Origin of the sequence: Ferruginibacter sp. (assembly GCF_028288465.1) — a bacterium.
GTDB lineage: Bacteria > Bacteroidota > Bacteroidia > Chitinophagales > Chitinophagaceae > Ferruginibacter.
The window spans coordinates 1-57,671 of record NZ_JAQBNR010000059.1; the positions used below are offsets into that span (position 1 = coordinate 1).

The following is a 57,671-nucleotide window of genomic DNA, read 5'->3' on the forward strand; positions in this document are numbered from 1 at the left end:
ACCGTTTCGTATTTTGCTGCAGTGACAGGATGCTTTCCTGTCCTGAGTCCCAAAATCCTGATCCTTTGCGTATTGTCCGCAACAATTTATCCTGATCAAAGTAAAACCGGCCTTCATATGCAGGAGTCAATTTTTTGTAATCCGTCTGGCCGTTGACCATTTTAAAATGCTTTTCTTTTACAAAGGCAAATACCAGCTTGTTTTTACTGAGATAATATTCGGTTTCTACAACGCCATAAGAAAGGCCAATCCATTCTTTTATTTTATACAGCATACCCTTTTTAAAATAGCCGGTCAATGAACCGCCGCCATCCGGCACGTTTTCAAGGAACGTTTCGTTCTCCAGCATTATTTTTTTGAAACCGGTAATTTGATTGGTGCGGTTGTAAACCTGTTGTATGGCTTTGATCTTTGCATTTACACTTTGAGCAAAAGAATGGTTGCAACAGCAGGCAAACAATAGTAAAAGCAATGAAGAAATCTTAAAATGCATGAGGATGATTTGTACAGTAGTGCAAAAAAACTGTGCCAACAAATATACATTCAATACGCTGTTGCGTTGGCACGTATTATACCAGCCTGATCAGCAAAGCAACCGAATTGAGGAAGTGCTCAATAGAGATAAAATGTAAAAGAGTGCGACGCCCATGCAGCCGCCCATAGCTATTGTTTTAGCCCGGACAAAAGTTGTATTTGATTTTTTTAAATTATACTAATTCAATCACCGTAATCTCCGGCAGGATGCCTACGCGACCGGGATAACCGATAAAACCGAAGCCGCGGTTAACGTATAATTTTTGTTTGGTTTCTTCGTACAGGCCCGCCCATTCTTTGTACATGTATTGCACCGGGCTCCATTTAAAACCGGGGATGTCAACGCCAAACTGCATGCCATGGGTATGGCCGCTGAGCATTAAATCGATGGCCGGGTAATGCGGTTTTACCTGCGCATCCCAATGGCTGGGGTCGTGGCTCATCAATATTTTAAAGGGATATTTTTCGGCCCCGGGATAGGCCAGGTCCATGCGGCCGTGTTTGGGAAACCTTGCTTTGTTGCTCCAGTTTTCAATACCAATCAATGCTATCTGGTGATCGTTTCTTTCCAGCACCACGTGTTCGTTCATTAATAATTTCCAGCCCAGTTTGGCATGCACACCTTTTAAGTTTTCCAGGTTTTGTTCTTTTGTAACGCCATTGTCGGGCCAGCTTACATAATCGCCGTAATCGTGGTTGCCCAGTGTAGAATAAACGCCCATGGGCGCTTTGAGCTGACTGAACACATCCATATAGTCGTCCATTTCTGTAGCCCGGTCGTTTACCAGGTCGCCGGTAAATAATATAACATCCGCCTTTTCTTTTAAAATTTCATTTACGCCATGCAGTACTGCCTGCTTGTCCGTAAAACTGCCGCTGTGGATATCGCTGATGTGCAAAATCTTCATGCCTTTAAAACCAGCGGGTAAGTTATCAAACGCCATCTGCACCCGCTTTACATCGTACTTATATTTATTGCCAAAGCCGTACACGAGGCTGCCAAATAAAGTAGAACCAACGCCAAGGCCCATCCAGCTTAAAAAAACAGAACGGCTGATGGCATCGCTGCCGGAGGTATCGCCTGTTGAGTTGCGTTGAAATATTTTTGCGGCAATCCATTGAATGCCTCTTCTGATATCATCAGTAAAAAAGAAAAGCACGGCAGCAAATTTTGCCAGAAACAAACCGAGTACAGTGGCAAACATATAGGTGCGTACTACCCTTGGTAAAAATTGCTGGCTGCTAAATGAGAACAATAAGAAAGCAATGATTGCTACAGCGGAAATGGTCCAGTAAATGGCGTATACAATGGTTTTTGTTCTAGGCGAAGCGGATTGTGTAACCGTTTTAAGTGCCTGGAACACGTAGGTATCCAGCAGCAACATGATCGCAATAAATATTAAAGCGCCAAAAGGTGATCGCATACAAAGAGATTGAATTACTATAAAATTACAGCATTTAAAAAAAAGCACTTGTTAATGTGGAACAGCCTGCCCGTATTTGTATCAAACGGACCAATTCCCTGCCCGGAGGATCAGCAGCTCCATCTTATTTACGGGAGACGTAGCAGGACGGCGGATATTTTAATCCACTTTATTTTTTTCGGTGCCGGTCCACTCAACAAATTCATCCAGCTGGTGATGAATGGCCTTTAATGTATTTTGATCTGTAAAATTGCCGTGCGCATCCATCAGACTGTCAATTACCGAAATGGGTAACTGGTTGGGATGTACCGTAATTTTTAAAAAATTTAAGATGGCGGCCAAATGGTCGTTACCCCTTAAATTACCTGCCCGGCCACTGCTGATGCCGGTAATGAGCGCTTTTTTATTCCACCAGATACGGTGAGTTTTGCAGGTATCAAACAGCATTTTCAACACACCTGGAATACTGCCATTGTATTCGGGAGATATAAATATATATTGATGTGTTGGAATGAGCACGGTGTTTTCAATTGCTTCAAAATGGGCATCCCGGGTATAGGTATTCAGGTCTTCCAGGGATAAAATGCCGGCTTCAATTCCTTTGCTGTGTAAAATCTGCTGGTACAGCCTGGCCACTTTCAGTGTATTGCTGCCAGTGCGGTTGGTGCCGGAAATAATTGTATACATATATTGTTTTTGCTGTTTTTGAGATGAAACAGTAACAACTAAGGTATGGGATTGTTGCACAATTTTGAGGCGAATGCTTAAATTTGCCCCCCTGTCAGCAGATTTGCCGTTTGCGGTTGAATTGCAAACAGTACCTTTGGCACTCTCAAAAAAATTGTTGAGGCGATCTTATAACACAATACATCTGGTTACAGACTTTAAGGTATGGCAAGAATAATAGGCATAGCGAATCAAAAAGGTGGTGTAGGTAAAACAACTACGGCCATCAACCTGGCTGCAAGTTTAGCAGTACTGGAATATAAAACTTTGTTGGTAGATGCAGACCCGCAGGCCAACAGCACCACTGGTGTTGGTTTTGATTTGCACAATGTTACAACCAGCCTGTACGATTGCATGGTGAATGAAACCCCGGCCAAAGATGTATTGCTGAAAACAGATATTCCCAACCTGGACCTCATCCCTTCGCACATTGACCTGGTAGGTGCAGAAATTGAAATGATCAATTACCCCAACCGTGAGGGGGTTTTAAAGAAAATACTGGAACCCATCCGGGATGAATATGATTTTATTGTAATCGACTGCTCCCCTTCCCTTGGCCTGATTACAGTGAATGCATTGGTAGCTTCAGACAGTGTAGTGGTGCCGGTACAAACAGAATTTTTTGCCCTGGAAGGCTTGGGTAAATTATTAAATACCATTAAAATTGTGCAGAACAGGTTGAATACTGATTTGCAGATAGAAGGTATTTTAATGACGATGTACGATGGCCGCCTGCGCTTATGCAACCAGGTAGTATCCGAAGTAAGAAGGCATTTTGATGAAATGGTTTTTACCAGCATCATTCACCGCAACACCAAACTAAGTGAAGCGCCCAGCTTTGGCAAGCCTGTTATTTTATACGATTCTGAAAGCAAGGGCAGCGTAAATTACCTGAACCTGGCAAAAGAAATATTGCAAAAAAATAACCTTACAAAAATTAAACAGGAAGACAGGATAATCAGCTGATGAACTGATGCACTAACCGTCAGTAACGATTGTGTTGAGGCTATTTTCATATTCACATTTTCCTGGTTTTTTATTTACACATTATTATGACCCCACCAAATAAAAAAGACGCTCTTGGAAAAGGCATTCGCAGTTTACTGCAAAATATAGATGCTGATCTTAAAAGCACGGCCGGTAATTTAAAAACGGAGATTGTTGAAAAATCCACCGGTATTAACCGCATTGGTTTAGACCAGATAGAAATCAATCCCAAGCAGCCGCGTAAAGATTTTGATGAAACGGCATTGAGTGAACTGGCTGCATCTTTAAAACTGCACGACATTATTCAGCCGCTTACCGTAAGCAAACTCCCATCGGGTAAATACAGACTGGTAGCGGGTGAACGCCGTTTCAGGGCGGCCAAAATTGCCGGCTTAAAAGATGTGCCGGTGTATGTACGTCAGTCCAACGACTCGGAATTACTGGAGCTGGCATTGCTGGAAAATTTACAAAGAGAAAATTTAAATGCCATAGAAATTGCCCTCAGTTACAAACGCTTAATGGACGAACTGGATTACACGCAGGAACAGGTAGCAGAGCGCATGGGCAAAGAACGCAGCACAGTTACCAACTACATCAGGCTGCTGAAACTACCACCGGATATCCAGATTGCCGTACGCACCAACGTAATCTCCATGGGCCATGCCCGTGCGTTGATTAACGTAGATATGGTAGACAAACAACTATTTATTTTTTCTGAAATCAAAAGCAAGGAATTATCTGTACGGCAAACGGAAGACCTGGTTCGCAATATGTACACCGGTGGCGGTGCCGCTGTTAAAAATTCGGTAAAAGCCACCCTGCCCCCGGCGTTTAAAAAGATAGAAGATAATTTAGCATCGCAGTTTAATACCAAAGTTAAACTAGTACACAATAAAAAGGGGTATGGCGCTGTAACCTTCGAATATTATTCGCTGGATGAACTGAACGGCCTGCTCGAAAAATTGAACGTTAAAGTAAGTTGATGCAAAAAATATTGCCGATATTTTTACTGCTGTTTTTATCCTGCCTTTGTTGTTCTTTATACGCCCAGCAACAGAAAGATAGTGTTGTAAAAAAGGTCAGTCCTGCCAAAGCAAAAAAAGACAGCATTGCTAAAAAAGAAAAAGTATACGACAGTACTGGTAAAGAAATAAAAGTGTTCAATCCCCGCATGGCCACCATTCACTCGGCCATCATTCCCGGCTGGGGGCAGATAGATAATAAAAAATACTGGAAATTACCGCTGGTTTATGGAGCGTTGGGTACAACCGCTTACGTGTTTTTTTACAATATTAAAACGTATAAATTGTTGCGGCTGGCATATATATATGCGTCAGATACACTCTCGTCAAACGATCATTTAATTGATGCTCAATTTAAAAATCTCAGTGCTAATTCAATCAAAATCTACCGCAATTCTTTCCGGCAAAATGTAGATTATTCGGTGTTGTTTTTTATTTTTTTCTGGGGCCTGAATGTGGTGGATGCAACAGTAGATGCCCAGCTAAAAGCATTTGATGTAAATGATAATCTTAGTTTAAAATTATCTCCCGGCTTTAGCCCGATGGCCAATACTACCGGCCTTAGCCTGGTGTTCGACATCCATTCAAAAAACCACCACGGATCCAAATAATTATCGATAGCTTAAAAAAACTACTGCATGCAACCAGCAACCAACTTAAAACAAAAAAAATTAAACATCGCCCTTGTAGGTTATGGTAAAATGGGCAAAGCCATTGAAGAAATCGCTGTACAAAGAGGGCATACCATTGTATTGAAAATTGACATCAATACCATGGATCAGTTTACAAAGGAAAATCTGCGGCAATGTGATGTAGCCATTGAGTTTACGAGTCCGCATAGTGCTGTAGAAAACATCATTACCTGTCTGCATGCAGGCGTACCCGTTGTAAGTGGCAGCACGGGCTGGCTGCAGCGTTGGAGTGAGGTTAAAGAAGTATGTGATCAGCAACATGGAGCGTTACTATATGCCAGCAATTACAGTGTTGGTGTAAATATATTTTTTGAAGTGAATAAGCGCCTGGCGCAGTTAATGAATCCGCACACGGAATACGAAGTAACCATGACGGAGATACATCATACAGAAAAAAAAGACGCTCCGAGCGGAACCGCTATAACACTCGCTGAACAGATTCTTGAAAATATCGGCCGTAAAAAAGAATGGGTGAATGAACAAACTATTGCGCCTGCAGAGCTGGCCATCATCAGCAAAAGAATTGATCCGGCACCCGGAACGCACATTGTAAAATATAGCTCCGCGGTAGACGATATTGAAATCATTCATACGGCGCATAACCGCAAAGGTTTTGCAACGGGCGCTGTATTGGCTGCAGAATTTCTGCAGGATAAAAAAGGTATCTTCAGTATGAAAGATGTGCTGGGATTTTAAGTATTGTTTCAATTGAAGCAGTCAATATAAAAAATATTTATTCCCATTTGTTACAATATTGTGTGGGTAAATATTTTAAGCAAATTTTAAAACACAGCCCAGCAAAGGGTTTGCGGCTACACATGGCCAAAAGCCATTTTTATATTTTTGAAACAGTGTGTTGAGGTAAAAAAATAGATTCATTTTTTTTCAAAAAAAGTTTGCCTCAATACCTTTTTGCCTTACTTTTGCAGTCCATTAAATAAAAATGGTGAAAGAATTGGTAGCTCAGTTGGTAGAGCAATACACTTTTAATGTATGGGTCCTGGGTTCGAGTCCCAGCCAGTTCACAAAGCCGCTTCGTAAATGAAGCGGCTTTTTTATATGTTCAATCAAAGTCGTAACGAATACGAAGTACACAAAGTGCAGGTGTTTATTCGGAAGCTTTTCGCAAACACATGCTCCTTTGTGCTTGTTGTAATGTTAGTGCACTTTGTGTGAAATCATATTTGCTTCAACTTTGTTTTTTACACCAGCCTAACTCGCTTATTTTTGCATATAATTTTTTTTATGAATGACTTTTTTAAAAATAAGGTAGTAGCTATTACGGGAGGAAGCGAAGGTATTGGTAAAGCCCTGATAGACGCTCTGATACCATTGGGCGCTAAGGTAGCTACCTGTGGCCGCAACCAGGATAAATTATATACCCTGCAGGTGCAATATTCCGGTCACATGCTGCATGCTATTGTGGCAGATGTAAGCCAGTACAGCGAATGCGAAAACTTTATTCAAAGTACCATTGATACTTTTGGCGGCATTGACATATTAATTAACAACGCAGGCGTTTCCATGCGGTCTTTATTAAAAGATTGTGATGTGGAAGTGATAAGAAAAGTAATGGATATTAATTTTTTTGGCACCGTTTATTGCACCAAACTGGCGCTCAATACTATCATCGAAAGAAAGGGAACTATTGTTGGCATTTCTTCCATTGCGGGCTACCGCGGACTTCCCGGCCGCAGCGGTTACTCCGCTTCTAAATTTGCGGTGAATGGCTGGCTGGAAGCTTTGCGTACCGAGCTAATGGACGATGGCGTAAATGTGATGTGGGTTTGCCCAGGTTTTACAAAAAGCAATATCCGCAATGCGGCACTAAACAGCAAGGGCGAAAGCCAGGGCGAAAGTCCCTTGCGGGAAGCCACCCTGATGAAGCCTGAAACATGCGCTCAACATATTATTAAAGCAGTCGCCAAAAGAAAAAGAACACTTGTGTTGACTTTTGATGGCAAACAAACTGTTTTTGTAAATAAGTTTTTCCCTTCGCTTGCTGACCGGCTGGTGAAAAAATTCTTTTTTAAAGACAGGGTGCTTATCAAATAGTTTTCCTTATAGCGAAAAGATAATGAGATGTTTCTCAGGTGATTTATATGAAATAGTTTAGTCCTTTATCATTTTGTAAACAACTGATCGCTTACTTTTAAAATAAAACGGAATATTACCCTGCAATGCCTTTACTCACCCTTACATCAGATATTGGTCAGCATGATTTTCTTGCCGGTGCAGTAAAAGGACAGTTGTTACAACACGCCCCGCATTTTACGCTGGTGGATATTACGCACCAGCTTTCGCCTTTTAACTATCCGCAGGCTGCTTATGTGTGCAGGAACGCCATCAAAAATTTTCCGCCGGGAACATTTCACCTTGTGATGGTGAATTTGTTTGATGAAAAACCCGAACACTTATTGCTGGCTGAGCACAATGGATATTTTATTGGTTGTGCTGACAATGGCTTATTGACCATGATACTGGAAGAAGTTCCCCAAAAAGTGGTAGCACTTCAACTGGAGAAAACACAGCAAAAAAATACCCTTTATTGCACCGCAGTTTTTGCCCGGGCCTTTAATGAGGTACATAACGGTAAACTGTTGGAAGAGGTAGGTGACGCCAGTGTTTCCATACAGGTAAAAAATCCTTTGCGGCCCTTGCTGGGCAATAACTGGATGGAAGGACAAATTATTTTTATTGACAATTTTGAAAACGTAATTGTAAATATTACAAGAGAAGAATTTGAGGAACAACGCAGGGGCCGCAGTTTTAAAATTGTATTTAAACGGGATGAAGTGATCGATAAAATAAGTGACACGTATGCGGATGTGGTGGAGGGTGAAAAACTGGCCATGTTTAATTCTGCGGCCTACCTTGAAATTGCTATAAACAAAGGCAATGCCGCAGGGTTGTTTGGACTGCAGGGCTTTTCAGAAAAACAGCAGCAGGCCCAGCAACAGTATTTAAACAACCGGCTGTTTTACCAAACGGTGAAAGTTTATTTTGAGTAGCACGTGGTCGGCACCGAAGGTCAGACCGCAATAGCCGGAAGTAAAAAACAGGGGCTGGCAAATTGAAAAGGCCGCATGCGGTCGGCACCGAAGGTCAGACCGCAATAGCAGTCGCAAAACATCTGTTACTGTCGCATTGAAGGCGTTGCCCAAAGAAAAAGAGTACAAGTGAGTGACACAACGATGACGCCATGAAAAACAACTGACCGTCCCAAAATTCATCCAAACATCAAAATATTCCATAGCTCAATTTTTTGACTTTTATAACCAACATATCAACGGATCAGCAATCAGATAAGGAGCTGATGGCGGCATTTAAAACCCACGATGATATAAAATATTTGAGCGTTTTGTACCAGCGGTATATGGACCTGGTATTTGGGGTTTGCCTTAAATATTTTAAAGATGCTGAACGCAGCAAGGATGCAGTGATGGATATTTTTGAGGAACTGAATACCAAGCTTAAACTGCATGAAGTAGATAATTTTAAAGGCTGGCTGCATGTTCTGGCACGCAATTACTGCCTGATGCAGCTGAGGAGCCCGAGAAACCTGAAAACAAGCGAGTGGAATGCTGATTTTATGCAATCGGCAGAAGTTACGCATCTGCAAAACGAAGCATTCGAAAAAGAGACCAGTTTTAAATACCTGGAAGCTTGTATGGAAACATTGCCGGCAGATCAAAAACAAAGCATTGAATTATTTTACCTGCAAAAAAAGTGTTACAATGAAATTGCAGTGATCACAGGCTTTGAATGGAACAAAGTGAGAAGTTTTATACAAAATGGAAAAAGAAATTTGAAATTGTGTGTGGAAGCAAAACAGGCGGATGATTGATGGCAGATAATAAAACAAATATCATTTACACAGCAGAAAATATACAACAATATTTTGAGGGCAGGTTATCGCCGGAAGCAATGCACGCCATAGAAAAAGCGGCATTGGACGACCCGTTTTTGGCTGATGCCCTGGAAGGGTACGAAGCGATGAATGGCAAAGAGTGGCGACAGCAATTGAACGAGGCCAAAGCGCAAATTGCCGCGAAAGAAAATACCAGAAAAGCAACTCCGGTGATCACTGTTTTTAAATGGTGGCAAGCCGCAGCCGCAGTAATAGTGCTTGCAGGCGGTATAGGGCTGGCTTATTTGTTTAACCGGCCATCAACTGTCAATAATGAAAATGTTTCCATTGCTGATTTAAAACAAAAGGATAGCAGTGAACAAGTTGCTGTAGCAGAAACTAAAAGTGATTCAATTGCTGCAAGAAGCGACTCTCAGCAACAACGGGTAGTAGTTATAAAAGACAATCCGAAACGATTGATAGCGCAGTTAAAAACAAAACAAGTTTCAGACAGCACTACTGTTGCTATGAATGAAAATGCTGACAAAGCAGAAGAAAAAGTGAAACCGGGGTTGATCAGGAATGACGAGTCAAAAGAAGTAGCTACTGAAGACAATGCCAGCAATATGCCGTCTGTAGCTGCGCCGGCTGCCGCTTCAAAAGCATTTAAAAAAGATGCAAACAATGGTGCAGAGGGATACAACAATACATCGCTCAGTAAAAATAATACGGTGCTTAGAAATTATTTTTCTGCCACTGTAACAGCGCCTGATAATACGCCGCTGCCTTTTGCCAATGTGCTGGTGCTAGATGAAAACGTGGGCACTTATGCTGATGCCAAAGGCAGATTTAAACTGGCCGCAGCAGACAGCATTTTAAATATCCGAGTGCGGGCGGCAGGTTTTATGTCGCAGGTGTATCCAATTAAAAGTAATATCGCCGATAACAGAATTGTGTTGAATGAGCAGCAGGTGGCTACAAAAGATATTGTGCAGTTTAAAAATAAAAAGCTGCCTGGTACTATGCCAAAAATAACCATGCAACTGGACACCTTGCTGAATGTGGAACCTGAAGATGGCTGGAGTAATTATGATACCTATCTTTCCAATAATGTTATGCCCGATCGTTCCATAGCAGGCAAAAATATTCATGGTGAAGTGGAAGTAACTTTTGACGTTCACAAAGACGGTACGTTAAGCAATATGAATATTGCCAAATCATTGTGCGCTGCCTGTGATGCAGAGGCATTGCGGGTGATTAAAGAAGGTCCGCAATGGAAGGTAAAAAAAGGAAAAAAAGAGAAGGGTAAAGTAAAGGTGAAATTTTAAGCGGGTAATCTTCAGCACAAATCCCGGGTAAGCCTTTTCAGCAATCTTCTATATATTTATCGTTCAAAAAAAAATATTCCAGTGAAAAAATATCTAACAGCTTTTTTCTGCGCAGGCATTCTTTTTATCAGTGTTGTTTCTGCCCAGGTAAGTTTGCCATCTCCCTCTACCACTCAAACTGTAAAACAAGAATTTGGCATGGGTAGTATTGAATTAGTTTATTCAAGGCCCAATATAAAAAACAGAACTGTGTTTGGCGACCTGGTACCTTATGGTAAACTGTGGCGTACCGGTGCCAACAGCGCTACCAGGTTAACTTTCACCACCCCGGTTGAAATAGGTGGTAAAAAGATTGACACGGGGTCTTACGCACTCTACACGATTCCCTCAGAAGAAAGTTGGGAAATTATTTTGAATAAAGGCATCAGCAATAGCGGTACAAGCGGCTATAAAGAATCTGAAGACGTTGTTCATTTTACCGTACCCGCAGTAAAAACAATTGCCAGGACTGAAACCTTTACCATTCAGTTTGCCAATATCAAACCAGAAAACTGCGACCTGCAACTGGTATGGGAAAAGCGACTGATTACCATCCCCATTATAACCAACATAAAAGATAAAATAAGGGCACAAATTGATGCCGCCATGCTGACTGATAAAAAACCCTACTGGCAGGCCGCCCAATTTTATTTTGAGTATGATAAAAATTTAACCAGGGCATTGGAGAATGTTACCAAAGCAACAGAAGAAAATCCCAAAGCCTACTACATGTTTTTATACAAGGCGAAAATTGAAAAAGAAATGGGCAAGAATGCCGCCGCAATGGAGACTTCCAAAACTTCGTTAGCGCTAGCGAAAGAAGCAAAAAATGATGATTATGTGAGAATGAATGAGAAGTTGCAAAAAGAATTGAAAAAAACAAATTAAACTTTAATACTACTGGTGAAAATATTGCAGCAGTAAATTTATTACGTCAAGGAAATGGACTGTCATTTAAAAGTGACAGTCTTTTTTACTTAACCCCGCCAGCGGTTAAAAACCCTGACGGCGGTTTAGCATGAACGAATGCGTATTTTTTAGAATGAAAACCCTAATCAAGCGTCGACGATTTGCCCACCCTGGTTTTTTTGATGGGATGCCACACCTAAGAAAGATTCTTTACTTTTTTATTATCGGGAAGCATTGGCTGCAGCACAACGCTTAAAATAATTACCAGCAAAGCACCCACCACATTCAGCCACAGAAACGAAACAATATTGAGGTTGTAAACTAAAATAATCAACGCTTCTGAAATGACTGCTGCTATAAAAACAGCGTTTCCACCCACCCACTTCATCCAGAACGCCACCAGGAAAATACCCAGAATTACGCCGTAAAAAAGAGAACCCAAAATATTCACCGCTTCAATTAAACTGTTACCGAGATTGTATGCGAACATAGCCACGATAATGCTGAACACACCCCAGCCAAATGTGTACCAGCGGGAAATGTTGTAGTCTTTGGCCTCAGTACAATCTTTATTGATAAACTTTTTATGAAAATCAACTACCGTGCAGGAGGCCAGCGAATTGAGCGCCGCCGCAATGCTTCCCCAGGCGGATAAAAAAATAACGGCGATTAATAAGCCTACCAAACCTTTGGGCAAATTATCTACTACAAACCGAAGAAAAATGTAATTGGTATCATTGGCATCGTCACCGGGTAAGGCTTTTTTTAAAACTGTTTTATATTGAGCCCTTAAGCCATTTAACTCAGTCATATTTTGTCCGGCAATTGCAGCGGAATATTGTTGTTCCAATTGCACCAGTGTGTCTTTGTAATTTGTTTTTTTTGCTGCAATAATTTTTGCATCATCAAAATAAACCGGTGCCTTGTGATATTGGTAAAACGAAAACACCAGCACACCCAACAATAAAATTAAAAACTGCATGGGTACTTTTACCATGCCGTTCATCAGTAAACCAACTTTGCTTTCTTTATCTGACTTGGCTGTTAAGTATCGCCCCACCTGGCTTTGATCGGTACCGAAATAACTGAGTGCTAAAAAAAAACCGCCGATTACCCCGCTCCAGATATTGTATTTATCCTTCCAGTCAAAATGATTATTGGTAACTCCCGTGGTAATGATATTCATTTTTCCCTGGCCGCCTGCAAGTTTCAATGCATCACCAAAACCAATATTAGCCGGCATTAATTTTACCACCAGGTAACCCGCTACAAACATGCCGCCTATAATAATGATAAGTTGTAACTGCTGTGTATAAGCCACTGCTTTAGCGCCGCCGCTCATGGTATAAATGATCAGCAGGCCGCCCATCACCAGGTTGGTATAATAAATGTTCCAGCCTAATAAGGAACTTAAAATAATGGAGGGCGCATAAATGCTTATGCCTGTTGATAAGCCCCTGGATAATAAAAATAAAGCGGAGGTAAGTGTACGTGTTTTTACATCAAACCTGTTTTCCAAAAACTCATACGCCGTATATACTTTCAATCTTCTGAAAACAGGAACAAAAAATATGCAGATTACGATCATGGCCAGCGGCAGGCCAAAATAATATTGAACAAACCGCATCCCATCTGTATAAGCCTGGCCGGGTGCACTGATAAAAGTTACAGCGCTTGCCTGCGTACCCATAATGCTCAGCAGAACCAAATACCAGGGCATGCTGCGGTTGCTTAAAAAGTAGCCGTCTAAATTTCTGGTTGTACGGCTTTTGTACATACCATAAATGATAATCCCTGTAAGTGTAGCGATTAATATAATCCAGTCAAGATTACTCATAAGCAGGCATCGTCATTTATTGCAACAGCAAGTTTACTCTTTTTTATGTAGTGTATAAGTTAATCTTATTTGAAATAACGGGTAATGCAATAGTAGGCTACTACCTGGAACAGCAGAAAGAAAAATACGCCGAGATACCACTTCTTCCAATATGATTTTTCCTGTTCCATGCTATTCGTTTTACTTCAACACAATTATTTTGCAGCCGCTATTAAGTTGGCAAAAAGCCGGTAAGCGCCGGGCACTGCTGCAGGCAGTTCCCTGAAAAAAACAAGGCCGGTATATATAAATCTTCCCTTTCCATAATTGGCAATAATCAAACTGCCATCCTGGTCATTTTCGTTGGGATCTTTCATACTTAAAATGCGCTGGTAACTCGCATCAATGTTTTCTGCATTGTAGATACTGCGTTCCTGCACCCAGCCTTCAAAATCTTTGGCAGTAATTTTATTTGGATAATTCAATGCCGGATGATCAGGCAATAAAAAATTAACCGTGGCTTCTTCATCAGTAACCCGGTTACGGCTAATGGTAAAAGGATAAGGTGACATTTTAGCCTTCACCGGCCCAATTGCATTACTGGTATTGTATTGCGTGAGCAACACTCCCCCATCATTCACATATTGCATTAACGCGTCGTAACTGTTGCTTAGCCATTCATTGATGTTGTAGGCACGCACGCCCGTTACAATGGCATCAAATTGTTTAAGGTTGGCAACGGTTAAATCAGTCTGTTTCAGCATCACTACTTTATAGCCCATTTGTTCCAGCGCCTGCGGTACTTTATCTCCTGCACCCGGGATATAACCTACCAGGCTACCTGCAATTTTCAGGTCAATTTTTAACACCGGTACCTGGTCATAAAAATTGTATGCTATCTCCGGTATATGATCGTAGTTTATTTTGTGTACCGCATAAAACTGGTCCTGGTGAAATGATTTGGCTGACAGTTTGCCGCCATAAAAATCTTTTGAATTTTTCGCTACCGCATCACCGGCAATGGCAACATCTGCAAACTTTCTGTCACCCTTGTTCATGTGAATCACTGAATCGAAAATAGTAACCGCCTTGCTGTTGTTATTGTATTTAAATTGGGCTGCATCGTTCACAGCCGTATTGGCCTGGATGGTAAAGTGGATGGTCTTTTTTACATTTACATCCTCATTTTTAAAAATCAGCATCGAAGGTGAACTGGTAATATTTACCGGGTAAATCAATTGTACCGGCTGATAAATTTCTCCCTTCACCGGATCGGTATATTTATACCGCACCGGCTTTTTGAATTTAAAATTTACGCCGTCTATTGTAGCACCAAATAAAATACTCAACGGTTCATTTTCTGCCCTTCCAATCAGTTGCTGGTCTGTTACATTAAAGCCACCTTTCTCCATTTTATTTTCCAGCCAATAAGGTTGTGATACTTTTTGGTCTGGACGGATGTAAACACTCAACCCAAAACTGGCATTGACATCTTTTTTCAACACATCAAAGCCGTGATAAATATCGTACATGTTTACGTCGGCATTGGTTAATGCAACACCCAGGCGGTTGTTAAACGTGGCGGTAATTTTTAAGCTGTCGCCTTGCACCGCATACTGACTGCCAGCCGTGGCTTCCATAAACAAGCCGCTGCAATACTCCAGCAGTTTTTTGATGTCGTTTTGTTTTTGTTCCCTCCAGTACTCATCCTTGATGGCATCTATTTTTTTATATAACCGTACCAATTGGCTCACGCTGTTTTCAGGATGTTCAGGTGAATAATTTTTATAGATGGAATCGATGGTTGACTGAATAACGTTTGCTGCACCGGTTCTTTTCCAGCTAAGGTCAACGCCATCTAATAAATCGCTTGCGGGCTTGTCGCCTTTGATGGTTGAAAAATATTCAATGGCTTGCCCTCTTTGCGCTGGTACACCAAAGCCCTGGCTTTTATGCTGGCTGCGGCCCAGGGCAGCCAACTCTCCATAACTTTTGCCCAGCAAAGGATTGTACATTCCCGCATCCAGTTTAAACTGGTCTTCGCTGGTGGTGTTGGTATTGCCAAAATTAAACGTGTTCCATAACATGCGTTTGGCCTGCCAAACGGTTACGCCTTCCTTCAACTGCTCAGGAAATTTTGTTGGATCTGCTGCTGCATCAAAAGCCTCCCGGGCGAGTATACCCGAGGCAGCATGGTGCCCGTGCCCTGCCCTGCTGTCTTCCGGAAAGCGGGCGATGATTACATCCGGCCTGAACTTGCGCACCACCCACACTACATCGCTTAAAATTTTATCATGGCCCCAGGTCTTCAAGGCTTCCTCCGGTGTTTTGCAAAAGCCAAAATCGTAAGCCCTGCTAAAAAATTGTTCAGCACCGTCAATGCGCCTGGCCGCCAGCAATTCCTGTGTGCGGATCAATCCCAAGTCTATTCCCTGTTCATCACCAATTAAATTCTGACCTCCATCTCCTCTTGTTAAACTTAGATAGCCGGTACGCACCAGTTTTTCATTCGCCAGGTAAGCCAGCAGTCGTGTATTTTCATCATCGGGGTGTGCAGCGATATACAAAACAGAACCCAGTACATTCAGCTTTTTTACCTGCTGCAATATTTCTGAGGAAGTATAAGTTTTGGGCGTTTGCGCAATAGCGGCCGATTGCATGCAAATCACAGCAATCATCAGCGTTGTTATTTTTTTAATCATCCAGAAAAAATTTAAAAGTCAAAAATCAAAAAATAGAACATCCAAATATCAGACATTGAAAAATCAGACATCAGACATGATTTCTATTGCCCTACAAAAAACACCGCATTGCTCAGCATCAGTTTTCCGTTCTCCCAAAAGCAGCGAAAAACCGGATCATCAGAAAAATATACAATGCTACCCTGCCCGTACTCCTGCACACCGATTGCAGTGCCATCTTTTATTTTATCTTTTACCTTACTGCCTGCAAAACCCGCCACCTTGCTGTCTTTTTTTATAATGCCGACATTCCAGCCTTCCTTTAAAAATTCATACATCTTATCATCCTGCTTTAAGGTAAAATAATAGTTAGGGTATCCAAAAGCTAACGGATGAGTATTATCAATATCCAGTTTATAGATTGCACCGGCGATGGTGTTTTTAATATATTCATGTTCATTTTCTTCATAGGGTTTTACATCCGCATACGACACTTTTGGTTCGTCTTTTTTGTCTTTCTCTTCATCCTCTTTCTTAACCTTCAGTCCCCAGTCGCCATTAGCCATTTGATTTACTGCATTTTCAAGCGCAATAATTTTACCGCCCTGCCGTACCCAGGTTTTTAAATCAGCCAATGGTTCCTTGTCACTTAAAAATTTATAATTGCCATTGGGTAAAATGATGACGTCAATATTCTTTAAACTCAGGTTGGTAAAGTCATCTGCATTAATCAGTGTTAACGGATAGTCCAGTTCCTGTTCAAACAAATGCCATAACTCTCCTGCTGCTCCGGCATCTGTTCCTTTACCGGTTACCAGCGCCACTTTTGGCTGGTTGATAAAATGCGTTTTCGCACTGCCGAAGTCATTGCCGCTTTCCATAAAGCCGGTGGAGATTGCTGTTACGTTTGCATTAAATTTTTGTGCAGCGGCTGCAAATTCTGCCAGTTTAGTTTCGTTGCCTTTCTTTAAAACAATCAGCGTGCCCCGCATAAATTTTTTACCATTCAGCATAAAATCCTTTTCTGCAAACCGTACCCTGATGCCGGCATTTAATAATGCCGCTAAAAATTTAGCTTCTTCAAACGAAGTGTAATTTACCAGGTAGCCATAAGAAGTTTCAGGAACAGCAGCAGTTGTTTGTTTGGCAACATAAGGTGTTATCGTAATTTTTTCTTTAACCGCATAAGCCTGCAAACCGAACACATAGGGAAGGCTCCAGGCGGTAATGTCATAAGTAGCAGAATCAACCAGTTTTGATTTGGGCTCAAACAAAACCTTTACCAGCGTACCTTTTGGCTGGTAGGTACTAACGACCAGGCTATTGGCTGCGCTAAAACTTTCTTCTTTACCGCTAAAATAGTTAAACCCTTTTGCGTTATTGATAACAGCGTTGCTGTAAAGAATGTTATTGCCATCCAGCATTCTTTTTAACGCATTTATTTTATTGGAGTTTACATCTGTAACAACAAATGATTTATACTCGCCTATGCCATTATTTTTTTCGTTTATAAAAAAGTTACTGAATTCCTTCATCAGCTTTTCTTTGTTTTGGCTTGCCATTTCAAGGGTACTCATACCGGTTGTAAAATGGTGCGCTATCCTGTCTTTGAGCGTTAGCGTATCGCCGTTATCAATGATGACTGCAGAACCGGAACGGGAGCCGCCGCCCTGTTCAAATGTCATACCAATAGCACCGCTATAGATAGGATAGGTATCGCCATAAGATGGATAAAACAGATCAAACTCTTCTTTGGTGAAATATAACCAGCCATTGCTGTCAAAATACTTCGCATTGTTTTTTCCGATGGTTACCTGGAAGTCACGCTGCCATTGGGTTACCACTTCGTGATACGGTTGTGCGGCCGGGGCAAAATAATAAGGATTGTTATATCCCTGTTCATGATAATCAACATGTACCTGCGGCATCCATTGGTTGTACATTTTTAAACGCTGCTGAGTTTCTTTTTGTGTTTGCCACGCCCAGTCGCGGTTTAAATCAAAATTGTAGTGGTTTGTTCTTCCACCTGGCCAGGGTTCCATGTGTTCCCTCGACTGCTTGTCGGGATTTGCATTTTTACCCACTACCGAATTGTACCAGTTAACATAACGGTCACGGCCGTCAGGATTGATACAGGGATCAATCAGCACCACTGTATTCTTTAACCATTCTTTGGTGGCGTTGTTGGCCGGGTTTAATAATTCATACAATGTCTTCATAGATGCTTCGCTACTGCTGGTTTCATTACCATGTACATTGTAGCTTAACCATACAATTACGGGTGCATTGGTATTGCCCGGCTGGTCGGTTAACATCCCTGTTAATCTTAAATTATTTTTACGGATATCGTCCAGCTTTGCCAGGTTTTCCGGCGTAGCAATATAGGCAAGCAACAGGGGCCGTCCTTCATTGGTTTCTCCATACTGGTCCAGCTTCATCACCTGTGGCATAGCTGCAACAGCGTATTTAAAGTAGTTCACTATTTTATAATGCGGTGTATATTTACTTCCCAAAGGATAACCCAAAAATTCGTCAGGACTTTTAATGGTTTGGGCGAAGGAGCAAAAAACAATACAGGCAAAAAATAAAAAGAGAACTATTTTTTTATCCATAAAAAGGCTTTAGTATTGACTTGGTTTTGAAGTAAGGTTATTAAGAAGGCTATTCATAATAAAAAAAAACTGCAGATGAAATTCAACAGGGTTGTAATGAGTATTTTATTTTATTGCTTATTCGTGCAATGTACAGCACAAATCAATGCTTACCAATACCACTCACAAAAAAAAGTAAGTGGTATAAAAGCAGCTGTTGTGTCGGCCCATCCATTGGCCAGTAAAGTAGGTGTGCAAATTTTAAAAAGTGGTGGCAATGCAGTAGATGCGGCCATTGCAACGCAACTGGCACTGGCAGTGGTATACCCCGGCGCCGGCAATATTGGTGGCGGCGGTTTTATGGTAGCACATCTTACAACCGGTAAAAATATTACGCTTGATTACCGCGAAGCTGCGCCCGGGAAAGCCAGCAGGGATATGTACCTGGATGCAAACGGCAATCCGCAAATGCAATTATCGCAGGATGGTCATTTGGCAAGCGGTGTACCCGGTACGATTGCAGGCGTATTTGCGGCCCTAAAATATGCAAAACTGCCTTTTAAACAACTGATACAACCCGCCATTGAACTAGCGGAAAAAGGATTTGCTATTACGGAACATGAGGCCAGTGATCTGAACGAATTAAAAAAAGAATTTCTGCAGATCAACAGCAGCCCCGTTGTTTTTGTTAAAGATACCGAATGGAAAAAAGGTGATACGCTGATTCAAAAGGAACTGGCGGGCACATTAAAACGCATCCGGGATTTGGGTGCTAAAGATTTTTATGAAGGTGAAACAGCGAAGCTAATTGTGGCCGAAATGCAAAAAGGCAAAGGCATTATTTCCATGGATGACTTAAAAAATTATCGTGTTAAAGAAAGAAAGGCCATTGAATTTGATTATAAAAATTGTCACATCATCACAATGCCGCTGCCAAGTAGTGGTGGCATTATTATGCAGCAGGTACTAAAGATGATCGAACAAAAAAATATAGGTGGAATGGGTTTTCAGAGTGCAGCGAGTGTGCAGTTATTAACCGAAGCAGAACGCAGGGCATATGCAGACAGGGCACAATACATGGGCGATGCCGACTTTGTAAAAGTGCCGGTAAAAACACTGGTAAGCAACCAATACATCGCACAAAGAATGAAGGATTACACGCCCGGAAAAGCAGGCAGCAGTGAAACAACAAAAGCGGGCGCTATTAAGGAAAGCGAAGAAACAACACACCTGAGTGTGCTGGATAAAGATGGGAACGCAGTCTCCATTACTACAACTTTAAATGGCGGTTATGGCAGCCGTGCAGTTGTTGCCGGCGCAGGTTTTTTATTAAATAATGAGATGGATGACTTCAGCGTAAAGCCTGGTGTGCCGAATATGTATGGCGCTGTTGGCGCGGAAGCCAATGCCATTGCTCCTGGCAAAAGAATGCTAAGCAGTATGACACCCACGATAGTATTGAAAAACAACCAGCCCTTTATGGTTGTAGGTACGCCCGGAGGCACTACTATCCCAACGAGCGTCATTCAAACCATTGTAAACATTGTTGATTTTGGTATGAGTGCGGAAGATGCCGTGAACAAACCCAAGTTTCACCACCAGTGGTTACCGGATGAAATTTATGCTGAAGATGATTTTAGTGAACCTACGGCAGAAGCATTAAAAGCAATGGGCTACAAAGTAATCAAGCGGGGACAAATTGGCCGTACAGAACTGATCCTGATTACGGGCGGCGCAAAAAAGTCAATTGTAGCGGTGGGTGATAAAAGAGGTGACGATGATGCGGAAGGGTATTGATCGGGTGATTACCTGCAGTCTTTAAATGTTGGCAATACTCAATGCACCGTAATTGTTTCAGGTCATAAAATCGGTGGAAGTGGATGAACATTTAATTAAAGATGATTTCACTGAAAATATTGATAAAACCATTGTCAGCAAGGCGCTGAAAGTGGTGAAGGTTATCTTAATTTTATTCGTTTGTTATGCGGTGCTGGACCTGTTGCAATGGTTTTCTATTTTACAGACAAATGTAATAGGTCAAAAGGTTTCACGGCGTGCGAATTTTTATATAAGTGCATGCGCCATGAGCCTGTTTGTTTTGTGCATTAACCTGGTGGATGGCTGCTTTACCTGGGTGGCAGTAAACTGATCTTTTCATAGATTGAAACAAATGCCCTTTTCAATTTTAATCAGGTTTATAGTATGGTGTACAAAATGCTGTTGATAACATTGGTATCAATTAGCCTGGAGGTTGCTTTTGCTTTTGAAAAATTTTCTATTTCCATGAGCTGTAATCGACTTAGCCAACCTATACCTGCAATAGGCAATCAAAAGAGTGCAATATTATAAAGCACCGGCGATATTATTGCTGAACATCTCAAAGGGGCCAGGTTTCATTATGCACCCAATGACAAAAGCAAAAAACATTGCCTTTAATATTGGTTAATTTTGATTGGCTAAATCAATTCTGCATAACTTAAATTATAATGTATGGCCAATAAAAAGTTCCCGTTCACTGGTACCGGCTCGGTAGTGTTGCATAGCGCAGGCCATCACAATGCAGAGCATGCCCATCTTACACCCATCTTTGCTACTTCTACTTTTACATTTGATACCGCACAGCAAGGCATGGAACGTTTTGCCGGCGAAGATAAAAGCAGGCTCTATGGCCGGTGGGGTAATCCCACTTTTACAGCAGCAGAACAAACCATCGAAGCGCTTGAAGCCTTTGGCTTGATAGATGAAAATGGTGAACCGCTGCAATTGAAAGCCCTCCTGCATTCCAGCGGACAGGCAGCCATGACCACCCTTTTCATGAGTAATCTCAAGGCCGGAGATGCAGTCTTGTCTCACTATTCCCTGTATGGACACACGTACGAACTATTGCTGAAAGTACTGGCAGAATCGGGCATTCAAACCATCATTGCCGACCTGCGTGATTTGAATGTGGTGGAAGAAGCCATTAAAAAAAATCCGGCTATCAAAATGGTGCATATTGAAACGCCGGCCAACCCCACCATGCAATGCGTTGACATAGCCGCGGTAACAACAGTCGCAAAACAACATGGGCTGGTTGTTTCGGCTGACAATACATTTGCCACGCCTTACCTGCAGCAACCATTTAAATATGGGGTTGATTTTGTCGTTCATTCTACTACAAAATTTTTAAACGGCCATGGCACTTCTATTGGTGGCGTATTGGTAGGGAAAGACATCGAAAAGATGAAAACCCATATTTGGAAATGGCATATTTTACTGGGCAATAACAGCAATCCCTTTGATGCATTTCTGCTCATTAATGGCATGAAAACACTGGAGATAAGAATGGACCGTCATTGCAGTAATGCCATCACAGTTGCGGATTACCTTTCCAAACATTCAGCCATCGAAAAAGTGAATTTTGTCGGGTTAGCATCTCATCCTGACCATGCCGTAGCATTAAAACAAATGAAACGGCCGGGGGCCTTGCTGAGCTTTGAGGTAAAGGGTGGAATTGACGCAGGCAAACAATTTATCGACCGCCTGCAAATGTGTGTCAGGGCGGTTTCACTGGGCACAGTAGATACGCTCATCTCTCATCCCGCCAGCATGAGCCATCGCGGAATGAGTAAGGAAGACAGAGAAAAAAATGGTATCACGGATGGCCTGATCAGGCTGAGTGTGGGTATAGAAAATGTAGCTGATATTTTAACCGATCTTGAACAGGCGCTTGCCTGATTTATTAATTGTATAAATGCAGGTTGCTTTTTATAAACTCCGCAAATAAACTACAATGGACTTAGCCACCACCTTTTTGTAATCAGCCATTAAAAGAGTTGCTTATTACAAAGAATTAGGAGATAAAACATTTGCACAGCTCAGTGAGGCTGACTTTTATTTCACGCCAAACAAAGAAAACAACAGCATTGCTGTTATTATTCAGCATATGGCGGGCAATATGCTTAGCCGCTGGACTGATTTTTAACCACCGACGGCGAAAAAGAATGGCGTAACCGCGATACAGAGTTTGAAGAACAACCGCTTACAAAACAACAGCTCATTGAACTTTGGGAGAAGGGCTGGAATTGTTTCTTAGGGGCCTTGCGGCAACTGAATGGCGAAGATTTATTAACGACAATTTACATCCGCCACGAGGCTATCCTTGCTGTCGATGCCATTAACAGACAGCTGGCTCATTACCCCTATCATGTTGGCCAGATTATTTACATCGCTAAAATGCGCAAAGATCAAAACTGGCAAAGTCTGTCCATTCCAAAAGGCAATTCCGACCAATACAATCAGCAGTTGTTTTCGGCCAATGCGGATAAATTAAAAAGCTGACCTTCCTGACATCAATTATGAAGTAAAAAAAGGTAACCAGGCGGTAATAAACATTGTCGAAAATACGCCGCATTCCTTATCCAGAACAATTGGCTGTACCATGCCAGTGTAAACAGCTATAGGCTTTATTTAACGTATCAATCTGCAATAAAACAATATATTTGGTACTGAATTTGCCCAACGGTGGCGATACGCTATTTTTGCACTAATACACTGATCCACTGCGCTCAATCCTCAACATATTAAAATGGTTTTCACTTGCACTAATTTTTTGGTTAGTGCTTGGTGCGCTGATGGTTTACGTAAAACCGGTATATGGCAACTGGGTGTTTGGCATTGCCATTGCCGCCTGGCTGGCAGGCTGGTTATATACCTTTGAAAAAGCCAAACATAAAACCTGGTTTTTTTTATGGTTGCTGGGCATGGTAATCTCTATCTGGTTTACGCTGCAGCTAACATTTGTTCAAAACGCTATCGTATCCACTGTTTCAGGCAAACTATCGGATAATCTGAAAGCCAAAGTAAGCATTCAGAGAATCGACTATAGCTTTTTTGATAAAATGGATCTCCGGGGCCTGCTGGTGGAAGACAGGCAAAGGGATACGTTGCTTTATGCAGGCAGCGCCAAGATTAATATTACCGACTGGTTCTTTTTAAAAAACAAGGCCACCCTGAAATATGTGGCACTTACCAACGCCGTAGTCAACATGCAGCGAACCGATTCCGTATGGAATTACCAGTTTTTGGTTGATTATTTTTCTTCTCCCAAAAAATCATCCGGCAAAAAAAATACGATTGAATTTGATATCAAGATTCTGAAGCTGGAGAATATAAGGTTTAGCCAGTTGGACCGGTGGGTGGGCCATAATATGGAAGTGCACATAAAAAAACTGGATTTGTTTGCTGACGATATCAGTCTTGATAATAAAAAAATTAATCTGAATACGCTTTCCATCGACGGACCGGAATTTGGGCAGTTTGATTATGAGGGCAACCGGGAAAGATTGCACATTCCGAAAGATACCAGCCGCCCTGATGCGAAAACGACCGCCTACCGCTGGAATAATGCGGGGTGGATTATGAACGTAAAAAACATCCATATTACCAATGGCGTTTTCAGCAGCGGCCAGGAAACAGCCAGGGCGCCCTTTACCGATCGGTTTGACGGAGCTCACTTGCGCTTTGGTAATATAACAGGCGACTTTAACAACCTGCATTTTGAGAAAGATACCCTCACTACCGATTTCAGTCTTTCTACAAGAGAACGCAGTGGCTTTGAAGTTAAAAAACTAAAAGCGGCGCTAAAATTTACGCCCGAGTTGATGGAATACAAACAGCTCGAACTGGTGACCAACAAAAGCCACCTGGGCAATTATTTTGCAATGCACTACCGCGGGTTTAATAAAGACATGAGCGACTTTGTGCACAGCATTAAGATGGATGCGAATTTTGTAAACAGTGAATTAAGCAGTGATGATCTTGGTTTTTTTGCCCCTGAAACAAAAGAATGGAAAAGAGTATTCCAGTTGAAAGGCGTTGCCAAAGGCAGCGTGGATAACCTGGCTGCAAAAAAAATGCTGATTAAAACTGACAACAGTTATGTTGATGGAGACATTGCATTAAAAGGCCTTCCGGATATTGACAATACATTTATCGATTTTCAAGCCAATGAACTAAAGACAACCATAAAGGATTTGTCCGCCATTGTTCCATCTTTAAAAACGGTTACACAACCCAATCTTGGCAAACTGGGCAATATCAATTACCGTGGTAATTTCACCGGTTTTATAAAAGATTTTGTTGCCTTTGGTACCATCTCTACCAACCTGGGTGTAGTTACAGGTGATGTTAATATGAAACTGCCGGACGACGGCTCATCTGTTTACATCGGTAAAATTTCTACTGATGGCTTTCAGCTGGGAGAATTTATCAATTCCAAAGATGTTGGCAAAATAATTTTTAACGGCAAACTTAACGGTGCCGGCTTTTCGTCAAAAGATGTGGCAGCAAATTTTGACGGTAATATCCGCAGTGTTGAAGTAGCAGGGTACACTTACCAGAACATAGCCGTGAAGGGCGATTTTGGTAAAAAATTATTCAGTGGCTCGGCAAGCATCGATGATCCCAATTTAGTGCTGCATGACCTCAAAGGCAGCATCGATTTTACTGGTACAGAGCCACAATTTAATTTTGATGCGGATCTTGCCAAAGCTGATTTTAAAAAATTAAATATTACCCAGGATGATTTTTTATTAAATGGCCACTTTAACCTCGATTTTACCGGCAGCAACATTGATAACTTTTTAGGTACTGCAAAAATTTATAATGCCGGCCTGTTGCACAACAATACACCGCTAAGCTTCGATTCATTAATTCTACACTCCTCTGTGCTCAACGATTCCAAAGTGCTGAGCCTTGTAACCAATAACCTGGAAGCCGAAGTAGATGGTAAGTTTACCATTCGTGAACTGCCGGATGCGTTCAAGATTTTCTTGAGTCGTTATTTCCCTTCTTATATAAAAAAGCCCGGGTATACACTGAGTGACCAGGACTTTTCTTTTCTGATAAAAACAAAAGAAGTGGACGGCTACATGCCTTTACTTGACCACAGCCTAAGAGGTTTTGATAATGCTGTAATAGAAGGAAGCCTGCAGTTAAGCGACAACCAGTTTAGTGTAAACGTTACCGTGCCCCAGTTTAGCTATGATGGGAAAGTTTTTAATAATACCCGTTTAGCAAGCAATGGCAATTTTGACGATCTGGTAACAAAAGCGGATGTTGATGACGTACAAATCAATGATAGCCTGCATTTGCCGACCAGCAGCCTGGTACTGGATTCGCATGATGATATAACCGACATTGTACTTAACACCAGTGCCAGCAAAAACCTCAGCAGTGCCAATATCAATGCCCAGGTACAAACCATGAAGGATGGCGTAAAAATTCATTTTTTTCCAAGTTCATTTATTATCAACGACAAAAAATGGCAGCTGGAAAGAGATGGCGAATTATCGCTAAGCAAAACCCAGGTAAGTGCCAGCGAAGTGAATTTTGTACAGGGAAACCAGCAGATAAAAATTGCCACCGAACCGTCTGAAACCGGCAATACCAATGACGTTGTGGTGAAGCTTACCAAAGTAAGTATTGATGACCTGTTGCCACTGGTACTAAAAAAGCCAAGGATGGAAGGACAAATATCAGGCACTGTAAGGATAGCCGACCCCTTTGGCAAACCGTATATTGAAGCCGACGCGGAAACAGAAAAATTTACCATTGACGGTGATTCCGTTGGTGTCATCAATACGCATGCAACCTATTCTACCAATACCGGCATTGTGAAATTTAATGCAGGTGCTGAAGACCCCAACAACCATTTTCGCATTGATGGCACCTATAATACAAAGGATTCTTTAGGTAACCAGGCCGATATTGCCATTGTATCCGAAAAGCTGGACCTCAAGATTTTAAACAATTACCTTGGCGGAATTTTCAGTGAAATACGAGGCACGGCCAACACCAGCAATTTAAGAGTGATGGGTAATTCAAAGCATCTGACTATTACAGGATCTGCTAATGTTACGGAAGGGTCACTAAGGGTTATTTATACCCAATGCAAATATGCTTTTAAAAACGAAACTATTATTTTCAATCCCGATGAAATTGATTTTGGTACGGTGACTATAACGGACACATTAAACAACACCGCTACGGTAAGCGGGAAAATGTACCATCGCTTTTTTGACCAGGTTGGTTTTGATAATGTAAAAATGGATACGAAAAAATTGCTTGTACTCAACACTACCAAAAGAGACAACAATATTTTCTATGGTAAAGTAATTGGCAGGGCGTCTCTTGTACTAAATGGCAGTGCTGACGACATTACAATGGACATTAATGGTGAGCCATCCAGAACAGACAGCAGCCATATTTATTTATCCAACGGTACCACGGTAGAAAGCGGCGTGGTGGATTATATTGATTTCATCCAGTTTGGTACCGAGATGGCCAATGCATATAAGGGAAGGATTTCCAGCAATATTGTGGTTAACATGGCGCTTACCGCTAACCCATCCTGTAAAATTGATGTAATACTGGATGAAGCAACCGGTGATATTATTAAGGGGGAGGGCAACGGCCTGTTAAAGATAAGAGTGGGTAATAAAGAACCGTTAACCATCAATGGCCGTTACGATATTACAAGGGGTGACTACACATTTAATTTTCAGACCTACCTTAAAAAATATTTTAAGGTAAATACCGGAAACATTGTCTGGAGCGGCGATCCTTTGAACGCACAGATTGATATCATTGCGGAATACCTGGCTACCAATGTCGATTTCAAAAGCATAAGCAACAACATTTCCGGCACCACAGGCACTAATACTTCATTTCAAAAAAAGAGTGATGTACGGGTTCTGGCGCATCTGACTGAAAGCCTGTTGAAACCTTCCATTGATTTCGAATTTCAATTGCCGCCTGGTAGTCCTTTAGCTAATGACTTTTTTATTACTAAAACGCTGCAGCAATACAAAGACGATAAAAACGAGCTGAATAAACAAGTAACCTCCTTGTTGTTATTTAACTCTTTCATCAGCGGTCAGCAGGGGTTTATTACTGCTAACAGCGGCGCTAATATTTTATCCAGCACCATCGGGGGAATGGTGTCAAGTGCACTCTCGGGGTACTTTAATAAATTTTTACAAAAATACCTTAAGAATACCTCGCTGTATTTTGACTTAAATACCAGTTACGGCAGTACCTCTCCGAGCGATCTTCAGGCCAATGTTGCCCAATTGCAGGCCGCCGCTAAAAGCGGACTTATCTTTACTTTGTTGCAGGGCAGGCTTATTATATCAGCTGGTGTAAACGTGGATTATAATAACCCATACGCAATCAATTACACCCGCAATACCAACGTACTTGTAACGCCGGATGTTACGGCAGAATTTATTATCAATAAAGATGGAAGTGTAAGAGTAGTAGCATTTAACCGTACCAATTATGATTTTATCGGTCAGCGGAATAAAACGGGTGTTAACCTTTCTTACCGCAAGGATTTTGATAAACTATCGGATATACTTGACCCAAAGAGAAAAAGAAAAGTGGTGTTGGTGAACAACAGACCGGTAAATTAAATCGCTATGTGTGATGACTGATTTTTTGAGGCCTGTTAGCCTTTATATTTATCTGAGGGGTTATAAGCAAAGAGTTATTTTATTATAACCAATAAAAAAGGTTTCAACCTTTCGGCTAAAAACCTTTCCTTACGTTACCTGTTTGTTGAATCTTCAAATTGCTTTCATTCCCCGGCAAATATTAGGATTGATTTTAAAGAGAAATACTTTTTGAATCTACAGAAATCAGCCATCAAAAAATCAGCCATCAGACATTGCTATTGCTGCTCGTTCATAATATTATGCCCCATTTTATCCCTTTTGGTAGCAAGGTATTTCTCGTTGTGCTTGTTGGCCTTTATTTCAATTGGAATAGTTTCAACAACTTCCAGTCCGTAGCCCAGTAATCCTGCACGCTTTTTCGGATTGTTGCTCATCAGCTTCATTTTACTGATGCCCATATGACGTAGTATCTGCGCCCCTACTCCGTAATCTCTCTCGTCCATTCCAAAACCCAGTTGCAGGTTGGCTTCTACTGTATCCATTCCCTGTTCCTGTAGTTTATATGCTTTCAATTTATTCAGCAATCCAATTCCCCTGCCCTCCTGGTTCATGTACAGCACAAGACCTTTTCCTGCTTCCTCAATCATTTTTAATGCCTTATGCAACTGGTCGCCGCAGTCACAACGCAGCGAACCCAATATGTCTCCTGTCATGCAACTGCTGTGCACCCTTACCATCACCGGTTCATCTTTTTCCCAGTCGCCTTTTTTAATTGCCAGGTGTATATCGCCTGTATTTAATTGTTTAAAAGCAATCAGTTCAAACATGCCATATTTCGTTGGCATCTGTACTTTCTCTTCCTCCTCAATAAGTGATTCCTTGCTCAGCCTGTAAGCAATCAAATCTTTAATGGATACAACCTTCAAATCAAAGCGTTTGGCGATTTCCTTCAACTCCGGTAGCCTGGCCATTGAACCATCTTCATTCATTATCTCCACCAATACACCAGCCGGTTCAAAACCTGCCAGTCTTGCAAGGTCAATGGTTGCCTCTGTATGTCCCGACCTTCTCAATACACCACCCTTTCGTGCCCGCAGCGGAAAAATATGTCCCGGTCTGCCGAGGTCTTGCGGTTTTGTTTCCGGATCAATCAATGCCAGCACCGTTTTGGACCTGTCATGAGCCGATATACCCGTTGTACAACCGTGGCCCAGCAAATCTACACTAACCGTAAACGGGGTAGCATGCAACGAAGTATTGTCACTTACCATGGCTTGCAGGTGCAATACATCGCAGCGTTCTTCTGATAGTGGTGCACAAATAAGCCCTCTTCCGTAAGTACTCATAAAATTGATAATTTCCGGGGTAACATTTTCTGCTGCGGTAATAAAATCGCCTTCATTTTCCCTGTCTTCATCATCCACCACTATTACCAGCTTGCCATTTTTTATGTCGTCAATCGCACTTTCAATACTATCTAACATAAGTTATTTATATTTTTTGCAAAGTTAACAAGGTTTATGCTTCGCTATGGTTCTCATTTGCGGAATAAGAAATAGTTTTAATCAAAGCAGCGTTCAAATACCCACGCATGCCTTTACAACTTGTTAATTTAAATTAACATTAGTACCGGATATTTACTTTCCTTTGTGCCTTAAAAATAGCTCTATGCTTATAAAAAAAATCTGTTTCATTATCCTGGCCTTTTTTGCAATCCCCCTTGCAATCAGCGCCCAGGTTACCACCAGTAGCATTACCGGTTTTGTAAAAGCTGAAAATGGCACCGCTCTTGCAGGTGCCACCATTACAGCTGTCCATCAGCCATCAGGAACCAAATATGTTACTACTTCTAAGAAAGATGGCAATTTTTCCATTCCAAATACGGTTGTAGGCGGGCCCTACTTGCTTACGGTAGAATCGGTGGGTTACAATAAACAAACAATCGATAATATTAATCTGAATCTGGGCGAACCATACGCAGCTGAAATAGCGTTGACACCCGCCACCGCGATATTAAAAGAAGTGGTGGTGACTTCATCCAGCCGCCTCAACCGTACTAAAACCGGCGCCAGTACGGTGTTTAATTCCCGCCAGCTGATGACGCTGCCCTCTATTACCAGGAGCATTACAGATTTTACCAGAACTACACCCCAAGCCAGCAGTGGCAATAGTTTTGCTGGCAGAGACGGCCGTTTTAATAACCTGCAAATTGATGGTGCCAACTTAAATAACAATTTTGGATTAAGTACAGATCCCCAGCCCGGAGGCGGCGCAAGTCCCATTTCAATTGATGCGCTTGACCAGGTATCTGTAAACATTGCCCCGTATGATGTAAGACAGTCGGGCTTTACTGGTGCCGGCTTAAACGTTACCACAAAAAGTGGCACCAATACATTGCATGGTACAGCTTATGGTTTCTACCGCGATCAAAGTTTTAATGGTAAGCATGTTGGAGATAAATTGTTAACGCTGACCCCTCAAAAAAATAAGGTATATGGTGCCAGCCTTGGCGGCCCCATCATTAAAAACAAATTGTTTTTCTTTTTAAATGCAGAGTGGGAAAACGCTTCTCAGCCCAACCCAAATACTTTTGTACCGGCAGGCTCTTCTGCTTCCGGACAGGCATCTGCAGCCCCGATAGATTCGCTTAATAAATTCCGCGATGCACTCAAATCAAAATATAATTATGACGCAGGTGTATATGATAACCGGCCAAATTTTGTAACCAAAAACCGTAAGTTTCTTGCTAAGATAAACTGGAACATCAGCAACGTTCATAAACTGGTTTTAAAATACAGTGACTTTAAAGGAAGCGATCAATCGCCTTTAAATGGCAGCAGCGTTCCAAACAGTGGCGCAGGTGGCTTTTTTGTTGGATCGGCAAGTTCTCAAACCAGGTTGCCGAATAACAGAAACAGCAACCAGTCCATTGGCTTTTCCAATTCAGATTATGCAACGGACCATATTGTAAAATCGGCTACACTGGAGTTAAACAGTAATTTTAACAGCAGAATTTCAAACCAGTTATTATTTGCCTACACACACATTAATGATGTGAGAAACAGCCCCGGTGGTATTTTTCCAACGATTGAAATATTCGACACAACCGGCTCAATCCCCGGTGTTACAAAAAACCGCAACTACATGAGTGCGGGTACTGATCCTTTCACCAGGAATAATGAAGTGATCAACAATGTAGCAACTATCACAGACAACTTTACACTACAGGCAGGCAAACACACACTTACTGCAGGAGCTACTTACGAATATCAAAAAGTAGGTAACGCATTTATGGGTGGCTCAGAAAGCTATTACATTTACAACAGCCTGAACGATTTTATTACAGATTCACGGCCGGCTTTTTTCTCTTACACCTATTCCCTGATTCCGGGACAACCAAAAGTATTTTCTGCTGATTTAAAAATTGGCCAGTTAGGTGTGTATCTGCAGGATGAAATCAATCCTAGTTCCAATTTTAAAATAACATACGGCATTCGTGCAGATGTGCCAACCTACCTGAAACAGCCTATTGAAAACCCTGCTATCACTGCATTACAGTTTCCGGATAAAGATGGCAAGCTTACCAGCTTTAATACAGGTAAATGGCCAAAATCTACCATATTACTTTCTCCCCGGATTGGTTTCCGGTGGAAAGTGCCTGATGAAAAAGACCTGGTGCTGCGTGGCGGAACAGGTATTTTTACCGGCAAAATACCTTTTGTGTTCTTAACCAACATGCCAAGTAACAGCGGCGTTTATCAAAACGGCGCCGTACTCAATACACCGGCAGCATTAAGTGGTGTAACATTTAACCCCAATCCGGATGCATATGTTTCTAAATTTCCAACAACAGCTACCACTAATGCGCCCGGTAGTTTTGTGTTGATTGACCGGAATTTTAAATTTCCGCAGGTTTTCAGAACCAACTTTGGTATTGACAAACAATTTGGAAGCGGCTTTATTTTTACCTGGGATGTAATGTATACCAAAGACATCAACGCGGTAAAAATGCGCAATGCCAATTTAAAAGATCCAACTGCTTCTCTCTCCGGAGCGGATAACAGGGCTTATTATCCATCCACTACTGCCGCAGCGGATAAGTTTGTTTATCCAAGTCTGGCAGGTACCAACCGTGGCGGTACCGCCATCGTGTTAGAGAATACCAAAAAAGGTTATTCTTTTTCCAACACATTCCAACTATCTAAAGCATTTGCAAAAGGATTTTATGGCTCTTTAGCTTATACGTATACAATAGCTACAGAAGTAAGTCCCAACCCGGGTTCGCAGGCAACTTCGGCCTGGCAATCTATCATCAACAGGGGCACGCCCAACAGCGAAGAATTGTATAACTCAGCCTATTCAGTTCCGCACCGGGTTGTTGGATCACTTTCTTACCGTTTTGAATATGCCAATCACCTGGCCAGCACCATTTCTTTGTTTTATGAAGGCAATGCTCAATCGAGATTTAGTTATGTAATTGGAGGCGATTTAAACGGCGATGGCAACAACGCGTCTGACCTGATGTTTATCTATGCCAAAGGATCGGATATTAATTTTTCTGACGTAAAAAATACGGATGGATCAATTAAATATTCAATTGCAGCACAACAGGCCGCCTACGACCAGTTGATCGCCAATACAAAATATTTAAAGAATCATGTGGGCCAATATGCTGAAAGAAACTCTGCCTTAACACCCTGGTACAACCGGCTCGACATGCGGTTTTTACAGGACTTTTTTATCACTGCCGGCCAAACAAAACATAACCTGCAGTTTAGCGTTGACATTATTAACTTGCCTAACCTGATAGATAAAAATGCGGGTGCCAAAGACTTATTTACCATTAACAATCCGCTTACCTACAAATCAATCAATGCCGGTAAGCAACCCGTTTACAACCTGGCAGAGTTTAATGGTAAACTGGTAACAACGCCTTTTCAAAAAAATATTTCCAATGTTAGTACCTGGGGTATGCAAATTGGGTTAAGATATATCTTTTAAAAAAACTGTATCGCAAAAAAAACGCCCGGTTTATCCGGGCGTTTTTTTTGCCAATAATGGCATTGCATTGATCAAAAAATTACCTGGCAGATCCGCATTATTTTGTTTTGCTTACGTTAAATTGAAAAGCCGCCAGCGTCCGCAAATTCGTAACAATTTGATCATACTGCCCGAATAGTTATTCGTTAAATATTTGTACTAAACAATGAAATCGATTCAATAGAATGTAGGGAATGCAGAATATTATTCAACCGAAATTAATAATGAAAAACGGAAGGTTATTTTTTCCCAATAACTGTTAAAATACAGTTAGAATTATACTTACTTTTGCGCCGCTTGTCATTTGAAAATGAAACACATTTTCGCACCAAATCTATCAACAAATGACAAGAAAGTTCAACTTGCTAACAGCCATTTTTCTCCTCTTTGGCTTTTTAGCAAATGCACAGGAAACTACTTCTGACATACAGGGAACTGTAACAGATGGTACCAACGCAGTAAGTAACGCAACCATTGTTGCAGTCCACACACCCACCGGTACTAAATACAGTACCACCAGCCGTAAGGATGGTCGCTATAATTTACCCAATTTACGCGTTGGCGGCCCTTACGAAATAACCGTAACTTTTATAGGTTACAAGCCGGCCAAACAGGATAACATCACCCTGTTACTGGGCCAGGAATTTAAGGCAGATTTTGCCCTTGTTCAAACATCCACCGATCTTACAGAAGTAACTGTTTCCGGCCGCAGGCAGGATAAAACTTTCAACAACAACCGCACCGGCAGCCAGGAAATTATCAGCCGTGCACAAATTGAAAGACTGCCCACCATCAACCGTTCTTTACAGGACTTTACCAAGCTGGAACCAACAGCCAACGGCCTGAATATTGGCGGACGCAGCAGCCAGTACAACAACCTTACTGTAGATGGTGCCAACTTTAATAACTCATTTGGTTTATCCGGCACATTGGGCGGGCAAACAGGCAGCGAGCCAATCAGTTTGGAAGCCATTGAACAGATACAGGTAAACGTTGCGCCATACGATGTAACCCAGGGCGGTTTTTCGGGAGCAGGTATTAACTCTGTAACCAAAAGCGGGACCAACCAGTTTAAAGGTTCTGTATATACTTACCTGAAAGGCCCGGGCACGCAGGGTTATAAAGTGGGTACTACCACCATTACAAAACCAGATTTTAGTTTTAATACCAGGGGTGCTTCGTTGGGCGGCGCTATTATAACAGACAAATTGTTCTTTTTTATAAGTGGAGAACAGGTAAGACAAACAGCTCCTGCCACCAGCCAGATCGCGTCAGACGGAAGTCATGCACCTGGTGGAAATGTATCACAGGCAAATGCAGATACACTTGCTGCATTGAGTTCTTTTCTGCAACAAAAATTCAACTATAATCCAGGCGCATTCCAGGGATATTCGTTTGAAACCAAGAGTGATAAAATCACTGCCAAGATTGACTGGAATATAAATAAGAACAATACATTTACCCTTAAGTACAATTACCTGAAGTCCTCATCTGATCAGTTTGCCAGCACGAGCAGACCGGGTAGCGGACAAATTACAGGCGGACAGCCGGGTACCAACTCTATGCCATTCTTTGGCAGCGGGTATGTAATCAATAATAACTTCAATATTGTAATTGCAGAAATAAACACCCGTTTTGGTAACAGGGCTTCCAACAAAATGCAGGTGGGTTATACTGCTTTAAGAGATTACCGTTCTCCGCATTCAAGCAGTTCTACTTTTCCTTTAGTGGATATTTTGAATGGCGCAGGCAGCATTTATACCACTTTTGGATATGAAATGTACACCTACAATAACTTGTTAAATACGGACGTATTTCAGTTTGCCGATTTCTTTAAATTTTACAAAGGCACACACGAAATAACTGTTGGTACACAGGATTACTACAGGAAATATAAAAATGCCTTTGCGCCGGGTTACCAGGGCGTTTACCAGTTTAACAGTCTTACAGATTTTTATAATAGTGTAAACAATGGCGATGCCAATGCTAAAAGTTATTACCTGCAGTATTCAGCATTGCCAGGTGGCGCATTTCCTTTTGCCGAAGCAGGTTCAACAGAACTGGGCTTTTTTGCACAGGATAAATGGCGTGCCAGCAAAAACTTTACGCTTACTTATGGCTTACGTACCGATTTAACCATCTACAACCAAACCTTTACAGACAATCCTTATTTTGATGCGCTGACTTTTAAAGACGGCAGCTATAACATTGGTAAGGCACCAAAAACAACTCCGTTGATTTCACCAAGACTTGGTTTTAACTGGGATGTGAAAGGCGACAGAAGTTTACAAATCAGGGGTGGTGCAGGTATTTTTGCAGGTCCGCCGCCTTTTGTTTGGATCAGTAACCAGGCCAGCAACAACGGTATCCAGTTTGGTTCATTCACCAACAGCACGGCTCCTAATCCTAACGCGGTTCCGCCCGTTGCAGGAAACCTGGTAGCGTTCAACGCAGATCCAACTGCCTATATTAAATCCGGCCCTAACACATCTTACAGTACTGCGCTGGTTGATCGTAATTTTAAATACCCGCAGGTATTAAAAACAAGTTTTGCAGTAGATAAAAAATTAGCCAACGATGTAGTGCTTACTTTGGAAGGAACTTATTCCAAAGACATCAATGCGGTGTATTACAGAAACATTAACCTGAACGAAAACAATGCCTTTAGTTTGGCTGGCGCCGACAACAGGGCACGTTACCTTACCAGCACTGCCAACTCAAATAAATATTACTCAGGCAAAACACTGGATAACCCCAATATTGGCAATGCCATCTTAATGAGCAACACCAGCAAAGGCTATTCTTATACACTAACAGCACGAGCGCAAAAGAATTTTAAAAACCTTTTCGCCAGCATTGCCTATACTTTCAGCCAGGCAAAAAACACGGCGGAGTTTGGAAGCACTGCTTCTTCTTTATGGGCAGCAAGAGCGGTACAGGGAGATCCCAATGCTGCTACTTTAGCCAACGGTGCCTTTTACCAACCGCACAGAATCATTGCATATGCATCGTATAAAATTATCAATTGCAAATATGCCACAACTTCTATCGGTGCTATTTTTGAAGCAGCTCCTTCCGGTGTTTCTTCTTATGTGTACAATGGAGATTTAAACGGCGATGGCAATACAGGTAATGATTTAATTTATATTCCTGCCAATGCAGGTGAAATTAACCTGGTAAAAGTTAACTCGGGGGGTTCCGGTACCGGCGCAAGTACAGATCCAAGATCAGCTTCGCAGATATGGAACCAGCTGAACAACTTCATTTCACAGGATCATTATTTATTGACACACCGCGGCCAGTATGCAAAGGCAAACGCAGTGGTATGGCCTATTTATAAGAGACTTGACTTAAATATTACGGAAGAAGTGTCTGTAAAAACCGGTAAGGAAAGACATACCCTACGTTTAACGTTAGACCTTGTAAACGCCGGTAATTTCTTTAATAAATACTGGGGAACTTACAAAACACCCAACCTGAGCAACTTCCTTAAATTTGAAGGTTTGGGCGCAGACGGAAGAACACCCGCTTTTTCTATGCCATACCTGGATGCTACCAACCAGGTGCCATTGGTAAACAGCTTTAAAGACAATACCAATATACTTTCCCGCTGGCAGATGCAGTTTGGAATCAGGTATTTGTTTAACTAATATTTGAAATTTAGTATAGTATAAAAAAGCCATCCTGTTAACCAGGATGGCTTTTTTATACCTGTTATGTTTTGCGAATTATCCTGGCGAGTTATCTTGCCCCCGGCGGACAGTTTGCCCTAAGATAATTAGTGTACAAAGTAACCAGGTGTAAACTGGTGCCCTCGCCTTCTGAAATGCTGTGTGTACGGTTTGGATAAGCCATAAACTGAAATTGTTTGTTGTATTTGATCAATTCGTTCAGCAATACTTCTGCGTTACTATAATGTACATTATCATCACCCGTTCCGTGGATGTACAATAAATTTCCTTTTAGATTTTTTGCATAGCTGATGGGCGAACCAATGATAAAATCTTCCTTGTTTTCCTGTGGCAGCCCCATGTACCTTTCCTGGTAAATATTATCGTAAAATAACTGGTTGCCTACGGCCGCGATGGCAATGCCTGTCTTAAAAATCTCCGGGTATTGAAACATCAGGTTCAACGTAGAAGAGCCACCGCCACTCCATCCCCAAACAGCAATGCGGTCTTTATCAAAATAACTTTTTGATATAATTTTTGTGGCAGCCTGCGCCATATCACGCACATTGAGGGTACCAATTTTACGGTAAATGGATTTACGCCAGGCCGCCCCCTTTAAAGAAGGTGTTCCCCGGCTATCCACCGCTACCTGGAAATAACCATCCTCGCTCATATCGCCATTGTATAAATAATTCTGGTGATTGCCATAGCTGTCGCCGGTTGTGGAGGCTGCGGGTTCGCCATACACATAAAAGACGGCCGGGTATTTTTTGGTGCTGTCAAAATTTTTAGGATAGTTAATCCATGCGTCCAGCTCAACACCATCATCAGTTGTAACTGTAGTGTAGCGAACGGTGCTGCTGTTATCTGTTTTAATAGTAGCCGCAATGCTTGTTGCGTTGTTCAATGCCTTATGATCGGGCAACGATACCCATTCTTTTACAGGCACAGTTTTATAATTGCTAAAACCATGACTTGCCCATTTGCCGTTGGGCGAAATAGTATAGCTATGCGTACCAGTTAAATCAGCCGGTGATACCAGGGTAGCATTGCTTTTACCATCCATCTTTACTTTGTATAAATACAGTTGCGTGGCATTGTTGGGCGAAGCCATAAAATAAATATAGTTACCCTTTTCATCAATACATTTGATAGATTCTACATCGTACTTGCCGTTGGTTAACAAGGTTTGTTTGCTGCCATCGCGACTTACCGAATAGATATGCCGCAAGCCATCTATCTCACTTACCCATACAAATGCCGCACCTTTATTAATCCATTCCCACCCAGTAGGGTCATCATCGTTCCAATAACTTTTTACCTCAATCCATGCTTTATCATTTTCTGAAAAGAATGTACGAGCCTGCCCGTTGTTGATGTTGCAGTAATACAATTTACTTTCCTGTTGTTTTCGGTTCAGTTGCTGTACTATCAATGTAGCAGCGTCTGCCCATTCCATACGCGGCAGATAATGTTGTTGCGGATCGCCTTCAATATTCATCCATTGCACCTGGCCCCCTGTTGAAGGTACTACGCCAATTTTTACCGGAGAGGGTGACTCTCCCACTTTTGGATATTCCACCGGAATGACCCGGGAATAATTGGAATCCGTTGTATTGAGCATATAATAATCTCTTATCTGGTTGGCGTCTACCTGCCAAAAGGCAATGTTTTTTCCATCGGGGCTCCAGCGAAAACCATCCCGGCAGCCAAACTCTTCTTCATACACCCAATCGAATGTGCCGTTGATTAATTTGCGGGTACCATCAGCCGTCAGCTGTGTTATTTTTCCTGTGGCAATGTCTTCGGTAAAAAGATTGTGCTCACTTACATAGCCCGCTCTTTTACCATCGGGCGAAAACTTGGCGTACATCAATGTCTGCGCCGGTTTATCTTTTCCCAGCTGTGTTAATGTATTGGTGGCTATATCCAGCACCCAGTAATCGCCCCTGGTTTTGTAGCGCCACACTTTAGCCGTGTTGGTAAATACAAGTAGTTTACTGTTGTCTGCACTAAAAGCAAAAGACGCGATGGATATCGCTTTGCCACCGGCCGGGGTTAATTGTGCTGCAGTTACCAACGCAGCTGCCTGTCCTGTTTTAATATCTACTTTTGATATGCCGCCGTTTTGCTTTTGGTAATAACTATTTCCATCCGGCGTAAACTGGATGGAAATTCTATATTGAGCCCGTAGCAGCTGTGTAGCTATTACAATAAAAAACAACAAAAAAACTATCCTTCTTTTACAATACATAAATAATAAGTTTAGAAAACTAAATTAAGGTAAATAATTAAAGGCTGGTTTCACGCAAACAGGGCAAAGAATACTAAGAACACAAAAGCTTTTGCCTCGTGCAAATTCATTTCATAGCAAAAGGAACAACAGCGGCGGCTGCCACTAAAGCATATTCCTTCTTTCACTGCGTTCTTTGCATGAAACAGCCAAAGCACTTAATTTTGCTATATGGAAAAAGAAAAACTTCGCATTGATAAATATTTGTGGGCCATCCGGCTTTTTAAAACCCGGAGCCAGGCCGCGGATGCCTGCGATAAAAGTAAAGTAAAGCTCCACGGAGACAATGTAAAAGCATCGAAGACGGTTACGGTGGGCGACGAATACGAAGTAAAAACAGAAGCTAAAAGATGGGTGATAAAAGTGACTGCATTGTTGGATCACCGGGTACAATATAGCGAGGCAATTAAACACTATACCGACATCACGCCGGCTGAAGAACTGGACAGAATTCAGTTCCAGGCGGCTACCTTTCATACCGGTAAACGCATGAGCAAACAAGGCCGCCCTACTAAAAAAGACAAGCGTGAAATTGATGGCTTTATGGATTTTTGATATTGCAAACATACCAGTTAACATTGCGGAAAATATTGCAATGAAAGGCGCCATAAGGCCTTGTGCTATTAATACAAACTGCTCATTTCACTTTCCTAATTTTACATCATGAAGATTGACATTATATCTGTAGTGCCTGCCCTGCTGGATAGCCCTTTTGCACATTCGATTATGAAACGTGCAAGGGACAAAGGTTTACTGGAGGTAAACTGCATTAACCTGCGTGACTATACTACTTATGCAAGAGCGCAGGTAGATGATTACGCTTTTGGTGGCGGCGCCGGTATGGTAATGATGATAGAACCATTGGTAAATGCGATTGAAAGTTTGCAAAAAGACACCATCTATGATGAAATTATTTTTTTAACGCCTGATGGAGAAACCTTTAATCAACAAACAGCCAACCAGCTTTCCCTAAAACATAACCTGCTGCTAATTTGTGGTCATTATAAAGGTGTTGATCAACGATTGAGAGACCATTTTATTACCAGGGAAATTTCTATAGGCGATTATGTGCTGAGTGGTGGTGAACTGGCGGCTGCTGTAATGGTAGATGCTATTGGCCGTTTAATCCCGGGTGTGTTGAATGATGAAACCTCGGCTTTAACCGATTCTTTCCAAGACAATTTATTGGCGCCGCCGGTATACACCCGCCCTGTTGAATTCAGAACTTGGAAGGTGCCGGATATTTTATTAAGTGGTAATCACGCTAAGATTGAACAGTGGCGGCACGATCAGTCGATGTTGCGCACAGCAGAACGCAGACCGGACCTTTTAAACAGGGAGTAATTGCAGGTGTAAATAATTTTATTTGCCATTATTTGTGAAAATATTTGGCTGAAAAACCTTCACTCGTTATCTTTGCCGTCCTTTAGCAATAAGCCGCGTTGGTCAAGAGGTTAAGACGCCTCCCTTTCACGGAGGAATCACGGGTTCGAGTCCCGTACGTGGTACAGCTTTAAAAGCCTTTCAGTAATGAGGGGCTTTTTTAATTTGGGTATAAGCACTTGGAAACTAAAAGGTTTACTTTATATTTTTTCATTACAGAAAAGTGCTGTTCCCTTTGCAGGAACAGCACTTTTTTGTACATGCAGATCAAAATACTAAACGATTAAATCCAGCATTAAGGCAATAACACCCGGTCTATTACATGTATTACACCATTCTTCGCCATGATATTAGCGGCTATAATATTAGAAGCCGATGTATTGGTATTGCCTTTTACGGTTGCACTGCTTCCGGATAATCCAATTGTAACTTTCCCCCCGTTAGCAGTAGCTGGCTGAGCCCCGTTCGTTAAGTCAGATGAGAAAATTCTTCCGGGAATGACGTGGTAGGTAAGAATGGAAGTGAGTGTATTGGCGTCCGCAGCTTTAACAGCATCAATAGTTGCAAAACCCGCCGCACGAAATGCATTGTTGGTTGGTGCAAATACAGTTAAAATACTTCCACCACTAAGGATGGCTGCCACATTTGTACTACCGGAACTTGCTTTAACCACCGCAGCTACCAAAAAGCTGAATGTAGTATCGGCAGAAGCGACTTCTACGATATTGCCGGCAGGGGGGAATAACACTTTTGAGATGGTGTGTATTACACCGTTGCTGGCCGCGACATCAGCTGTAACCACATTAACACCATTTACAAAAACGCCGCCGGAATTTTTGGTTACAAACACAGAGTCTCCACCAGCTGTAACTACTTTTGTATTCGGACCTGCAGGAACATCTGCTGCCATAACTTTTGCCCCTAACGTATGGTACAATAGTATCGCTTTCAGTTGATCGGCCGATAAGCTGCCTATAACTGAACTGGTTACTCCCGAAGATGTAAATGCATCATCAGTAGGTGCAAAAACGGTAAAAGGTCCTGTTCCATCCAGGGTTGTAGCAAGGCCCGCTTTTACCACAGCTGATTTTAACAAGGTGAAATTTGACCCGGCAGATACCTGGGCTGTGATGGTACCTGGCATAACCGGAGTGGTAGTGGAATCTTTTTTACAGGAAACCATTGTTGCACTAAACAGCAACACAACTAAAAGCTTTACAAGTGATCCTGATAAAAATAAATGCTTCATGATTTTTTGTTTTGACGGTTAAAATATTGTTTAATTATTATTCATCATCTTTAAACAAAACAAATCATACATGGTTCAGCTTTTGTCTCATTTTGTGTAAAAAAAATTCAAACCAGTAATTATTTCCAATACAGTTAATTGATATACAATGTGATAAGTAAAATAATAAATTTCAGGCTTAAACAGCTACATCTAACCCGTTTATCTTTTGTATAATTAATTTAAAATTTTATTAAACAAACATATTAATGAGGAAATACCCGTTTTGGTCAAAATACTCCGATTCCGTTAGTCAGGGTCACAGTATAATTTACCGGTAAACTTTTAGAAAATTACATACGCTTGCGTAGTTATACTACAAATTTCACATCGCTTTTTTATCTCCGTGCATTGCCCTAACTTACCGTTGAAAATGTTCAGTCCATGAAAAACAAACTGCTGCTAATTGGCCTTTTTATTGCCAATTTTCTGTCATACCATTTCAACAGCCTTGCCGGCGACTCCAAAAAAGATACGGTATTCACCGGTATTTATGTAACCGGTGTGCACGGCATTGATTTTAAACAAAAGGAATACACCATTGATTTTTGGCTATGGTTAAAGTATAAGAACAAAGACTTTGATTTTATACAGAACCTGGAAATACCACAGGCTAAGTCCATTTCAAAATCTTTTTCAACAGTAGATACCAGTAACGGTGTTTACCTGCTGTTGAAACTGCAATGTGTAATGAAAGATTCCTGGAAGATTGGCAACTTTCCTTTTGACCGGCAGAAGCTGAGGCTTTCGATAGAAAATTCACAATTCGATTCCCGTTCCCTGATTTTTGCGCCGGATACATTGGGTCAACATTATGACAGGCGTTTTATGTTAAGTGGCTGGAATATTGACAGTTTTAATATTACCATGGGCAACCGGGTTTATGAAACCGGGTTTGGCGATCCTGGTCTTGCGAAACCACATACAGAGTATAGTAACTTTAAAGTGGCCATTGTATTAAACCGGGCCGCGATGGGCTTATTCTGGAAAATATTTTTGGGAATGTACGTAGCTTTTTTGATTGCCTATACTTGTTTTTATATTCATGCCGATGGTATTGATTCCCGCTTTGGACTGAGCGTAGGCTCATTGTTTGCAGTAATTGGTAATAAATACATCATTGATTCTTCCCTGCCTGAATCTACTTCTTTTACCCTGGTAGATACTTTACACGGACTTACACTGTTCTTTATTTTCGCGGTGATTACCTGTACCGCTTATGCATTAAAATTGGTGAAACAGGGCAGAATAAAAGACGCCAATAAGTTTGACATGATTGCTGCACAAACACTGCTGGTAATTTATGTTGGGTTGAACATTTATTTTATTCATGATGCAGTAAGCTAACGTAGGGTAACAGGCGTGGTAACTGTATTAAGCAGCGGGGCCAATTACCATTCGTATTGCATTTTACAAAAGGGAGCAACTGCCATTAATAGGTAGCAACACGGACTGTTACAAAGTTGCCAAGATCATGCTTGCATCCTAACACCCTGTTTTAGAGCGATGATGTTTTCACTCAACAATACAATGGCAATACCAACTGTATAAGCAATTAAATCAATCCATTCAAAGGACGTTCCAATTACAACCCTGGCAATTGCGGAGCGCTGCAAACCAAGTAAGGTAACAATCTTAAAATACTGCATTACTTCAACCGTACAGGCAAATATCAGCACGGCAACTGCTGTTGAGGTTACTGGCGTATTTACAAAAGCCTTTACAAAACAATAAATCAATATAACCACCAGCATATCCCCAATATAAGGCCGGATAATTTGATCGTGAGCATACAAGGCGATAAGTACTTCTGCAAAAAATAAAATAAAAGCGGCTGCAAAATAAGCTGGTTTAAAGCGAACGGGTAGTAGCATCAGGTTTAAGGCATTAGCTGAACGAATAGGATAGCATCTAAAGTTATTGAAACTAAACTGCAATTGCGTGTATACTTTACAATTGTATCCGTAACAAGCGATGAAAGAATTCAGACCAACAAGAGATGCAGGCCGCCAGAATTGGCCATGGAGCGGGAACAAAACTGAATGGTGATTTTAGTATACAGACCAAACATGATTGATTAAGAACATAAAGATCTCCGGGATCAGTATAAGAAAAAAAGCAATAGACAACCGGTTTTGCGTTATTTTAAAACGCCTGCTATATTCGTTCCTGGAATTGACAATACTAAAATGTGAAAAGTAAATTATCCTGGAAATTACCATCGAGTGTGATCTGATTTTTACAAAAAGCAGCACTTTTACCAACGCTAATAAAAATAGAATTATTGCCAGTATCAACTCTGCTGCCATTGAAGGGTTACTCAGTATATTTTTTATCATATTAGAGTATTGTATAAGTATGTAAGTTAAGGCTCAAGCACGCCTGCGTAAAATAAAAACATGCCAGCCGTAAAGATAATATTTAGAAGGCAGTTACAATAAAAATTAAGTCCATAAAGGATGTAGAAAAACTACTACAAACTGTAAGTGTGGCATCTTATTTTGATAACATACAATGCTATTTGCCTAAGGTTTCCGTAAAGGACTTAAATGGAACGCCATTAAGATAGAGGCTCTGCTGAAACTGATAAAGGAACTATAAAAATATTGACTACATCAATTTTACTGCTGAATGTAGTTCTGGTATAGTAACATTGGCAAAGCCTTTTCTTAACAGCCTTTGCCTGAAATCCGTCTGTACATCATATTCACCATGCACTAAAAATAGTTGTTTCACCTGTGCAGGATCCTGGCATGCCAAAAACTGGCATAGGTCTTCATAATCACCGTGGGCGCTCATGCTGCGCATTTCGCCAATTTCCGCATTTACTTCATGTGGCTGCCCGAAAATACTTACCTCCTTGGGATGTTTCATTAGTCTGCCGCCAAGTGAATTGGGCTCGCAATAACCGGTTAACAAAATGGTATTGCGACTATTCTCAATATTGTTGCTGATGTGGTGTTTTATTCTTCCCGCATCTGCCATACCACTTGCAGAAATAATAACGCAGGCCCCTTTATAATAATTAAGATTCTTTGACTCTTCAACGGAGTTAATAAATTTTAACCCTTTAAAGCCAAATGGATCATCATCATTCTCTATTACTTTCCGGATGCGGTCGTTAAAATATTGCGGATAACTTTTGATGATGGTGGTGGCTGTTTTGCTCAGCGGACTGTCTACAAAATATTCCAATGGGGGAAGACGGTTTTCAAGTTCAAGCTGGTTAAGCGCATATAAAATTTCCTGTGTGCGTCCCACACTGAAGGCTGGCATAATCAACTTGCCTTTTTTTGAAATACAGGTATGGTTGATCCATTCCAGTAATGCATCCGGTGTGGGGTTGTGTTCATCATGCAGGCTGTTACCATAAGTGCTTTCTATCAAAATATAATCTGCCTGTTCAAATCTTTCAGGCGCTTTTAAAATTACATCACGGTAACGGCCTACGTCACCGCTGAAAGTAAGGCGGGTTAGTTTTCCATTTTCGGTAATTCTTAAATGTACAGCAGCACTGCCGATAATATGACCGGCATCTGTATAACAAAATTCAATGCCGGCTTCAATAGTAAACCAGGTATCGTATTCAATTGTTTCAAAAAAGTCAACCGCTCGCAGTGCATCCGCGGTAGAGTATAACGGCTGCAGGTAAGGTTGCCCTTCTGCTGCCCGGCGTTTATTTATAAATTTTAAATCACTTTCCTGTATGCCGGCAGAATCTTCCATCAGCACAGCGGAAAGATCTTTGGTAGCTGGTGTAGCAAATATTTTACCATTGAATCCATCCTTCACCAGCTTTGGTATTAAGCCGCTGTGATCAATGTGGGCGTGTGATAAAATAAGGTAATCTATTTCAGCAGGTATAAAACCGAAACTTGAATTGAGTTCATCTGTCTCCTGGCCCATGCCCTGGAACATACCACAATCCAGTAATATTTTTTTGCCGTTGTTTAAAGTAAGTAAGTGTTTGGAACCTGTTACGGTTCTTGCAGCTCCGTGAAAAGCTATTTTCATCGTCAGAATATATTTAGTGTTTGAAGATAGCGAAAAGCGATTGTGTAAATAATAAATACCAAAAAATAAATTGGATTTTTGAGCAAGAAATATAAAGAAATTAAATTCAGTTGTATCACCTCACTGTCAAAGAAATACAATGGGCTAACCGGTACTTTGGAACGGCCACTCAACAAATTTAAACAAGGAATGTTCTATTTGCTCAACTAGTTAAATAAACCAACATGCAGCATTATTCCATCGATGAAATAAAAACATGGGACCGATTTTACCGGGCCAATTTTATCAATTGCTTAAGTGGTTTTAAAGGCGCCACTTTAATAGGCACCATCGGCACAAATAAAGTAGCCAACCTGGGTGTCTTCAGTAACCTGGTACATCTTGGTTCAGATCCGGCATTGATTGGCTTTATCAACCGGCCCAGGGAAGCTGCTCCGCACACCATTGCTAATATTGAGTCAAACGGTATGTATACCATGAACCATATTCACCCATCATTTATACAAAAGGCACACCAGGCAAGTGCGAAATATATAGCAGATGAAAGTGAGTTTGAAGCAACGGGGCTTGGTATAGAATGGAGGGAAAACTGTACCGCACCTTTTGTTGCTGAAAGTAAAATCAAATATGCAATGGAACTGGTAGAAATCATTCCTATCCGGCACAACGGAACTTTCTTTATAATTGGTAAAGTACTGGACGTATATATCGATAAAACTATTCTTGCCAGCGACGGCTATCTTCACCTTGAAAAAGCGAACAGCGTTTGCAGTCTTGGCACAGATGGATACTATGCTACAGATTTGTTAGGAAGATTTGCTTATGCCAAACCCGGCAAGCCGATCGAGAAAATATAACTTGACTAATGTAAAGAATTTTAATTCCCATCCATAGTTTGTATCCGCCGAAGTATTACAATATTGTATGCGAAAACCGGATTTTAACTGCTATATTATTTTAAATAAATAAATACTTGTCCAGATCATTTTTTGTATTAATTAATTGTTATTTTTAAAAACAATTCAGTTAAGCATATTAAACGCTATTTGTCCCTTTTTCTACGAAAGCATATTGTTAATTTTAAATTGATTAGTATGTTATCAACGGATAATAAAAAACTGCACAAACAATTTGCCCCTTCACCTGAACAGAATTATGTACGGGTTAAGACGAATGCTTATTTAGGTGAAATCAGCTCACTAAGTAGTTACATTATTTCAGTACCCATTGTATTAATATCAAGTTATTTATTTTATAATGTTGCCGATGGGGATACAGTTATTGCCTGGGGCAAGGAGGATAGTTTTTTTGAATGGCTCACTTCCCTGTTTTATTTTATAGCAGCTGTTTTGCTGGTAGTTACTTTCACAAAGAACAGAAATATATTTCTACTCTTGTTAGCACTGATATTATTTTTTGGCGCCGGAGAGGAGATTAGCTGGGGACAGAGGGTGTTTGGATTTGCAACGCCGGAAGAGATTAATAAAATCAACGTGCAGCATGAATTTAATATTCACAATATGATTGTATTTGATGGAAAAACAATGGATGGTGAACTAAAGCATGGTATATCAAGATTCTTAGGAATGGATTTGATGTTTAAAATATTTACCGTTGTTTTTGGAATGGTGCTCCCTTTTTGCGTTTATCATTTTAAATCGATATCTACTATTGCTCAAAAATATAAAATACCTATCCCCCCAATTTCAATCGGCGTTTTTTTTCTTGTGTCGTGGTTGCTATTAAAACTGTCATTAGCGGCAATTCCTACTGTTTCAGCAACTGCATCTGCTGATGCCATTCGTCATTATTGGAGGATATATATGGCAGGTCCGGAGATTGCAGAATTTATAGGCTCATACACGTTGGCAATCATTTGTCTCTATTTTTATAATTATCGTAATAAAAATATTATGGGTAAAGATTTTAAGCAACTAGGTTCCATTAACGCTTAACAAACCTACATTTTAGTATCTGTAAACAAATACTACTTTTTAGCTTTGAAAGACCATGTTATAAAAAACTCTGCCACGAGTTCTCCGTTATTATTAATTCCGGTAGATTTTACTTTGATTGTTTTACCCTCGCCCGATGCTATGGCGGCTTCAATTGTTTGATTAATATCAAGTCCCTGTGCACATGTAAAAGTTGTGATGCCTGTTGCCTTTTTAAAATAGGCAGCTTCCAAACCAGTCACCAGCATGGATATGGCAGGACTACTTTTGTAGGTATGCATCATAGCCAGCACGCCGGTGCTGAGTTCTGCTGCCATGGCGAGACAGGCGAAATAGGTTGATTTAAAAGGGTTTTGGGAAAACCATTTGTAAGGTACAGTTACAGTAGCACCTGCTTCATCAATTTGTTGAACCCTTACTCCTGAAAAAAAAGCAGCTGGTAATTTGGTTAGCAAAAAAAGCGGAAACTTAAAGCGGTTACGCACAAGCTGGATAAACTCATCTTTATTGGAATTCATTATACATGTTTTTTCACACAATGATTACAAGAGATACAAAGTACACAAAGAAGCATATCAACTGAAATTTTATTTGCGGAGAAATGACCAGTTATTATTTATAGTTTTCAGCAGCCAAAGATTTTGGTGTCAATTGTTGTAAAAATTCAAATACTTTTTTTTGATCGTAACTCTTCTTTCCGTCCTCCAGGTATTCGCTGTTTTGGGTGTGGATGCGCTGACCTTTGGCATCCAAAATAATAAATACCGGAAAGCCGAAACGCTGCGGGTAACCATATTTTGCAAATACATCTTCATTCTTGTTTTCCTTGCTGAAGTTCAACTCGTACCAAACAAAGCTGCTGTTGATCAATGAATCGATCTGCGGATTTGCTTTGCTGATTTTTGCAAACTCCAGGCACCAACTGCACCAGTTGCCGCCTGCCTGCAACACCACAAATTTATTTTCGGCAGCGGCTTTTTTTACGGCAGCTTCAATATCAGCTTTGGCATCAGCTGCCGGATTGTATAATTTTTTTTCCTGTGCACAAATGGAAAATGATATAAGCATCAGGGTGATAAAAAAGAACAGGTTTTTCTTCATAGGTTTAAAGATAAATGATAATTGTTTGCAGATGGATACCGCTAAAATAAAATGCCTGTTTTAACTTTGCTTTGTTTGTGCGATGGTCTCTTTTACGCCCTGCTGATAAGTAGTTGGTGTAAAGTTAAACCGGGTATTAAATTTCGATGAATCGAATACATAGTCGCGGTCGTACTGGTACATCATTTCTGGCATCTCTCGCATAAGCGGCATGAACAGGCCCAACAATTTAAGTAACCACATGGGCAATGTAAAAATCTTGTCGGGTACATTCATTTCCTTTGTAAAAAGATTGATCATTTCTTTGCCAGTCAATGTATTTTTATCTGTTGGTAAATGCCACACCTGTCCGTAAGCATCGGGCGTATTTCCCAGTATGGCCGTGGCTTTTGCAGCGTCCGGTGTAAAGGTAAAAGAATGTTTTTTATCTGTTTTTATAAACCAGTTGGGCCTTTTACCTTTTTTGATATTTTTATAAACGACTTCAATCAAAAAACTTTTGTCATTATCCGGCCCGTAGAAATCGGCAGAGCGTGCGATTAAACCGGTTAGTCTGCCTTGCTTTACGGCGGTCATAAGCATGTCTGCAATTTGCCTGCGCACCATTCCTTTTTTGCTGGGCGGATTGATGGGCGAATCTTCCGTCATGTACGGTATGGCATTGATATCATAGAGATATACGTTATCAAAGAACACCAGTTTGGCATTGTGTTTACTGCAGGCGTCAATGGTGGCCTGCATTAGTTTTGGCCATTTCTCCTGCCATATTTTTAAAGTATATTCAAAACCGACAAGCAGATAAACAATGTCTGAGCCTGCAACGGCTTTCTCTACCTGAGCAGGATCTGACAAGTCTGCCGGGAAGAGCTCATCCGTTGCATTCACTTTTTTTGGATTGCGGCTTACGAGGCGGATGCTGCTGGTATAGGTTGTTAACTCTTTGGCCAGTACCGAACCGATTGTTCCGTTTGCTCCTAAAATTGTCTGCATAATTTATTTGCTTTAGACCGTCCGTTTTAAAATAAACTTAAAATGCGTACACGCCCGCTCCGCTTCGATGAAAGTTCCTTTTTGCACAGTCGTACAAGAGGGCGACGCAACGATGATCCACATTGCTTCTTAGCCCGGACCATTAATTTATTGCTTATCTATTTCAACCACGCAACCAACCACTTTATTTTTATCCGTGGCATCTGCTTTAAAATAGATGCCTCCATTATTGGTGCTATTGAAATTTACATTTTTTATGGCCGCACTACTGATGACTTCATTTAATTTACCGGCGTAAGTTGACTGGCTGCTCTTGTTAATAGATGCATTGATGGCGTTATAATCCAGCGGTTCCTTGCTAACCACGATGCCCATAAAATCTTTTGTGCCCAAACTATCCGCACGGATGGACTGCGCTTTTGGAAACAGCCTGTAACCCGTGATACCGCAATACGGCGAGTGAATGGGTTTGTAGGGAAACAACACAAAACTACTGCCGGCAGGGTTGGGCGTAAACAAATAAATGTAGCACTCAATGGCATTTTTGATTTCTATTTTAAACTTAGTGCCTTTGCGTACAGGCGTAGTAGTTATGAAGGTATTTGCAGTGCTCACTTTTAGCGGAATGTATTGTTTGGTATCGTTGTTTACGAGGCCAATATTGCATTCAAAATCTACGTTCAATGCAGCTCCTCTTTTTGGCATGGGATCGATGCCATAGGCTTCTCTTACAAACCCTTTAAAATCACCATAACGAACCCAGCCAATGCCGTTTTGTCCCCACTCCGGTCCCCAACTGTTCATGATCTGGAAGGCGCCGCCTTCAAGGCGATCATCATACCCTATCACACACAACGCATGTCCTCCAAAGCCGGTCTGGCTATAGTCTTCCTGTGTTGGGTGCCATACTTTCTGGCCCATCATACCTTCCATAAAACTGCCTCCTACCATCATACCAATAACCACCGGTGCATCTTTTGCAAGATGTTCTTTTACGGCACGCATACTTAAATTGCTAACACCATCACCCTCTGTTAAACGGTTAAAACCATGCATGCGGTTTTGTGCCGCTTCACTCATCATTTGATTGGTGGGTTGACGACTGCAATTATTTTCATCGTATGGAAATTCATTAAAAGGAACAGCGCCTTTGTTGGTCATAAATTCCATGGCCTTCAAAATGAAAGAACCCTGGCAGCCATCCATACCGATTTGGTTGTATAAAAATGCAGGGCTAAAGGCTACATTATTTGGATTTTGAGCAGTGCTGGCACTTTCAATAATACTGCGGGCGGCATAGCCACTGCTCCAGGCTACGCAACTGCCCTGCTTGCCCTGGTTCTGCCGGTCGGGCGCAAAGCGCAGCAGGGAAACACTTTCAGGTAAAGGATTTTTTGTGTTGTCATCTTCCAGGCCTTCGTACACGCTGGCTTTTTTAAATTCGTTGGGATCGAGTGTGCCGCCTTTTGTAAAATTAGACACTACATTGGCAACAGTAGAAAGCCCAGTACAGGATTGGTTGCGCAAAAGAAAATAGCCACCTGCTGCTAATACGAGTATTAAAATCATACCGCCACCACAGCCGCCTTTTCCACCGCCACTACCTCCACCGCCTCTTCCGCCAAACAGGCTGAATACAAGCGGTAAAAAATTCAGGAGTGTTCCCAAACCTCCTCCTCCGCCACGCCCGCCACCTGAGCTAAATCCACCACCACCGTCACTTCCACCATTGTAATCATCATTGCTGTCCTGTGGATCGTCTACCATTTCCAATGCCATAAAATATTGCTTTGATTTGTTTATTGATAAATAAAAATAGGAGATTTTTTATAACCGGCTTTAGTAAATTTATCCGAAGCTCTTTCTTTATGCCGCAAGGCTTTGAATCAATTCTTTTCTTTTTCCAGTATTTCAAACTGTCTTGAAACACTTACTCCATTTTCATCTACCAATGTAATGATGTGTTTTCCGGGTGAAGGATTCAAAGCGATCTGGTGAAAGTTTTGTGTAGTGCCTGCAAAATTATCATCGAGGCTCCAGTAAATTTTTGCGCCGGCCCGCCGGTGGGCGGCGGTAAAAATGGTATTGCCTTTTTGGCCGCTTACTTCGAAGGGTACATATATTTTTGCATCAGGTTGAGGATAGATAATTTCTATCAGCCGGCCTGTCTCTGCAAAATTACAGCCGGGTTTAAAAGCAGGCAACACTTTGTAATCGGCATTTTTTTGTTTGTAATAATATTCCATAGCAGGGGATAAAACGAACCAGCTTTTATGCTGCATGGCAGATGGACTTTCACAATCTTCTGTAACCCGGTACTGGCCGGCTGCATCGAGGTTAATCATTTTATGGTATGGACAGAGCGGGGCTTTTTGTCCGTTGACGGGCATGAATAAAGTATCCACATCCGGGCAATCTATGTTTGCACGAAAACCGCTTTGTTTGCACACGGCTACATTGCTGTAATTGTAAGCAGGCTTATTAAACCAGGCCACATTGGGTAATAACCGAAAAATATCAAACAATATAGGTGCCGCTGTTTTAATACCAATCAGTCCTGGTCGCCCTACTCCGTCCGTATTTCCTACCCACACAGCCACTACATTTTTTGGCGTGATGCCAATCGCCCATCCGTCCCTGAAACCAAAGCTGGTACCAGTTTTCCATGCAATGGTTTGAGAAGAAACAAATTCCTGCCACAGGCCTTCTTCACCAGGCCGCATAACTTCCTTCATGGCCTGGAAGGTGAACCAGATGGAAGTCGCGTCCAGCGGAATATTTTTTTTCACCGCATTTATTTTGGGCGCCGGCAGTTTGTAATTGGGTGGATGAAAATCATTGGTATTAAGATTGCCTTCATTTTTTGCCTGGTGATTCAATGCCCTTGCCATAGAAGCGTATACACCTGCCAGGTCCCACATGGTTACTTCGCAACCACCGAGAATCAAACTAAGTCCGTATGTATCGGCGGAGCGGTTGAGGGTTGAAATGCCGCACTGTTGCAGGGTTTCGTAAAAGCGCTGGTATTTATATTGCTGCAATAATTTTACGGCCGGTATGTTGAGGCTTCTTGCCAGGGCATTGCTTGCAGGCACGGCGCCGTCATACCCCAGGTCAAAATTTTGTGGCGCATAATTGCCGATTTGCATAGGAATGTCTGCAATGATACTGTTTGGTAAAATCAATCCGTCGCTTAGCATGGACGCATATAGAATTGGTTTTAGTGCACTGCCCGGGCTTCGGGGCGCCGCAATTACATCTACATCACTTTCCATTTCCTTATTGGCGGGATCATAAATATTGCCCACATATGCCAGCGTATTTCCGGTCTCCACATCCAGTACCAATGCACAGGCATTGTTGATGCCATTGCCTTTTAAAACAGACTGGTGTTGCTGAACAATATTAGCCACCTGCTTTTGTAAACTGACCTCTACAGTAGTAATTACTTTCGTTTGTTCGTTGCCGCTATGATCATTTTTAAAGCGTTGAAATAAATGCAGCGCATTTTGTGGTAAAGTTAAAGGTTGGCCAGGTAAGGGTTCCAGCTTGGCCAGGTTGCAACTGCTTTCATCAATTTTATGATCACTTTTAAGTTTATCCAACAACCGGTTACGTTTCTTTAACAATATGTCCCTGTTTTTTCCCGGATGTACGAGCGCTGGCGCATTGGGTAATACGGCCAGCGCAGCCATTTCCCCCCAGCTTAATTTATCCGGGCTGCGGCCAAAGTAGCGCCAGGCTGCTGCATCCAATCCTACTACATTGCTTCCAAATGGTGCATTGCTGGCGTACATTGAAAGAATCTCTTTTTTTGAATACGAAACCTCTACCCTTACAGCAAGGATACTTTCCTTTATTTTGTTCCAGATACTGCGGCGGTTGTCTTCTTTTGATAACCTGATTACCTGCATGGTGAGGGTGCTGCCACCTTGCGCTGTCTCCTTGTTTTTGATGTCTTTTATTAATGCCCTGCTGATGGCAATTGGATCTACACCCGGATGGTAAAAAAAACGTTTGTCTTCAAATGTGGTGATGCAGTCAATAAATTTTTGCGGTACATTTTTGTTGGGTGGGAAACGCCACTGGCCATCTGCTGCAATGGTAGCGTTGAGCAGGTTACCATCTTTATCTTCGATGATGTAACTTGTTGGAGCGTTGAATAATTGTTTGGGTAATGCAAACCAGAACCAGGTTAACAATATCGGTGAGAGCAGCAGCCCCCATCGCCTGAATGGTGGCTTAATGCGGAGTTTACTCCAGCCATTTTTAGTGTTTGTATTTTTATTTTCTTCGGTGGGCACTTTAAGGATAATTCATTTTTCTTCGTTTGCTGATTAATTCAAAAAAGGTCCGCTTCAATTTGGCAGACAGTGTCTGCCAAATGTTATATCTTATTGCGGAGTTAGCAAATACACTTCAGAAATTATCTTCAAAGTCTTGCGACTTCGTAGATGTAATGCCCGTTTTGATCGTAATTATTTACCTTCTATTATTGCTTTTACTTTCTTTTGCAATTGCTTTTTATCTGGCAGGTAAAGCTGATATTTTGAAACAAATATTTTATTGGAAATCCCTCCCGTTGCGTATTCAACCAATACTTCGTCTTTTTCTGTGGATAAAATAATCCCGATGGGCTCATTGTCGCCTACTACATTTTCTTCAGTTTTAAAATAATTAAGGTACAGATTCATTTGCCCGATGTCACCATGGTTTACCTTCCTGATTTTAAGATCGATGATTACAAAACACTTTAAAATGCGATGGTAGAAAACAAGATCAATTGAGTAGTGCTTATTACGAAGTGATATTTTATATTGCCTGGCGACAAAGGTAAAACCTTTGCCCAGCTCCAATAAAAATTGCTGTAAATTATCAATTATCTTTTGCTCAAGTCCCCTTTCAGACATGCGGTGACTTATGGGAATTTTAAGAAAGTCCAGCACATAGGGATCTTTTACTACTGTTGTTGCATCAGCTACAACATGCCCTTTTTTTGAAAGTTGCAATACTCCTTTTTTATCTTTACTTAATGCAAGTCGTTCAAATAAAGAAGAATCAATTTGTCTCTCAAGTTCCCTTACAGACAGTTTTTCATTAATTGCCTGTTTCAAATAAAACCTTCTTGCGGTATCATCAGTAATACTAACTAATGCTATATAATGGCTCCAACTCAATTTGGCAGACACTGTCTGCCATTTCTGATATGCAAGGTAAAATCTACGCATGTCCAAAATGTTGCGTCTGCCAAATCCATTGCCATACCGATATACTAAATCCTTTGAAAGCCTTGTCAGTAGCTCAGTTCCGTATTCTGCCCGCTCCATTCCCTGCTGCTCAAATTCAACAATATGTCTGCCAATTTCCCAATTGGCTTTTACCAATTCAGTATTAATTGCCCTTACTGCATTTTGCCTGGCCACCTCAATTGTATGACCAATAGCAGCTAACAGTCTTTCGTATTTGGGTTTTGCAGGCTTCATGTTTTCTTTTGCTTTACTCATCAACAACAGTTACAATTTACTTATTGATTTTAGAAAAAAGTTGTTCCAATTCAATTCTATTTTACCACTGTTTAAAAAAACTCCGTTTATGTTTTTTTGAATTAAGCACCTGCTTATATCAATACAGTAGCAAGTTTAAAGCGTTGCCAAAAGCCATAAAAGTATAAGAGGGCGATGCAACAATGATCCACATAGCTTCTTAGCCCGGACAAAAAATGTACTATACTTATTATTAAACCGCTGCCGGGGCTTGCAGCCGCCGGCAGGGTCTTGCTTACTGATGTTGCGGATCAACTACCTCTACCCATTTGCCGTTTACACCAGCCGTAATACTGTTATCATACATGGCTTCGGCGAACGTGCCCGGCAAAAAGTAACGGCCGAGGTACGATGCGTTCAATTGCACATAATAAGTAAGGGTTTCAAACTGGTTGATGTTAAAATAAGTGTACAGGCGATCATCGCGGATATCCTGGTACGTTGAGTAGGAAGATTTAAAAGCACCTTCGCCACCGAGCATGCGGGCATTCAATATCTCCCAGCCACTGGGGAATATTTGCGTTAATGCCATTTGGCTGTAAGTACCACGCCGGCCTGTATTTTTAACGGTTACTTTGGCTACAAAATCTGTTCCCTGTGTCAGCTTGCTGATATCAACCGCAGCACCATTTTGCGTAAGGTAACTTACCGACATTGTAAGCAGCGCAGGGTTATTGTTTACTTTTAAACTATCGCCGCTTAAAGGCTGTCCTTTTGTGATGAGGCGCACATACAACGTGTTAGTGCCGTTGTTACTGACCAATACATTGGCGCTGCCGTTTTTAAACAACACAGGTAACTGGCGGATGTAGGAAGCCGAATTAATGTCGGTTGCCTTTGCGCCTGCCGAAGCCCTGGCAATTATCTTGGTACCCGATGGATTTTTACCGCAATACTTTGCAATAGCAATCAGTGAGTACGATGTGGTTTGTGTACTGTACCAATCATCCTGCGAAAGTTTGGCTGCAATGGTGGGCAACAATTGCGCTGCCTGGTTTCGTTTGCCCATGATGGTTAGTGTTTCCAGCACCATGGCTTCATCTCTTAAACCGGAGCCGAAACTGATGCCCGGATTGGGACGTGGGGCGAAGGTGGTGGACAAGCCCTGAATGAGCGCCTGTGCGGTTGCATCCTGGCCGGCGAGCTTGTAAGCCGCAGCCAGCCGCCATTTGCCTTCGGGCGATAAATATTTAAATTCTTTCAGCCGGTTCATGGCGCCGAGCTCGGGCGCTTTGGCAAGTGCGAGCGTGTAGAGGCGATAAGCCTGTGTTAGATCGGCACCATAAAAATTGGTGCTGTTTACCACCCAACTGTTGGCCTTGCCGCGCTGGTAATTTTTCCATAGCTGCAATAAATTATCGCTCACAAAAAACCCGTTGGCTTGCGCCTCCACTAAAAAATGACCTGCATAATTGCTGCCCCATTCATCGCTTTCGCCTCCCCCGGGCCAGTAACTAAAGCCTCCATCCGGGCGCTGAAAATTTTGCATTCTTGCAATGCCCGCTTTTACATTTTTATCTACCAGTGATTTTTTATAGTCATCCAAATCTGTCAACTGATTTAATACCAGTTGCGGAAAAACGGCTGAAGTCGTTTGTTCAATACAACCATGCGGATACTCAATTAAATAATCAAGGCGCTTTTGCAAATTCATAGATGGCAGGCTTGAAATTTCCACTACAGCGGTGCTTGTTGAAGCCACACCAATGGCGTTGGCCACTGTGTTCCATTGCTGGCCCGGCGCCAGTGTAATTTCACTTACACTTGTCACCGCAGGGTTCGGATTTCTTATATCCAGCTCTACTTCATAATCTGCTTTTTCGCCGCCTGAACTGGCGAGTAATTTCACTTTACCTACACCTACATTTGGTTTTACTTTTACATCAAAGTACAACATCTGTTCGCCGGTTTGTGTAAAGCTGGCAGTTTGTGCCGAAGTGCCAACAACTTCTAAATATGGATTTGACTGCAGCGTTACGTTTACGTTTTTAATATTGTTCTCCATCGCAAAAACCGTTACGGGCAACTTGATGGTTTCGCCCGGACCAAGTACCCTTGGCATAGTTGCCAGCAGCATCAGCGGCTTTTTTACTGCAACTGTTTTTTCTGTTGATCCATAACTGCCTTCATGGGCCGCTACCACCATGGCTTTTACAGAACCAATGTAAGATGGCAGTCTGAACGTTTTGGTTTGCTGCTGCCCTTTGCTTAAATGAAATGGCCCAAGGTATTGCACTACCGGCTTAAACCGGTTGGCTGTCTTTTGTTTTACCGGGCCTCCTTCTGCATCGCCGCCGATGGTTAAAATGCGTTCCAGGTCGCCACCCCATGCGCCAATTACATAATCAAACAAATCA

Annotated in this window: 38 protein-coding genes, 2 tRNA genes and 1 pseudogene (1 of these 41 running past the window's edge); 23 read left to right on the plus strand and 18 right to left on the minus strand. The window is 41.6% G+C overall.

All coding sequences use genetic code 11. The features are described from left to right. The 3 genes from JWR61_RS22585 to JWR61_RS22595 all read right to left on the minus strand — a co-directional run. On the minus strand, nucleotides 1-493 hold a 493-nt coding region (locus JWR61_RS22585), incomplete at its 3' end, for a hypothetical protein (protein ID WP_301929978.1). Nucleotides 494-707: 214 nt separating this feature from the next. Then, entirely contained in the window at nucleotides 708-1,958 is a 1,251-nt protein-coding gene (locus JWR61_RS22590; RefSeq protein ID WP_301929980.1) for a metallophosphoesterase, read from the minus strand. 159 nt (nucleotides 1,959-2,117) lie between these two features. Then, nucleotides 2,118-2,645 carry an NADPH-dependent FMN reductase gene (locus JWR61_RS22595; RefSeq protein ID WP_290336270.1) on the minus strand — a complete coding sequence of 176 codons (528 nt, stop codon included), beginning with the start codon at nucleotides 2,643-2,645 and terminating at the stop codon, nucleotides 2,118-2,120. 204 nt (nucleotides 2,646-2,849) lie between these two features. Between JWR61_RS22595 and JWR61_RS22600 the strand changes: the two genes are divergently transcribed. The 10 genes from JWR61_RS22600 to JWR61_RS22645 all read left to right on the plus strand — a co-directional run bounded on the left by JWR61_RS22600 (nucleotide 2,850) and on the right by JWR61_RS22645 (nucleotide 11,490). Continuing rightward, nucleotides 2,850-3,650, plus strand: a complete 801-nt coding sequence (locus tag JWR61_RS22600; RefSeq protein ID WP_290336271.1) for a ParA family protein — start codon at nucleotides 2,850-2,852, stop codon at nucleotides 3,648-3,650. An 86-nt stretch (nucleotides 3,651-3,736) separates the two neighbouring features. Continuing rightward, nucleotides 3,737-4,654: a ParB/RepB/Spo0J family partition protein gene (locus JWR61_RS22605; protein ID WP_290336272.1), complete on the plus strand. Its 918-nt coding sequence runs from the start codon at nucleotides 3,737-3,739 to the stop codon at nucleotides 4,652-4,654. Continuing rightward, entirely contained in the window at nucleotides 4,654-5,304 is a 651-nt protein-coding gene (locus tag JWR61_RS22610; protein ID WP_301929981.1) for a DUF5683 domain-containing protein, read from the plus strand. The genes JWR61_RS22605 and JWR61_RS22610 overlap by 1 nt, the downstream gene beginning before the upstream one ends. 27 nt (nucleotides 5,305-5,331) lie before the next feature. After that, nucleotides 5,332-6,081: a 4-hydroxy-tetrahydrodipicolinate reductase gene (gene dapB / locus JWR61_RS22615; protein WP_301929982.1), complete on the plus strand. Its 750-nt coding sequence runs from the start codon at nucleotides 5,332-5,334 to the stop codon at nucleotides 6,079-6,081. Between the two features lie 256 nt (nucleotides 6,082-6,337). Next, nucleotides 6,338-6,410, plus strand: a tRNA-Lys gene (locus tag JWR61_RS22620). A gap of 220 nt (nucleotides 6,411-6,630) precedes the next feature. Beyond that, nucleotides 6,631-7,440, plus strand: coding sequence for an SDR family oxidoreductase (locus JWR61_RS22625; RefSeq protein ID WP_301929983.1), 810 nt, complete (start codon nucleotides 6,631-6,633; stop codon nucleotides 7,438-7,440). Nucleotides 7,441-7,565: 125 nt separating this feature from the next. Then, nucleotides 7,566-8,396: an S-adenosyl-l-methionine hydroxide adenosyltransferase family protein gene (locus JWR61_RS22630; RefSeq protein WP_301929984.1), complete on the plus strand. Its 831-nt coding sequence runs from the start codon at nucleotides 7,566-7,568 to the stop codon at nucleotides 8,394-8,396. A 254-nt stretch (nucleotides 8,397-8,650) separates the two neighbouring features. Next, nucleotides 8,651-9,232, plus strand: a complete 582-nt coding sequence (locus tag JWR61_RS22635; RefSeq protein WP_301929985.1) for an RNA polymerase sigma factor — start codon at nucleotides 8,651-8,653, stop codon at nucleotides 9,230-9,232. Then, nucleotides 9,232-10,563, plus strand: coding sequence for a carboxypeptidase-like regulatory domain-containing protein (locus JWR61_RS22640; RefSeq protein WP_301929986.1), 1,332 nt, complete (start codon nucleotides 9,232-9,234; stop codon nucleotides 10,561-10,563). The genes JWR61_RS22635 and JWR61_RS22640 overlap by 1 nt, the downstream gene beginning before the upstream one ends. 81 nt (nucleotides 10,564-10,644) lie before the next feature. Next, a complete protein-coding gene (locus JWR61_RS22645; protein WP_301929987.1) occupies nucleotides 10,645-11,490 on the plus strand; it encodes a DUF2911 domain-containing protein in 846 nt (281 codons plus the stop codon). Nucleotides 11,491-11,707: 217 nt separating this feature from the next. Here JWR61_RS22645 and JWR61_RS22650 read toward each other — a convergent pair whose 3' ends face one another. The 3 genes from JWR61_RS22650 to JWR61_RS22660 form a co-directional block, all read right to left on the minus strand. Then, nucleotides 11,708-13,348, minus strand: a complete 1,641-nt coding sequence (locus JWR61_RS22650; protein ID WP_301929988.1) for a sodium:solute symporter — start codon at nucleotides 13,346-13,348, stop codon at nucleotides 11,708-11,710. 194 nt (nucleotides 13,349-13,542) lie between these two features. After that, nucleotides 13,543-16,029 (minus strand): PIG-L family deacetylase, encoded by a 2,487-nt coding sequence (locus tag JWR61_RS22655; RefSeq protein ID WP_301929989.1) that lies wholly within the window; start codon nucleotides 16,027-16,029, stop codon nucleotides 13,543-13,545. An 83-nt stretch (nucleotides 16,030-16,112) separates the two neighbouring features. Next, entirely contained in the window at nucleotides 16,113-18,620 is a 2,508-nt protein-coding gene (locus tag JWR61_RS22660; protein WP_301929990.1) for a M14 metallopeptidase family protein, read from the minus strand. Between the two features lie 75 nt (nucleotides 18,621-18,695). Between JWR61_RS22660 and ggt the strand changes: the two genes are divergently transcribed. The 5 genes and pseudogenes from ggt to JWR61_RS22685 all read left to right on the plus strand — a co-directional run bounded on the left by ggt (nucleotide 18,696) and on the right by JWR61_RS22685 (nucleotide 28,054). After that, nucleotides 18,696-20,396: a gamma-glutamyltransferase gene (gene ggt, locus JWR61_RS22665; protein ID WP_301929991.1), complete on the plus strand. Its 1,701-nt coding sequence runs from the start codon at nucleotides 18,696-18,698 to the stop codon at nucleotides 20,394-20,396. A gap of 79 nt (nucleotides 20,397-20,475) precedes the next feature. Further along, the gene (locus tag JWR61_RS22670; protein ID WP_301929992.1) at nucleotides 20,476-20,748 is read left to right on the plus strand and encodes a hypothetical protein; all 273 of its coding nucleotides are present in this window, start codon (nucleotides 20,476-20,478) and stop codon (nucleotides 20,746-20,748) included. 341 nt (nucleotides 20,749-21,089) lie between these two features. Then, a complete protein-coding gene (locus JWR61_RS22675) occupies nucleotides 21,090-22,316 on the plus strand; it encodes a PLP-dependent aspartate aminotransferase family protein (RefSeq protein WP_301929993.1) in 1,227 nt (408 codons plus the stop codon). Nucleotides 22,317-22,404: 88 nt separating this feature from the next. Then, nucleotides 22,405-22,919, plus strand: a pseudogene (locus tag JWR61_RS22680) (DUF1572 family protein). Nucleotides 22,920-23,212: 293 nt separating this feature from the next. After that, nucleotides 23,213-28,054 (plus strand): translocation/assembly module TamB domain-containing protein, encoded by a 4,842-nt coding sequence (locus JWR61_RS22685; protein WP_301929994.1) that lies wholly within the window; start codon nucleotides 23,213-23,215, stop codon nucleotides 28,052-28,054. A 257-nt stretch (nucleotides 28,055-28,311) separates the two neighbouring features. On the opposite strand, the gene JWR61_RS22690 is transcribed toward JWR61_RS22685, so the two are convergent. Beyond that, nucleotides 28,312-29,520, minus strand: coding sequence for a bifunctional 3,4-dihydroxy-2-butanone-4-phosphate synthase/GTP cyclohydrolase II (locus JWR61_RS22690; RefSeq protein WP_301929995.1), 1,209 nt, complete (start codon nucleotides 29,518-29,520; stop codon nucleotides 28,312-28,314). A 184-nt stretch (nucleotides 29,521-29,704) separates the two neighbouring features. On the opposite strand from JWR61_RS22690, the gene JWR61_RS22695 reads away from it, so the two are divergent. Both JWR61_RS22695 and JWR61_RS22700 read left to right on the plus strand, forming a co-directional pair. Next, nucleotides 29,705-33,037, plus strand: a complete 3,333-nt coding sequence (locus JWR61_RS22695) for a carboxypeptidase regulatory-like domain-containing protein (protein ID WP_301929996.1) — start codon at nucleotides 29,705-29,707, stop codon at nucleotides 33,035-33,037. Nucleotides 33,038-33,420: 383 nt separating this feature from the next. Then, the gene (locus JWR61_RS22700; protein ID WP_301929997.1) at nucleotides 33,421-36,726 is read left to right on the plus strand and encodes a carboxypeptidase regulatory-like domain-containing protein; all 3,306 of its coding nucleotides are present in this window, start codon (nucleotides 33,421-33,423) and stop codon (nucleotides 36,724-36,726) included. A 91-nt stretch (nucleotides 36,727-36,817) separates the two neighbouring features. Here JWR61_RS22700 and JWR61_RS22705 read toward each other — a convergent pair whose 3' ends face one another. Then, on the minus strand, nucleotides 36,818-39,001 hold the full coding sequence (locus JWR61_RS22705; protein ID WP_301929998.1) for a DPP IV N-terminal domain-containing protein: 2,184 nt from the start codon (nucleotides 38,999-39,001) through the stop codon (nucleotides 36,818-36,820). A 210-nt stretch (nucleotides 39,002-39,211) separates the two neighbouring features. Between JWR61_RS22705 and JWR61_RS22710 the strand changes: the two genes are divergently transcribed. The 3 genes from JWR61_RS22710 (at nucleotide 39,212) to JWR61_RS22720 (ending at nucleotide 40,548) form a co-directional block, all read left to right on the plus strand. After that, the gene (locus JWR61_RS22710) at nucleotides 39,212-39,595 is read left to right on the plus strand and encodes an RNA-binding S4 domain-containing protein (protein WP_301929999.1); all 384 of its coding nucleotides are present in this window, start codon (nucleotides 39,212-39,214) and stop codon (nucleotides 39,593-39,595) included. Between the two features lie 108 nt (nucleotides 39,596-39,703). Further along, a complete protein-coding gene (trmD, locus tag JWR61_RS22715) occupies nucleotides 39,704-40,384 on the plus strand; it encodes a tRNA (guanosine(37)-N1)-methyltransferase TrmD (protein WP_301930001.1) in 681 nt (226 codons plus the stop codon). A 92-nt stretch (nucleotides 40,385-40,476) separates the two neighbouring features. Further along, a tRNA-Glu gene (locus JWR61_RS22720) sits at nucleotides 40,477-40,548 on the plus strand. Between the two features lie 170 nt (nucleotides 40,549-40,718). Here JWR61_RS22720 and JWR61_RS22725 read toward each other — a convergent pair. After that, a complete protein-coding gene (locus JWR61_RS22725) occupies nucleotides 40,719-41,672 on the minus strand; it encodes a fasciclin domain-containing protein (protein WP_301930002.1) in 954 nt (317 codons plus the stop codon). 423 nt (nucleotides 41,673-42,095) lie between these two features. Between JWR61_RS22725 and JWR61_RS22730 the strand changes: the two genes are divergently transcribed. After that, nucleotides 42,096-43,058, plus strand: a complete 963-nt coding sequence (locus JWR61_RS22730) for a hypothetical protein (protein ID WP_301930003.1) — start codon at nucleotides 42,096-42,098, stop codon at nucleotides 43,056-43,058. A 125-nt stretch (nucleotides 43,059-43,183) separates the two neighbouring features. Here the strand turns inward: JWR61_RS22730 and JWR61_RS22735 are convergent, their stop codons facing one another. Both JWR61_RS22735 and JWR61_RS22740 read right to left on the minus strand, forming a co-directional pair. Further along, nucleotides 43,184-43,585, minus strand: a complete 402-nt coding sequence (locus tag JWR61_RS22735) for a DUF2809 domain-containing protein (RefSeq protein ID WP_301930004.1) — start codon at nucleotides 43,583-43,585, stop codon at nucleotides 43,184-43,186. Between the two features lie 736 nt (nucleotides 43,586-44,321). Then, nucleotides 44,322-45,725: an MBL fold metallo-hydrolase RNA specificity domain-containing protein gene (locus JWR61_RS22740; protein ID WP_301930005.1), complete on the minus strand. Its 1,404-nt coding sequence runs from the start codon at nucleotides 45,723-45,725 to the stop codon at nucleotides 44,322-44,324. 224 nt (nucleotides 45,726-45,949) lie between these two features. Here JWR61_RS22740 and JWR61_RS22745 point away from each other — a divergent pair, with 224 nt between their 5' ends. Both JWR61_RS22745 and JWR61_RS22750 read left to right on the plus strand, forming a co-directional pair. After that, complete coding sequence (locus JWR61_RS22745) at nucleotides 45,950-46,582, plus strand: flavin reductase family protein (RefSeq protein WP_301930006.1); 633 nt, start codon at nucleotides 45,950-45,952, stop codon at nucleotides 46,580-46,582. 228 nt (nucleotides 46,583-46,810) lie between these two features. After that, a complete protein-coding gene (locus JWR61_RS22750) occupies nucleotides 46,811-47,680 on the plus strand; it encodes a hypothetical protein (protein ID WP_301930007.1) in 870 nt (289 codons plus the stop codon). Nucleotides 47,681-47,712: 32 nt separating this feature from the next. Here the strand turns inward: JWR61_RS22750 and JWR61_RS22755 are convergent, their stop codons facing one another. The 7 genes from JWR61_RS22755 to JWR61_RS22785 form a co-directional block, all read right to left on the minus strand. Next, complete coding sequence (locus JWR61_RS22755; protein WP_301930008.1) at nucleotides 47,713-48,198, minus strand: DUF4442 domain-containing protein; 486 nt, start codon at nucleotides 48,196-48,198, stop codon at nucleotides 47,713-47,715. 94 nt (nucleotides 48,199-48,292) lie between these two features. Continuing rightward, on the minus strand, nucleotides 48,293-48,781 hold the full coding sequence (locus JWR61_RS22760; RefSeq protein WP_301930009.1) for a thioredoxin family protein: 489 nt from the start codon (nucleotides 48,779-48,781) through the stop codon (nucleotides 48,293-48,295). A 60-nt stretch (nucleotides 48,782-48,841) separates the two neighbouring features. Next, nucleotides 48,842-49,771, minus strand: a complete 930-nt coding sequence (locus JWR61_RS22765; protein WP_301930010.1) for an NAD-dependent epimerase/dehydratase family protein — start codon at nucleotides 49,769-49,771, stop codon at nucleotides 48,842-48,844. Nucleotides 49,772-49,918: 147 nt separating this feature from the next. Then, nucleotides 49,919-51,550 (minus strand): C1 family peptidase, encoded by a 1,632-nt coding sequence (locus JWR61_RS22770; RefSeq protein ID WP_301930011.1) that lies wholly within the window; start codon nucleotides 51,548-51,550, stop codon nucleotides 49,919-49,921. Nucleotides 51,551-51,657: 107 nt separating this feature from the next. Next, nucleotides 51,658-54,075 (minus strand): penicillin-binding protein 1C, encoded by a 2,418-nt coding sequence (pbpC, locus tag JWR61_RS22775; RefSeq protein ID WP_301930012.1) that lies wholly within the window; start codon nucleotides 54,073-54,075, stop codon nucleotides 51,658-51,660. A gap of 174 nt (nucleotides 54,076-54,249) precedes the next feature. Then, on the minus strand, nucleotides 54,250-55,275 hold the full coding sequence (locus tag JWR61_RS22780; RefSeq protein WP_301930013.1) for a YhcG family protein: 1,026 nt from the start codon (nucleotides 55,273-55,275) through the stop codon (nucleotides 54,250-54,252). Nucleotides 55,276-55,549: 274 nt separating this feature from the next. Beyond that, nucleotides 55,550-57,671, minus strand: the final stretch of a protein-coding gene (locus JWR61_RS22785) for an Ig-like domain-containing alpha-2-macroglobulin family protein (protein WP_301930014.1). The gene runs 3,491 nt beyond the window's last position; the window shows 2,122 of its 5,613 coding nt (coding positions 3,492-5,613); its start codon lies beyond the right edge, outside the window; the stop codon is at nucleotides 55,550-55,552.

What these genes read in the sequence shown, in the direction of transcription:
- JWR61_RS22740 (WP_301930005.1), bottom strand. Translation starts at nt 45,725, where the DNA reads ATGAAAATAGCTTTTCACGGAGCTGCAAGAACCGTAACAGGTTCCAAA.
- JWR61_RS22695 (WP_301929996.1), top strand. Translation starts at nt 29,705, where the DNA reads ATGCTTATAAAAAAAATCTGTTTCATTATCCTGGCCTTTTTTGCAATC.
- JWR61_RS22660 (WP_301929990.1), bottom strand. Translation starts at nt 18,620, where the DNA reads ATGGATAAAAAAATAGTTCTCTTTTTATTTTTTGCCTGTATTGTTTTT.
- JWR61_RS22765 (WP_301930010.1), bottom strand. Translation starts at nt 49,771, where the DNA reads ATGCAGACAATTTTAGGAGCAAACGGAACAATCGGTTCGGTACTGGCC.
- trmD (WP_301930001.1), top strand. Translation starts at nt 39,704, where the DNA reads ATGAAGATTGACATTATATCTGTAGTGCCTGCCCTGCTGGATAGCCCT.
- JWR61_RS22755 (WP_301930008.1), bottom strand. Translation starts at nt 48,198, where the DNA reads ATGAATTCCAATAAAGATGAGTTTATCCAGCTTGTGCGTAACCGCTTT.
- JWR61_RS22725 (WP_301930002.1), bottom strand. Translation starts at nt 41,672, where the DNA reads ATGAAGCATTTATTTTTATCAGGATCACTTGTAAAGCTTTTAGTTGTG.
- JWR61_RS22690 (WP_301929995.1), bottom strand. Translation starts at nt 29,520, where the DNA reads ATGTTAGATAGTATTGAAAGTGCGATTGACGACATAAAAAATGGCAAG.
- JWR61_RS22730 (WP_301930003.1), top strand. Translation starts at nt 42,096, where the DNA reads ATGAAAAACAAACTGCTGCTAATTGGCCTTTTTATTGCCAATTTTCTG.
- JWR61_RS22710 (WP_301929999.1), top strand. Translation starts at nt 39,212, where the DNA reads ATGGAAAAAGAAAAACTTCGCATTGATAAATATTTGTGGGCCATCCGG.
- JWR61_RS22640 (WP_301929986.1), top strand. Translation starts at nt 9,232, where the DNA reads ATGGCAGATAATAAAACAAATATCATTTACACAGCAGAAAATATACAA.
- JWR61_RS22745 (WP_301930006.1), top strand. Translation starts at nt 45,950, where the DNA reads ATGCAGCATTATTCCATCGATGAAATAAAAACATGGGACCGATTTTAC.
- JWR61_RS22650 (WP_301929988.1), bottom strand. Translation starts at nt 13,348, where the DNA reads ATGAGTAATCTTGACTGGATTATATTAATCGCTACACTTACAGGGATT.
- JWR61_RS22655 (WP_301929989.1), bottom strand. Translation starts at nt 16,029, where the DNA reads ATGATTAAAAAAATAACAACGCTGATGATTGCTGTGATTTGCATGCAA.
- JWR61_RS22600 (WP_290336271.1), top strand. Translation starts at nt 2,850, where the DNA reads ATGGCAAGAATAATAGGCATAGCGAATCAAAAAGGTGGTGTAGGTAAA.
- dapB (WP_301929982.1), top strand. Translation starts at nt 5,332, where the DNA reads ATGCAACCAGCAACCAACTTAAAACAAAAAAAATTAAACATCGCCCTT.
- JWR61_RS22630 (WP_301929984.1), top strand. Translation starts at nt 7,566, where the DNA reads ATGCCTTTACTCACCCTTACATCAGATATTGGTCAGCATGATTTTCTT.
- JWR61_RS22625 (WP_301929983.1), top strand. Translation starts at nt 6,631, where the DNA reads ATGAATGACTTTTTTAAAAATAAGGTAGTAGCTATTACGGGAGGAAGC.
- JWR61_RS22605 (WP_290336272.1), top strand. Translation starts at nt 3,737, where the DNA reads ATGACCCCACCAAATAAAAAAGACGCTCTTGGAAAAGGCATTCGCAGT.
- JWR61_RS22685 (WP_301929994.1), top strand. Translation starts at nt 23,213, where the DNA reads ATGGTTTACGTAAAACCGGTATATGGCAACTGGGTGTTTGGCATTGCC.
- JWR61_RS22735 (WP_301930004.1), bottom strand. Translation starts at nt 43,585, where the DNA reads ATGCTACTACCCGTTCGCTTTAAACCAGCTTATTTTGCAGCCGCTTTT.
- JWR61_RS22700 (WP_301929997.1), top strand. Translation starts at nt 33,421, where the DNA reads ATGACAAGAAAGTTCAACTTGCTAACAGCCATTTTTCTCCTCTTTGGC.
- JWR61_RS22595 (WP_290336270.1), bottom strand. Translation starts at nt 2,645, where the DNA reads ATGTATACAATTATTTCCGGCACCAACCGCACTGGCAGCAATACACTG.
- JWR61_RS22610 (WP_301929981.1), top strand. Translation starts at nt 4,654, where the DNA reads ATGCAAAAAATATTGCCGATATTTTTACTGCTGTTTTTATCCTGCCTT.
- JWR61_RS22675 (WP_301929993.1), top strand. Translation starts at nt 21,090, where the DNA reads ATGGCCAATAAAAAGTTCCCGTTCACTGGTACCGGCTCGGTAGTGTTG.
- ggt (WP_301929991.1), top strand. Translation starts at nt 18,696, where the DNA reads ATGAAATTCAACAGGGTTGTAATGAGTATTTTATTTTATTGCTTATTC.
- JWR61_RS22705 (WP_301929998.1), bottom strand. Translation starts at nt 39,001, where the DNA reads ATGTATTGTAAAAGAAGGATAGTTTTTTTGTTGTTTTTTATTGTAATA.
- JWR61_RS22770 (WP_301930011.1), bottom strand. Translation starts at nt 51,550, where the DNA reads ATGGCATTGGAAATGGTAGACGATCCACAGGACAGCAATGATGATTAC.
- JWR61_RS22780 (WP_301930013.1), bottom strand. Translation starts at nt 55,275, where the DNA reads ATGAGTAAAGCAAAAGAAAACATGAAGCCTGCAAAACCCAAATACGAA.
- JWR61_RS22590 (WP_301929980.1), bottom strand. Translation starts at nt 1,958, where the DNA reads ATGCGATCACCTTTTGGCGCTTTAATATTTATTGCGATCATGTTGCTG.
- JWR61_RS22760 (WP_301930009.1), bottom strand. Translation starts at nt 48,781, where the DNA reads ATGAAGAAAAACCTGTTCTTTTTTATCACCCTGATGCTTATATCATTT.